Genomic DNA, 57,671 nt, shown 5'->3' on the forward strand with positions numbered 1-57,671 from the left:
GATAACGTACCTTATAAAGGAACTACGTTAATTGATAACTGGGATTTATCAGTAAAAAGAGCGACGGCAATTGTTAGAATTTTAAAAGATAAAGGTGTAGATCCTACTCAAATTACTGCTGCAGGTAGAAGCGAATATTTACCAGTAGATTCAAATAAGACTAGAGAAGGAAAAGCAAAAAATAGAAGGATTGAAATAATTTTGGCCCCAAATTTAGACGAAATATCTAAATTGTTAAAAGAATAATATTGAATGAATAAATATTTAATAGTACCATTTTTGCTGTTTTTTAAAATTGGTTTTGCTCAGATAGAATCAGATTCGATCGGTTTTGAGAAAATTGAGGATGTGATAGAATTGTTTTCTAGCACAGACTCCTTATTGCTTCAAAAATCAGATTCGACAGGATTTAAAGATCATGTAGAAGCAACTTTAATTGATAGTTTGTGGTTAAATGAGTTGATAAAATCGCCTTTATATGATACAATTCAGTACGTTTTAAGAGATGATGAAATTGTTATTACAGAATTGGAAGAATTACCAACCGATTTACTGAAAGAAAGGTTACTAGTTTTAGATAGTAAAACACCTTTTCATATTGAATACAATCCACAACTTGAAAGTATAATAAAAACTTATTTAAGAAGAAGAAAATCCTCCTTTTCTAACTTATTAGAAAAAGCGAGGTTTTATTTTCCTTTGTTTGAAGAGCATTTGGATGAATATGATATTCCATTAGAAGTAAAATATTTGGCAATTGTTGAATCGGCATTAAAACCTAGAGCTCGCTCAAGAGTTGGGGCAACGGGTTTATGGCAGTTTATGTACCAAACCGGGAAAATGTTCGATTTACAAGTAAGTTCTTATGTAGATGAGCGTTCAGACCCTTATAAAGCTACAGAAGCAGCTTGTAAGTATTTGGCAAGTTTGTATAAAATATTTGGTGATTGGGATTTAGCATTGGCAGCTTACAATTCTGGACCAGGAAATGTAAGTAAGGCAATTAGACGATCTGGAGGCAGTAAAAATTATTGGAATATAAGACATAATTTACCACGAGAAACAGCTGGTTATGTTCCTGCGTTTTATGCTACGTTATACATTTTTGAATATGCTAAAGAACACAAAATTATAGCAAAAGAAAATTCATTGGCTTATTTTGAAACAGATACGGTTCAAATTAAAAAACAATTAACTTTTGAGCAGATTTATGAAACGTTAAATGTTGATATTGAGGTTCTTCAATTTTTAAACCCGCAATACAAATTAGATATTGTTCCATATATTAAAGGAAGAAATTACACACTTACATTGCCAGTAAAAGATATTGGTAAATTTTTAAGTAATGAAAAAGAAATTTATGCATTTGCAGAGGCTGAAGAAGCAAAAAGAGAAAAACCATTACCTAATTATATTGAAGAAAAGTCAAGAACAATATACAGAGTTAGAAGTGGTGATTTCTTAGGGAAAATTGCAAATAAATTTGGTGTATCCGTTAGTAGTCTTAAGCGATGGAATAATATGAGAAGTACACGTTTAAAAATTGGCCAGCGTTTAACCATCTACCCAAAAAATATGGGTAATGTAACTTCGTCAAAACCTCAAAATAGTCCTGTAAAAAAACTTTTGCCTAAAGGAAAATATGATACATATATTGTAAAATCTGGAGATTCCCTTTGGTTAATTGCACAAAAATACCCTAATGTTTCTGTTCAAAATATTAAAGATTGGAACAATATTTGGAGCGTTAAAAGTCTTAAGCCAGGAACAAAATTGAAAATATTTAAAATTTAATATGAAAAAATTAAGTGTAATTCTAGTAACAATTGTTTTCTTCATTTCTTGTGGAGATAATTCAAACAATAAAAAAGTTTATAAAGAAGCAAACGGTAGAATTAATAACTTGTTGGTAGTTATGAAAAATAGCGAGTGGCAAGGTGAATTGGGTGATGTTTTACGTAAAATTATTGCAGAACCAGTTGTTGGTTTACCGCAACCTGAATCTCAATTTGAGGTTACTCAAGTACCGCCAGATAGTTTTGGAAGTATGTTTAGAGCTACCAGAAGTGTTTTAAGTGTTGGTATTGGAGAAAAAACTTCTTTTAATGTTCAAACAAATGTTTATGCAGCTCCTCAAAAAATAATTACCATAATTGGAAAAACAAAAGAAGATTTAATAAAGGAAATTGAGAAAAATAGTAAAAAAATTGTTTCAATATTTAAAGAAGCAGATATTAAATCTGTTCAAAATAAAACATTAAAACAATATTTAGATCCAACTAAAATTGAAACGTTTAAGAAACAAGGCTATTCATTTAAAATTCCGAAAACGTACAGAAAAGTAGAAGATAACGGAGATTTTATTTGGTACCGCTATCATTTAAATGGAGATAATAGTATGGAGTTAATTTCATACACGGTTCCAATTACATCAGAAGATGATGAAAATGGAAATAATATTGTTGCAATTAGAGATGCAATGGGGAAAAAATATATTCCTGGTCAGCTAGAAGGTTCTTATTTAATGACAGAGGAAGCTTACTCTCCACATGTTTTTGAAGTTCAATTAGATGGTAAAAAAGCATTTGAAACTCGAGGAAAATGGGAAGTAAAGAATGTATTTATGGCTGGTCCGTTTTTAAGCTATACCGTTGTTGATAAACCTAATAATAGATTGGTTATTGTTGAAGGGTTAACATATGCTCCTTCCATTAATAAACGTGATTATATGTTTGAATTGGAAGCTATTTTAAAAACATTGGTAATTACTAAAAAATAAAAAAGGCTACTAAAAAGAAAACTTGTATCATCTTTAATAGTTCATTCCACAAGTACCGAGGTGTATATTTTTGAAAACGGAAGATTAACCTTTTTAAAATAATAAGGTTTTCTTCAGTTAATAAATGTAAACCTTAAAAAAAACCCGTTTCTAAATTTTAGAAACGGGTTTTTATATAATATATGAGTTTAATTTTATTTCTCCATCTTAGCCCAACTATCACGTAAAGGCACGGTTCTATTAAAAATTAAATTATTTTCAGCTGAATCTTTATCAACACAAAAATAACCTAATCGTTGAAACTGAAATCGATCTAAAATTTTAGCGTCTTTTAAACTAGGTTCAACAAAAGCTTCAATAGTATTTAAAGAGTTTGGGTTTATAAATTCTTTAAAATCCTTGTCTTTATGTCCGTCAGGAGCCTCATCAGTAAATAACCTATCGTAAACATTTACTTTAGCACTTACAGCGTGTTTTATAGAAACCCAATGTAAAGTTCCTTTAACCTTACGTTTACTAGCTTCAGATCCACTTCCGCTTCGGCTATCAGCATCATAAGTACAATGTATTTCTGTTACTTTTCCATTTTCGTCTTTAATACAGCTTTCAGCTTTAATTATATAGGCATTTTTTAAACGAACTTCTTTTCCAAGTTTCAATCTAAAAAACTTTTTATTTGCTTCTTCTCTAAAGTCTTCTTTTTCAATATAAATTTCACGACTAAAAGGAACGGCTCTGCTTCCAAAACCTTCAGCATAATCGTTATAATTAGCATCTAAAAACTCTTCTTCACCTTCAGGGTAATTTGTAATAATCACTTTTACAGGATCTAAAACAGCCATAACACGAGGTGCAGTTTTGTTTAAATCATCTTTAATACAATGCTCTAATAAAGCAACATCGGTAACATTATCACGTTTAGATATTCCGGCAGTTTCACTAAAATTACGAATAGAAGCAGGTGTATAACCTCTTCTACGTAAACCTGAAATTGTAGGCATACGAGGATCGTCCCAGCCATTAACAACACCTTCTTCAACCAATTGTAGTAATTTACGTTTACTCATTACAGTATAACTTAAATTTCTACGAGCAAACTCACGTTGTTTAGGGCGTAATAAGTTAGTGTCGTAAACCTGATCTACATACCAATCATATAAATCTCTATGGCTTTTAAACTCTAAAGTACAAATAGAATGTGAAACTTGTTCTAAATAATCACTCTCACCATGAGTCCAATCGTACATCGGGTAAATACACCAATCGTTACCAGTTCTATGGTGGTGTTTCTTTAAAATTCTATACATAATTGGATCACGCATATGCATATTTACATGCTTCATATCAATTTTAGCACGCAATACATGTGAGCCTTCATCAAAATCCCCATTTTTCATTTTCAAGAAAAGGTCTAAATTTTCCTCAATGCTTCTATCTCTGTTTGGGCTATTAACACCAGGTTCAGTTGGTGTACCTTTTTGGATAGCCATTTTTTCGGAAGATTGATTATCAACATAAGCTTTACCTTCTTCTATTAATTGAATTGTCCAATCATATAGTTGCTGAAAATAATTTGAAGAATACAATACTTTATCCCACTGAAAACCTAACCATTGCACATCTTGCTGGATAGAATCTACATATTCTTGTTCTTCTTTTGCTGGGTTTGTATCATCAAAACGCAAATTAACAGGAGCGTTATATTTTAAACCTAATCCAAAATTTAAACAAATTGAAGCCGCATGACCAATATGTAAATATCCATTTGGTTCTGGCGGAAATCTAAATCTAAGTTTTTCTTTTGGTAATCCGTTAGCCAAATCTTCTTCAATAATTTGTTCTAGAAAATTTAACGATTTTTTTTCTTCACTCATAATTTCAAAAACTAATAAGTTGCAAAAATATTGAATTTTTTGGCAATACAGCTACAAAACAAACTAACAAGCAATAAATAAAGTAAATTTAGCATATTAATTTGGGCGTTACCTTTCAGGTCGGGCTTTCTCTACTCGCTTTTTTTATTAAAAAAACTAAAAAAGAGCTCAAACATGCCGTTCAATCCCTAACGTATTATTTAAAAGGTTAAAAACCAAACTCATAATTTACAATTTAGAACTCTTGCTTTATAAACCATAATACATATTTGATTATTTGTATTTCATAAATGTTTATTCGTAATTTGTAAATCATAATTCATAAAAATGGGAGTTATAAAAATTAAAAATATTCGAGTGTATGCGTACCACGGATGTTTAGTTGAAGAAGGTAAAATTGGATCGGATTATAGAGTTGATTTAACTATAAAGGCAAATTTATCTAAATCGGCAATTTCAGATAATTTAGCTGACACGGTAGATTATGTGCATTTAAATAGAATAGTGAAAGAAGAAATGGCTATTCGTTCAAAATTACTTGAAGAAGTAGCCAATAGAATATTGTTGAGAGTTTTAAATGAAATTCCATTAGTAAAAAAGGTAGATGTTGCAGTTTCTAAACTAAACCCACCAATTGGAGGTAATGTTGCAATGGTTACCATTGAAATGAGTAAAAAAAGACCTATTTAAAGATTTAAATTACCTTTCTTAAACATTAATTATAAATAAATATTGTCAACTCATTAAAAATAATTAAATTTGCAATCCTAAATAATGGCGTCGTGGCCGAGTGGCTAGGCTGGGCTCTGCAAAAGCTCCTACAGCGGTTCGAATCCGCTCGACGCCTCTTCAAAAACCTAAGCAATATTGCTTAGGTTTTTTAGATTTATTTAACATATTGTTAAGTGTAAATTAATGTATATTTGTGAAATAGTAGAAATTTTAACTTAATTTTCAATTAAAAGGATGGTTTTGTTAGGTTTTTTAACTTTAATTTAAAGTAAATATGAAAATTTACCCTATTGAAACCGGGAATTTTAAGTTGGATGGTGGTGCAATGTTTGGAGTAGTTCCCAAAGTAATTTGGCAAAAGACTAACCCAGCAGATAATAAAAATCTTATAGATATGAGTATGCGTAGCATGCTTATTGAAGATGGTGAAAGACTTATATTAATTGATACCGGAACAGGTAACAAACAATCAGATAAATTTTTTGGATATTATTACTTCTTTGGTGATTTCTCTTTAGATACATCATTAGCAAAGTATGGATTTCATAGAGATGATATTACAGATGTTTTTTTAACACATTTACATTTTGATCATTGTGGTGGGGCAATTCAATGGAATAAAAACCGCACAGGTTACGAGCCAGCATTTAAAAATGCTAAGTTTTGGAGTAATAAAAATCATTGGCAATGGGCTGCAGAACCAAATGTTAGAGAAAAAGCATCATTCTTAAAGGAAAATATTAACCCAATTGAATTAAGTGGTCAATTAAATTTTGTAAACCTTCCAAAAGGAGATTTTATTAAAAACTCAGAGTTAGGATTTGATATCTTATTGGCTAATGGGCATACAGAGAAACAAATGATTCCTCATATTCAATATAAAGGAAAAACAATTGTTTTTATGGCAGATTTATTACCAACTGTTGGGCATATACCTTTGCCGTATGTTATGGGTTATGACACAAGACCGTTGTTAACAATGGACGAAAAAGCTAAATTTCTAAATAAAGCAGTAGAAAAGGAATACCTTTTATTTTTAGAGCATGATGCATTTAATGAATTATGCACCCTAAAAAATACAGAAAAAGGAGTTCGTTTAAACGAAACATATAAATTTAACGAAGTATTTAATTAAATAGATAAAAAATGAAAATATTAAAACCTATTTGCGTTGTAGCAGTTTCTATAGCTACTTTAACAAGTTGTAGTTCTATTAAGAATATGACTGTTCCAACAATGGATACTGCCGTATCTATTGCAGCCAAAAAAGGGGCTGTAAGTGATGAAGATTTTAAGCATTGGGCGCATGCAGATTTAGCAACGGATACTATTCCGGGAATGAGTTTAGACAAAGCCTATAAATTTTTAGAAGGAAAAACAGGTGAAACAGTTATTGTGGCTGTTATTGATTCTGGGATAGACATAGAACATGAAGATTTAAAAGATGATATTTGGACAAATCCAAAAGAGATTGCAGGAAATAATATAGATGATGATAAGAATGGATATGTAGATGATATTAATGGATGGAACTTTTTAGGAGGCAATAATGTTGATGCTCCTGAGCAATTAGAAATTACTAGAATAGTAGCTAAATTAAATAAACGTTTTGAAGGGAAAACTGCTGATAATATTTCTGCAGAGGAAAAAGGTGATTTTGAAAAATATCAAGATTATTTAAAAGCATATGAAAAAGCTTCTAGTAGACATTTTCAAACATTAGAGCGTTTAGTGCAAATAGAAGGAGTATTAAATTCTGTAAAGGATTTTATTGGTAAAAAAGGTGAGCTTACTTTAGAAGATTTAAAAGCTGTTAAAACAGACGATGAAAAAATTAAAGCTGAAGTAGGAGGTTTAATGCCAATGTTTAATAATGGTTTTGACGAAAAAGGATTTAATGAATACTATGCTTCTCAAAAGAAAAATAAAAACTACGATTTAGATTATGATGGTAGAGCAATTGTAGGTGACCAACCAGATAATATTTTAGACTTAGGATATGGAAATCCAAATGTAATTGGATCCAAAGATGATGAAATACATGGTACTCACGTTTCTGGTATTATTTTAGCAACTAGAAATAATGGAGTAGGTATGAATGGAGTTGCTACAAATGCTAAATTAATGTCTGTTAGAGCGGTGCCAGATGGTGATGAAAGAGATAAAGATGTTGCTTTAGCTATTAGATACGCAGTAGATAATGGAGCTAAGGTTGTTAATATGAGTTTTGGTAAAAGTTTTTCTCCTAACCGTAATTGGGTAATTGATGCTATTAAATATGCTGAAAAACATGATGTTTTATTAGTGCATGCAGCAGGAAATTCAAACGAAGATATTGATGTTGAAAGTAACTGGCCAAATGATTCTTATGATAAAATTACTGAAGTAGCTGACAATGTTTTAACTATTGGAGCTATGAGTATTAATTATAATGAAAACTTAACAGCAACGTTTTCAAATTATGGGAAAAAGAATGTTGATGTTTTTGCTCCTGGAGTAAAAATTTATTCAACTTTTCCTAAAGATGAATACCAAGCAATTAGTGGTACTTCAATGGCTTCTCCAGAAGCAGCCGGTGTAGCAACGTTGGTAAGAAGTTATTATCCTCAATTATCTGCTAGTCAAGTAAAACATATTTTAATGAATTCAGGAACTGAAGTTGATATGGATGTTTTATTACCTGGAGGAGAAGGTAAAAAAGTGAAATTCTCTAGTTTATCTGTTTCAGGAAAAATAGTTAATGCATACAATGCGTTAGTTTTAGCTGATAAAATGGTGAACAAAAAATAATATTTTATAATATTCTGTTAAAAAACACATCCAAATAGGATGTGTTTTTTTGTTTTAACCACTTATTATTATATTGCAACCTTACATTTTTTATACCTATGAAAAGAATCCTATTTTTATTTGTTTTAAGTTCAACAACAATTTTATTTGCGCAAAATAATACATCTTATTGGCAGCAACATGTAGATTATACAATGGATGTAGACGTAGATGTTGAGAATTTTCAATTTAAAGGAACTCAAAAACTTATTTATACAAACAACTCACCTGATTCTTTAAATCAAGTTTTTTACCATTTATATTTTAATGCATTTCAACCAAATAGTGAAATGGATGCTAGGTTAAATTCAATTGCCGATCCTGATTTTAGAATGGTAACAAATACCAGTACAGATAACAATCCTAAATATGAAAGTAGAATTGCCTTATTAAAACCAAATGAAATTGGGTATTTAAAAGTGCTTTCTCTAAAACAAAATGGAAAAGATGTAAAATTTAAAGTTGAAGGAACAGTTTTAGTGGTTAAATTAAATTTAAAAATAAAGCCAGGAGAAAAAGTAACTTTTAATATGGTTTTTGAGGGGCAAGTACCAGAGCATATTAGAAGAGCTGGTAGAAATAATAAAGATGGTGTGGCGCTTTCAATGGCGCAATGGTACCCGAAAATGGCTGAATATGACTTTGAAGGATGGCACGCAGATCCATATATTTCAAGAGAGTTTCACGGTGTTTGGGGTAACTTTGATGTTACAATTCATATTGATAAAAATTACACAATTGGTGGAACAGGTTATTTAAAAAACCCACAAGAAATTGGTCATGGTTATGAAGGAATAAATAAACCACTAAAAATTAAAAATAAAGAAAAATTAGCGTGGCACTTTTACGCTCCTAAAGTTCATGATTTTGCGTGGGCAGCAGATGCTAATTTTAAGCATGATATTCGTATTGCTAAAAATGGTACCGAATTGCATTTTCTATATAAGGATGAACCAGAGTATAAAAAATCATGGAAAGCAGTACAGCCTTATACTGAGAAAGCTTTAAATTATTATAATGAAAATATAGGGAAATACCCTTATAAACAATATACGGTTATACAAGGTGGTGATGGAGGTATGGAATATGCTATGTGTACTTTTATAGCTGATGGGAAGTCATCAAGAAGTATTGCAGGAATGATGTTTCATGAATTTGCACATTCTTGGTTTCAACACGTTTTGGCTACCAATGAAAGTGAGCACCCCTGGATGGATGAAGGCTTTACGGAGTATATATCTAACCTAGCGGCAAATAAAATTTTAAGAAATAATGATGATAAACCTTCTAATAATGAATATGGGGATTATTTTTATGCTGTTAGAAATGATTTAAACGAACCTTTAACAACTCATGGGGATAGGTATAATACTAATAGAGCTTATTACACAGGTAGTTACAATAAGGGTAGTATGTTTTTAACACAACTAAATTATATTATTGGAGAAGAAAATTTAAAAAGAACTCTTAAAATGTATTTTCAAGACTTTAAGTTTAAACATCCAACACCAAATGATTTTATTAGAGTTGCCGAGAAAGTTTCAGGAATACAATTAGGTTGGTATTTAAATGAGTGGATAGAAACAACTCACACTATAGATTATGCAATTGCTAAAGTTAAAGATAAGAAAGTAACACTTGCTAGAGTAGGTGAAATTCCAATGCCTATAGATGTTTTAGTAACATTTACTGATGGAACCTCAGAGAATTTTTACATTCCTTTACGAATGATGTATGGAGAAAAAACTTCAACCGCAACAATTTTAGAAGATTGGACGTGGGCAGCACCAATGTATTCATTTCAGGTAGAAAAAGAAATTAAATCGGTTGAAATTGATCCATCTTTAATTATGGCAGATATTGATAGGGCTAACAATTTGTTTAAAAATTAGTTGATAACCCATTTTACTCTTCCAACTTCACCGGTATCAATTTGCACTTTTATTCCGTGAGGATGTTTAGGTGATTTGGTTAAAATACGTTTTACAAAACCTTCAGTTAACTCTCCAGAACGCTGGTGATGTTTTTGAACAATTTCAACTTCTGAACCTATATTAATATTATTTCTGAAAGTTCCGCTTAATTTTTCTTGAGTCATTATAGTTATGAAATTTATTATAAAGAAGCCAGAATAAGTGGCTCTATTTATTTTTTAGAATCTTAGAGGTTATTTTGAGCGTTCAACCTTATCAATTACTTTATCAATATTAAGTTTTTCTTTAGGTATAAATCCTTTTAAAATTAACACCAACCCAAAAATCATAAGTAACACACCCATCACTCTTTTTACTTTATAAGTAACTTTAGGTGTTAAGTATTTTTTTAATTGTTTGGCGAGAGTTATTTTTCCAATATCAGTAATTAAATAGCTTAATATTATAACTGAAAAGTAATTGAAAATTTTACTAGGATTCATTTGTAAATTGGATCCAACAACAACAATCATCCCTAACCAAAAACCTAAAACACCAATATTGATAAAGTTCAGTAAAAACCCTTTTATAAAAAGTTTAATGTAGTTTGTTTTTTCAGGCAATACTAAAGCTTCATCTTGAACAGCTCTTTTCTGACTTTTATCTAGGTAGGTAATTATACCGTAAATTAGTAATATAAGGCCGCCAACATAAAATAACCGAGGATCATCTTTTATTTTTTCTAATAAACTCTTACTTCCAAAATAGGCAATTAAAATAAAAACAATATCCCCTAGTATTACTCCTAAATCAAAGGCAATAGCTGCCCTTGCTCCTTTTAATACACTTGTTTGAATTAGCATAAAAAAAACAGGGCCAATCATAAACGCTAAGAAAAAGCCAATAAGAATTGCCTCTTTAATTTCATCAAAAGTCATAGGCAGTTTAAAATTCTATATTTCTAAACATCATCATAGTCAACGGTTAATTTTTGGGTTGTAGGGTGCGCCTGACAAGTTAAAATTAATCCATCCTTAATTTCCTCATCTGTTAAAATAGTGTTTTTATCCATTATAGCGTTACCTTCGGTCACTTTTGCTAAACAGCTACTACAAATTCCACCTTGGCAAGAATAAGGAGCGTCTAATCCTTGATCTAGAGCAGCTGTTAAAATGAATTTCTTTTTAGACATTTCAAAAGTTGTTTCTTCATCATCTAATAAAACAGTAATTTCTGTATTTCCATCTAAATTTTTTGAAGTAATTGCACCTGATGTATAAGTGGAGGTAAAAAGCTCAAAATGTATTTTACTAAGGGAAATACCATTTTCTTGTAAAGTCTCAGTAGTGTTATTGATCATAGCTTCTGGACCACATAAATAAAAACTATCAAAATTAAAGTTTTTGAATTTTTCTTTAAGAATAAAATTGACGTTAGATGTGTCGATTCTTCCTAAAATGGCTTTATCTAAAATCTTTTGACTAAATATATACTGAACAAAAAATCTATCTGGATAACGTTCTTTTAATAAATCAATTTCAGATTTAAACATAGTATCTTCTTCAGATTTGTTTCCATATACCAAAACAAACGTACTGTGAATTTCTTTGAATAAAACGGATTTAATCATAGACATTACAGGAGTAATTCCACTTCCAGCTGTAAAAGCTAAATATTTTTTTTGATTAGAAGTTGCAGTTTGTATAATAAACTTACCCTCTGGAGGAGCAATATCTAATAAATCTCCAACTTTTAATTTTTTAGATGCAAAGTTTGAAAACAACCCATTTTTAACTTCCTTAATTGCAACTCGTAACTCCTTACTTTCTGGCGAGGAACAGATAGAATAAGATCTTCTTATTTCCTTTCCTTCTAAGGTTGTTTTTATGGTTATATATTGCCCTGGTATAAATTTATAAGTATCAATTAATTCCTTAGGAATATCAAATAAAATAGAAATAGAATTTCTAGTTTCTTTTTTTATTTCTTTAATTTTGAGTGTATGAAATTTTGACATTTGTTAGTTTTTGATATTACAAAAGTAGTTAATCTAAATTCAAATTTTTGTTAAAAATAAAACATAAGATTCTTATACATAATAAAGTTGTGTATATACTTAAAATGCAAATCTATTATTATGGAAAATCAAAAATTACCTAAGGCGTATTGTATACCGCCCTATATAAATTAGAAGATGAAGGTTTATTAAATGTTGAGGTTGCTTAAGTTGTTAATTGCTTGTGAAAGTATTATAAATTAGCTAAAAAAGGGACAAAAGAAACTGTTGGCAGGTTGGCAGAAATGGAAGAGTTTTAAGAACCATTTAAATTATTGTGAATCCTAAATTTAGTTTAGAGCTATTAGTTTATATTTTGAAACAGAAAAATATATTTCTTTTAATGATGCTTTCTAAATTTCACTAAGTAAAGGGGAAGAATATTTAGAACAGCAATATGAAATATATAACTTAATTTTAAAAACTTAATTTTTAAACTGTAACAAAAATCAATAGTTTTACACTTATATACCAATCAATCACAAACCAAACATTATGATTAAACATTTTGCAAGCTTTGAATGGAAACAATTTTTTCGTTCATCATATTGGCAAAAAAGCATTGCATTAAATATTTTGCTTGGCTTTTTTGCATTGTATTTAATGGTTTCCTTTTTAATAATGGGAATTGCCATTTATCCAGTTTTAGAAGATAAATTTCCAGATAAAGATCCTTTAACAATTGTAAATGGAATTTTATTTTTTTGGTTTTTATCAGACTTAATGATGCGTTTTTTCTTGCAGAAATTACCTGTAATGAATATTAAACCATTTTTAATTCTTCCATTAAAACGAAGAAAAATTGTAAACTATGTGTTGCAGAAATCTGCTTTATCATTTTTTAATTTCCTGCCGTTGTTTGCTGTAATTCCCTTTGGAATTATGCTTATTATAAATAATCATGGGATAACTACAGGCTTTGTTTGGATTGCAACAATGCTAATTTTTACATTGGTAATTAATTATTTAAATTTTATTATTGAAAGTAAGTCTGCTGAAACTGAATTGAGTTTTTTACCAATAATTTTAATTGCTTCAGTATTATTTGCATTAAACCATTTTGAAATAGTTTCATTTGCATCTTTAATAGGATCAACAATGAATGCTATTGTTGAAAATCCATTATTTATTATAGCTCCAATTGTTCTTTTAGTTGCTATTTACCTTGTGAATTATCAAATTCTTCGAAAAAAATTATATGTAGATGAATCTGTGAAATCTAAAACAGAAGAAGCATCTACAACAACTATGGAATGGACAAGAAAGTTTGGTTCTATTGCTCCATTTCTACAGCTAGATTTAAAACTTATTACCAGAAATAAGCGTCCGCGATCTTCCATTTTTATTTTAGCAATTGGTTTGTTGTACGGTCTATTTTTTTATCCACAAGAAATGTATGCAGATAAGGAATGGTTGTACGTTTTTGTTGGAACCTTTGTAACAGGAATATTTATGATCAATTTTGGTCAATTTATTCCAGCTTGGGATAGTGGTTATTATAAATTACTAATGAGTCAGAATATTAAATACAAAGAGTATTTAAATTCTAAATATTCATTAATGATTATGGTGAGTATTTTAATGTTTGTTTTAAGTATACCGTATGTATATTTTGGATGGAAAATATTAGTAGTTCACTTTGCTACATTAATTTATAATTTAGGAATAAACGTATATATATTGCTATATGCAGGATCATTTAATCGAAAAAAAATAGACTTAACACAGCGTGCCGCATTTAATTATCAAGGAACTGGAGCTGTACAATGGATAGTAGGTTTTCCTTTGCTGTTTGTGCCTGTTCTTATTTTCTTATTGCCTTATTTTACGTTAGGTTTTGAGGCGGCAGTAGCAACTCTAATTATTTTAGGTATCATTGGCGTGGTTTTTCATCAAAAAATAATGACTTTTATTACCAAAAAATATTTACAATCTAAATATAATATGATTAGCGCATTTGACCAATCTAACTAACTGATTAAATTTAAAATACCATGATACAAGTATCTAATCTTTCAAAAAAATATAATAAAAATACTGTTTTATCAATCACAGAATTAGAAATTCCAAAAGGACAAGCATTTGGTTTGGTGGGGAATAATGGAGCTGGAAAAACCACATTTTTTAATTTACTATTGGATCTTATTAATCCAACCACAGGTAGCATAATAAATAATGGAATTCAAGTTAATAAAAGTGAAGAATGGAAACCGTTTACAGCTGCATTTATTGATGAAAGCTTTTTAATAGGGTATTTAACTCCTGAAGAATATTTCTATTTTATTGGAGAACTAAGAGGTATGAATAAGGCCGATATAGATTCATTTTTAAAACAATTTGAAGAAATTTTTAATGATGAAATTATAGGGAAGAAAAAATATCTTCGAGATTTATCTAAAGGAAATCAAAAAAAAGCAGGTATAGTGGCGGCTTTAATAGGGGATCCAGAAGTTGTAATTTTAGATGAGCCTTTTGCTAATTTAGATCCAACAACACAAATTCGCTTAAAAAAACTTCTAAGAGATTTAACTAAAAACAGTAGAGCAACGGTATTAATATCAAGCCATGATTTAGGTCACGTTACTGAAGTTTGTGAGAGAATTGTAGTTTTAGATAAAGGTGAAGTAGTGAAAGATATTAAAACTTCAGAAGAGACATTAAAGGAGTTGGAAGCCTATTTTTCTGTGTAAAGTAATTAAATACACTTTATTTTGTATTTTTACACACCTTTTACAATATATAAGATATATAATAAGTTTAAGGGAATGTAAAATTAAATACAATTGAATACTATATATAAAACATTTTTTAGCTTTTTATTAATAATAATTGTTGCTGGTTGTTCAACAAAAAAAGACGCGTTTTTAAATAGAAATTTTCATTCTATTAATACTAAATATAATATTTTATATAATGGTCATGAGGCTCTTAGAATTGGTCTAGAACAACTTAACGAAAATTATGAAGATAATTTTTGGGAACGCTTACCTGTTGAACCATTAAAGGTAGATGAGTTTAATACTTCAGGGATATCAGCTGATAAAGATACTTCTCCTAAAGAGTTTGAAAGAGCTGAAGAGAAAGCTGTAAAAGCTGTTCAAAAACACTCCATGCTTATTGCCCGTCAAGAACGTAATAAACAAATTGATGATGCCTATTTATTGCTTGGGAAAGCCAGGTATTATTCTAAAAGGTTTGTGCCTGCATTGGAAGCATTTAACTATGTTATTAAGAACTATCCGAGAGCTAGTTTAATTAATGAGACTATAATTTGGAGGGCTAAAACACAAATTAGGTTAAGAAATGAAGAAAATGCAATTGAGAGCTTAAAAGATCTTTTAAAAGATGAATATTTAAAACAAAAGATTTTTGAAGATGCCCAAACAGCTTTAGCAATGGCTTATATGAGTTTGGATAGTACAGATTTGGCCTTGCATCATTTAAACAAATCGGTTTTAATAACTAATAAAAATATAGTAATTGTAAAAGCAATGATTACTAAGAATAAACAAAATGTTATTAAGCCGCAATTATCTACAAAAAATGCAGAGCAAACTGCTCGTAATTTGTATATAATAGGACAACTTTATAAAGCAAAAAATAATATAGATTCATCAAATGTAGCCTTTGATAATATTATAAAATTTAATAGAGCTCCAAGAAAATATAGTGTTAGAGCTAAAATTGAAACAGCTAAAAATTACATTTTAAAAGGCGCTCCTATTTTTGGAAAAGAGATTCTTGAAAAAATGGTGAAAAACAGGTCTAATATGGCCTTTTTAGATGAAATTTATTATCAGTTGGGAATAATTGAAGCTAAAAATAACTCTGAGAAAGCTATAGAATACTTCAAAGAATCTTTATTGGCTAATGAAGGTAATAAATTACAGAAAGAATTGTCTTTTGAAGCTGCAGGAAATTATTATTTTGAGAAAGCACAATTTGCACCTGCGGGAGCTTATTATGATAGTATTTTAGAAATTACAGAAAGTCAAAACTCAAAAAGGATAAGACGTTTATCAAGAAAACGAGCAAATTTAAATGATGTAATTTTATTTGAAAATGTTGCAAAAACCAATGATAGTATATTGCATATTGTTGGAATGACTAAAGAAGAACAATCGGCCTTTTTTACATCTCATATTGAAAAGTTAAAAGCAGAAGATGAAAATAAAAAAGAACCTGTAAAAAATTCAGGAAGTGGATTTTTAAATAATTTAGGTTCTAAAAAGAACGGAAGTAATTCTGGTAAATGGTATTTTTACAATACGCAAACAATAGGTTTTGGAGAGCAAGAATTTAATCGAATTTGGGGAAACAGACCACTAGAGGAAAACTGGAGACTTAGTGATAAAGCACAGTTAAATTTTAAAGTAAATGAAACTGTAGAAGCAAAAAAAATAAATACGTTAGATGAATCTAAAAAATATGAGCTATCATACTATTTAGATAATATTCCTACAAATGAATCAAAAATTGATAGTTTAAGGTTAGAAAGGAACAACGCCTATTACAAATTAGGAGTAATTTATAAAGAGCAATTTTCTGAATTGGATTTGGCTTCAAAAAAGTTGGAAAGCTTATTGTTATTTAATCCTGATAAAAAATTAGAAGCACCTGCAAAGTATCATTTATTTAAAATTTATTCAACTCAAAAAAATTCAAGAGCTGAAGTTTTAAAAGAGGATATCATTTCTAATTTTTCTTCAACTCCTTATGCTAAAATAATTTTAAACCCTAATTCAATATTGGAGAATGAAAATGGAAATGCTCCAGAAAGTGAATATGCAAAGGTGTTTTATGATTATAAGGATGGTAAATTTGAAAAAGTTTTAAAAGAGGCTAACATAGCTATTACTAAATTTGAAGGGCAAGATATTGTTCCTAAATTTGAATTGCTAAAGGCTTATTCAATTGGTAAAAAAGAAGGATTAGAGTCGTTTAAAATTGCATTGGATTACGTTGTTGCAAATTATCCAAATACTGAAGAAGGCAAAAAAGCGCTTGAAATGATTGAGATAATTAAATCAAAAATTTAAATAACCCTAAATAAGAACTTATGTTTTCAGAAAAAAAAGATAAACAATCACAAGTTTTAGAACGTAATATAATTGGAAAAAACACTTCAATTGTTGGAGATGTAATTTCTGAAGGTGATTTTAGGATAGATGGTAAAGTTGAAGGAACAATAAAAACTTTAGGTAGAGTAGTTATTGGTAAATCAGGAAGTATAAAAGGAAAGGTAGAATGCAATTATGCAGATATAGAAGGAGAGTTTTCTGGAGAATTAATTGTTAGTAGTTTACTTACTTTAAAAGCAACAGCAAATATTTCTGGAGATGTAGTAATTGGAAAATTATCTGTTGAGCCCGGAGCAGAGTTTAATGCAACCTGTGCTATGAAAGGAACTGTTAAGGAACTTCAAAATGGAAAAAAAATCAAAGAAAAAACAGCTTAATAAGTATCTGCAATTAACAAGCGTTGTTTTTCAAATGGGTATTACTATTTATTTAGGGGCTTATTTTGGAAAATGGTTGGACGGCTATTTTAAAACTGGAAATAAAACTTTCTTAATTATTACTATTTTATTTGCCCTAATCATATCATTATATAATGTAATTAGGCAGTTAAAAAACATTAACGATAAATATGATTAAAACAATACTTTTATTTTGTGTAAAATTATTTTTACTAGTATGTTTAGTTTTTGGAATTCATTTAACCATTTTACATTTTTTAAACTTCCAATTATTTGACAATCAAATTGTTTTAGCTTACGTTGTTAATTTACTATTAGCATTTCTAATTTTTGGAAGCTTAGTGAAGCTTAAGGCTAAATTTGAACATTTACTTGGGTTTATATTTATGATAGGTAGTTTTATAAAATTTGCTGTATTCTTTCTGTTTTTTTACCCTATTTATAAGTTAGATGATAGCGTAAATTCTCTTGAAGCAGCCTCTTTTTTAGTGCCATATTTTATATGTTTAATTTTTGAAACATATTACCTAGTTAAATTAATGAATAACAAGATTTAATCGCTAAAAATTTAGAATTCCATAATCTCAATAAATAGTTTTTGGTTTCTGATATAAAAACATATATTTGCAAAATATTTTTAGGCACCACTAGTAATAAAGTGATATGTACAGAATTAACATTATAAAAACCCTTTCATTACTATTTTTGGTAATGACAATTTCAGTAAACGCTCAACATGAAACTACTCAAAAGGTTCATGAAGAAAACTCAGATTCCACTGTGGATTTAAGAGCTGAAATTAAAGCAGACATTAAACACCATTTACTAGATTCTCATGAATTTACGTTATTTCATAGTAAAGAAACGGGAGCTGGTTTTACAATTCCACTGCCTATTATTTTGTGGGATGGAGGTCTTCAAGTATTTTCTTCTTCTAAATTTCATCACGGTGAAGAGATAGCTGAAAATAATGGAAATTACTATAAGTTACACCATAGTAAAATTTATAAAACAAATGCTGATGGAGCGTTAAATTTAGATGAACACCATCATCCAACAAACGCAAAACCATTTGATTTATCTATCACTAAAAGTGTTGTAGGTATTTTAATAATTGCAATTTTTATGCTTTGGTTATTTAGTAGTTTGGCAAAATCTTATGCGAAGAACAATGGTATTGCTACTGGTATGGGACGTTTTTTTGAACCTTTAGTGCTTTTTATTAGAGATGAAATTGCCATTCCTAACATTGGAGAAAAACATTATAAGCGATATATGAATTATTTATTAACTATATTTTTCTTTATATGGTTTATAAATTTATTAGGTTTAACGCCACTAGGTGTAAATGTAACTGGTAATATTGCTGTTACTTTTGCGTTGGCTATTTTAACCTACTTAATCACAACATTTACTGCTAAAAAAACGTATTGGAAACATATTTTCTGGATGCCAGGTATTCCTTGGCCAATGAAAATAATTTTAGCACCAATTGAATTATTTGGAACTTTTATTAAACCGTTTTCATTAATGATTCGTTTATATGCCAATATGTTAGCTGGGCATACAGTGTTAATGAGTATTTTAGCTTTAATATTTATTTTTAAAAGTTGGATTGGTGGCCCATTATCCTTTGGATTGGCATTTGTATTGTCAATTCTAGAATTATTAGTCGCGGTACTTCAAGCATATATCTTTACAATGTTATCAGCCCTATATTTTGGATCGGCAGCTGAAGAACACGAAGATCATTAAAAAGAATGTTTAATTAATTAATTTTATATATTATGGAAATTCCAGGAATTGTAGGTGCAGGTTTAATTGTTATTGGAGCTGGTATTGGTATTGGTAGAATTGGTGGTTCAGCAATGGACGCTATTGCTCGTCAACCAGAAGCTTTTGGTAAAATTCAAACTGCTATGCTTATTGCAGCAGCCTTAATTGAAGGTATTGCATTTGCAGCTTTATTCGCATCTTAAGAATTAAAAATAAAAGGCTATAACGGTTGGTTGTAGCTTTTTATTAAATTAAACAAAACATAATTAAAAAAATCATGGAACAATTAATAAGTGAATTTTCTTTTGGACTTTTCTTTTGGCAAGTAGCAATATTTATATTGTTAGTTTTCTTGTTGAAAAAAATGGCTTGGAAACCAATTTTAAATGCGGTAAACGAAAGAGAAGAAGGTATTAAAAATGCCTTAGAAGAAGCTGAAAATGCGCGTAAAGAAATGCAAAATTTAAATGCAGATAATGAGCGTATTTTAAAAGAAGCACGTGCACAACGTGATACTCTTTTAAAAGAAGCACGTGAAATGAAAGAAGGCATTATTGCAGAAGCAAAAGGAGAAGCACAAATACAAGCAAATAAAGTTGTTGAACAAGCACAAGCAACAATTCAAGCTGAGAAAAATGCAGCTATTTCTGATATTAAAAATCAAGTAGCTGAGTTATCTATTGGAATTGCTGAAAAAGTTGTTAGAGGTGAATTATCAGACAAGAATAAGCAAATTAAGCTTGTTGAAGAAATGTTAAAAGAAGTAACAATTAGCTAATTAACAGATGAGCGGATCCAGAGCAGCAGTAAGGTATGCAAAAGCAGCATTAAGTTTTGCAGTTGAACAACAAAATGAAGTTCAAGTGAATGATGATATGGTGTTGGTTGTAAATACCATTCAAGAAAATAAAGACTTGCAATTATTTTTAAACAGTCCTGTTTTAAAATCGGAGCTTAAAAAATCTACATTGAAAGATGTATTTTCTGGTAAAATTGGAAATATAACTTCTGGAGTAATTGATTTGTTAGTTGATAATAAACGATTATCAATATTAGAAGATGTTGCAAAAAAATACTCTGAACTTTTTGATAAACTTAAAGGGATTGAAGTTGCAAAAGTTATTTCAGCTGTTCCTTTAACAGAAGTTTTAAACAAACAAGTTTTAGCTAAAGTAAAAGAGATTACAGGAAAAGAAGCAACAATAGAAAATGTTGTAAATCCTGATATTATTGGAGGGTTTATATTGCGTATTGGTGATGTTCAATATGATGCAAGCATATCTAATAAATTACAAGTATTAAAAAGACAATTTGAAAGCGAAAGCTAATATTCAAATTAAAAAAATAAGATTTTAGTTTTAAATAATAAATAAAATGGCGTCAATAAAACCAGCTGAAGTTTCAGCAATTTTAAAACAACAATTAGCAGGATTTGAAGCTTCTGCATCCTTAGACGAAGTAGGAACAGTATTACAAGTAGGTGATGGTATTGCTCGTGTTTACGGTTTGGCAAATGTTCAATATGGTGAGCTTGTTGAATTTGAAGATGGATTAGAAGCAATTGTACTAAATTTGGAAGAAGACAATGTAGGTGTTGTTTTATTAGGTCATTCTAAAAATATTGTTGAAGGATCTACAGTAAAACGTACTGAAAGAATTGCTTCATTACAAGTTGGTGAAGGGATTGTTGGTCGTGTTGTTAATACATTAGGTGAACCAATTGATGGTAAAGGAGCCATACAAGGTAAAACTTATGAAATGCCATTAGAGCGTAAAGCTCCAGGTGTAATTTTCCGTGAACCGGTAACTGAACCATTACAAACTGGAATAAAAGCGGTTGATGCTATGATTCCTGTTGGAAGAGGTCAACGTGAGTTGATTATTGGTGACCGTCAAACTGGTAAATCTACAGTTGCTATTGATACTATTATCAATCAAAAAGAATTTTATGATGCTGGTGAGCCAGTTTATTGTATATATGTTGCAATTGGTCAAAAAGCATCTACGGTTGCTAATATTGCAAATTTATTAGAAGAAAAAGGAGCTTTAGCTTATACAACAATTGTTGCAGCTAATGCATCTGATCCTGCCGCAATGCAAGTATATGCGCCAATGGGAGGTGCTGCAATTGGAGAGTATTTTAGAGATACAGGTAGACCAGCTTTAATTGTTTATGATGATTTATCTAAACAAGCAGTTGCTTACCGTGAGATTTCATTATTATTACGCCGTCCACCGGGACGTGAGGCGTATCCAGGGGATGTTTTCTACCTTCACTCTAGATTATTAGAACGTGCAGCAAAAGTTATTAATGACGATACTATTGCTTCTCAAATGAATGATGTACCAGATTCATTACAAGGATTAATAAAAGGTGGTGGTTCTTTAACTGCATTGCCAATTATTGAAACACAAGCGGGAGATGTTTCGGCATATATTCCAACAAACGTAATTTCTATTACTGACGGACAAATTTTCTTAGATGGAGATTTATTTAACTCAGGTGTGCGTCCAGCTATTAATGTAGGTATTTCTGTATCTCGTGTAGGTGGTAATGCACAAATAAAATCAATGAAAAAAGTAGCAGGTACTTTAAAATTAGATCAAGCACAATACCGTGAGTTAGAAGCTTTCGCTAAGTTTGGTTCAGATTTAGATGCTGCAACTATGAATGTAATTGAAAAAGGAAAACGTAATGTTGAGATTTTAAAACAAGCTCAATCAGATCCTTTTAAAGTTGAAGATCAAATTGCAATTATTTATGCAGGGTCTAAAAATTTATTAAGAGATGTTCCAGTAGAAAAAGTAAAAGAATTTGAAAGTGATTACATTCAATATTTGAATGCAAAACATAGAGATACTTTAGATATTTTAAAAGCTGGTAAATTAACTGATGAAGTTATAGACACTTTAACTAGTGCAGCAAAAGAAGTTTCAGCTAAATACGCATAATTAAGACTTTAGTGTAGAGCATTAAATAAAATTTAATACTCTACACTTAATACCAAAAATAAATGGCAAACTTAAAAGAAATACGTAATAGAATTACATCCATTGGTTCAACAATGCAAATTACCAGTGCCATGAAAATGGTATCGGCAGCTAAGTTGAAAAAAGCGCAAGATGCAATTACGCAAATGCGTCCGTATGCCAATAAGTTAACCGAACTTTTACAAAGTTTGAGCGCTACTTTAGATAGTGATGTTGGTGGTGTTTATTCTGAACAAAAAGAAGTTTCAAGAGTATTATTAGTAGTAATTACATCTAATAGAGGTTTGTGTGGTGGTTTTAATTCTTCAGTAATTAAAGCTTCTATTAAAAACATTGAAGATAATTTTAAAGGTAAGCAAGTTGATTTGTTAACCATTGGTAAAAAAGGAAATGATCTTTTATCTAAAACACAAAATGTTATTGAAAATCATAATGAAATTTATGATGATTTAACATTTAATAATGTTGCTGTTATTGCCGAAAAAATAATGAGTTTATTTGCTGAAGGTAAATATGAAAAAGTAGAATTGATTTACAATCAATTTAAAAATGCTGCAACTCAAATTGAAACAATAGAACAGTTTTTACCTATTGTTCCTGCTGAAGGTGAATTTAAAGGAAATGTAGATTATATTTTTGAGCCAAGTAAGGCTGAAATAGTGTTAGAATTGATTCCTAAATCTTTAAAAACACAACTTTATAAAGCAATAAGGGATTCATTTGCTTCTGAACATGGTGCTCGTATGACTGCTATGCATAAAGCAACTGATAACGCAACAGATTTACGTAATGATTTACTACTTACGTATAACAAAGCAAGACAAGCAGCAATTACAAATGAAATTTTAGAAATTGTTGGAGGTGCTGAGGCTCTTAATAATTAAAAGAGAATTAGTAATTAAGGCATTAGACATTTAATTTTATTTGTAAATTAAAATATAAAAAGCTTCTCAATATATATTGAGAAGCTTTTTTTGCTTCATAATAATATTTAAAAAACTTTAAGTATCATAAAATCAACAAGATATGTATTCTTGTTGATCGGTTTATTGTTTTTGGCATAGATTTTGAAAAATCTAGTACATAACCCATAAAATAATTAATTATGAAATCAATAAAATTACTTTTCGCAACTTTAATAATAGGAGTATCAATTGCTTCATGTAGCGTTGTAATTGACGATGTTCATGATTCACGTTATGTAACTCTTGAAGATATAGTAACATCTTATGATTTATGGTATATAGATTATAATAAAACCACAGGGAATGGAGATGTTGCTTTTTTATCAAAAGCATTTACAATTTCATTTAGAAATGGTAACTTATATGCTAATAATAATTTGGTTGATATTGGTTCAACAGGAAGTGGTTATGGTATTCAAATTGGATATTATAATACAAATGGAGGTTTTCTAGAAGTAGACCATGGATTAGATGGATATTTTGATTTTGATGTTATTGAAGTTTCAAATGATAGAATAAAGCTAAAAGACAATTACAATAATGTAACTTACTATTTAGAAGGTTACCAAAACTATAGTTTTGATTTTGATCAAATATTTTATGAAAATATAGAATATTTTTTACAAGAGTATGATGCTTGGGAAAAATCATATGTTAGTGATGCCGGAAGTATAAATGAATTTGATAATGAAAATTACCTTGCATTTACACCTGAAAATTTAACTACTTTTTATTCTTCACAAGATCAAGTTGGCACGAATATTGCAAACATTTATTGGGATTATGTAGGAGGTTATGAAGTGTTTAATGTTGAAGGTTATGATAATTTAAAAATTTTAACATTACATTATGATTCGTTCGGTACTGAAGAATTTGAATTGAGCGTTATAAATGATGGAGAGATTAGTTTGTATCACGTAGATTCTGGAACAACATATGAATTTACTGGAAAAGGATTTATTCAATATTTAAAAAATAGTTCGTTAAAAAATAATGTAAGTAAAGAAGGACGAAAACGAACTAAAGTAATAAGAAAAACGAAAATTAGAAGAAATTTAAAATAAAGTTTGGTTAGTTGATTTTTAATTGGTTATGGGTTAATAACCAATTAGCAAAAAACCGCTCCCCCTTGGAGCGGTTTTTTTGTATATTTATAGTTGTTAAAATTATAAGAAAATGAATCATAAAACGGCTTTTATAACAGGAGCAACTTCAGGAATTGGAAAAGCTACTGCAAAAATTTTTGCAAAGAATAAAATTCAATTAATACTTTGCGGTAGAAGAACTGATAGGTTAGCTCAATTAAAATTGGAATTGGGGAAATATACAAAGGTTACAACTCTACAATTTGATGTAAGAGATAAAGAGGCAACTTTTAAAGCTATTGATTCTCTTCCGTTTGAATTTCAGAAAATAGATATTTTAATTAATAATGCAGGAAATGCTCATGGTTTGAGTTCTATTCAAGACGGAAACATTGAAGATTGGGATGCTATGATTGATATAAATGTAAAAGGATTACTGTATGTATCAAAAGCTATTATTCCAAAAATGGTTGAAAACAATAGGGGGTTTGTGGTAAATATAGGCTCTATAGCAGGTAAAGAGGTGTATCCTAACGGAAATGTTTATTGTGCTTCAAAACACGCTGTAAATGCTTTAAATAAAGCTATGCGGATAGATTTGAATAAACATAACATTCGTGTTTCCGCAATTCATCCAGGTGCGGTAGAAACAGAGTTTTCTGAAGTTAGATTTAAAGGAGATAAAGAAAAGGCTAATAATGTTTATAAAGGTTTTGATGCGCTACAAGCAAATGATATTGCAGAAATAATTTATTTTGTAATATCAAGACCAATACATGTAAATATAGAAGATTTAATAGTATACCCAACAGCCCAAGCGAGTGCAACAATTTTGAATAGAGAATAACAGGATAATGATAAATAAGCGTTTACTAATTAAAAATTTATTAGCCCATAACGATGAAAACAGCTTTTATGATAAAAAGCGAAAAATTTCATTAGGTACAAAAGAAGGGAAAGCTAAATTTTTAAAACATGTTTGTGCGTTATCTAATTCAAATCCTGATAATAATTCTTATATAGTAATTGGTGTTGAAGATCAATTCAATAAAATTGAAGGTGTTGATTTTTTTGATGATAGTAAAATTCAAAATCTAATAAATTCTTATTTTGAAAATCCACCAATAATTCATTATGAAAATATACCATTTCCAAGATTGCCAAGGCATAAAGTTGTTGGCTTAGTTACTATAAACCCAATTAATAAGGTTACATCTTTAAAAAGATCCATTTGGAAATATAATAAAGGCTTGGTTTTTTATAGAAGAGGAAGTAATTCTATGCATACATTTGGAAATTATGAGTTAAAAAGCACCAACAAAGAGGTTGTTGAAGCTTTAGAGAAAAATGCAAGCAATAATATTAAGTTGACTTTAGATGGGGTTTTTGATTTTTTTGAAAGACATAAGCCAGAATATAACCCTACTTACAAAGTGTTTAATGAGCAATTTGTGCTTTGTTGGGCAGGTAAAAAGAAAATAGTTGAAGATAAAATATTTTATTCAAGAGTTGATATTGAATTAATAAACGAACAAGTACGGCTATTTTATTCTGCATTAGATGAAGTTAAAATTGAATATAATAATCAATCTTTTATAATTACTGAGTATGTTTTTTTAAGGATAAAAGACGAATTTGATTTTCATCCTTTCGAAAAAACAATAATCAACTTTAAAGAAAATGGAAAACACGATATAGCAACCGAGTTTTTATTTAATCCGCCTCAATTCAATAAAAAAGATTTATATCATATTTTTAATAATTGTAATGCTATTTTAAATAAGCTAAAGAAAAATATTGACCTAACTAAAACTGAATTAATGGATTTAGAAGAATTACCAACAAATCTTATGATTTGTGTATTAAATGGTATTCCAAACGCATTTTTAAGGTTAGAAGAGTCTAAAAAATATTTAAGAAGATTAGATGATAAATCTACTTATATAAAATATAAAGAAGCTGCTCGTGTTTTAAGAAAGGTTAATTAAAAAACCTAATTTTTATGTTCAATAATACTAACCATTTATTTTTTTATAGAGTTGTAATGCAAAACCATCGGTTAAACTTGCTACAAATCCAGAAATAGCTAAAAGCCTTAGATATAGTGTTTTTTTTGGTTTTTGTAAACCTTCAGGCAATAAGTTTAAAATTAATTTATCATAATTAGACATATTGTTTTCAAACTTATGATTGGAAGCGGTTAAAAATACATCCAACAATTTAGCAATTATAGAATAACCCATTAGTTCTTTTTCAACAACTTCACGACTTCTATAAATTTTTTCAACACTAAGTTTAATAATGTCATTTATTTGCGCTTCATATTTGCATTTTTCTAAAAGAGAATATGGAAATTCTCCTTTTAAAATTGCAGCTTCATTTTCTAAAAATACTTTTGTTGCTTCGCTAATTAATGTTCCAATTGCTAAAGCACGTAAATAACTTAAACGATCTTTTTTATGTTTTAACTGATAGTATTTTTCTGAATTAATGCTGTCTTTAACTAACTTAATTAAATATTCAAGGGCAAATTCTTCTTCAATTAAACCTAGGTTTATACCGTCTTCAAAATCAATAATTGTATAACAAATATCATCCGCAGCTTCAACCAAATAAGCCAAAGGATGTCTTTTAAAAGCAATATTTTCTTTTTCTCCTGTTGCAATTAATCCTAATTCTTTAGCAACATTATTAAATGCGGTTAAATCAGATTGGAAAACCCCATATTTTTTATCCGCAATATGTGTAGTTGGTTTTTTAGGTAATGATTCTTTTGGGTACTTTATAAATGCTCCTAATGTAGCGTAGGATAAACGCAAACCACCTTCAACACCTTCTTTAGTTTCAGTTAAAATTCTAAAACCGTTAGCATTTCCTTCAAAATCAATAAAATCTTGCCATTGTTTATCTGAAAGGTCTTTTTTATGTTTTTGTCCGTTACCGTTTAAAAAATATTCCCCAATTGCTTTTTCTCCACTGTGTCCAAATGGCGGATTTCCAATATCATGAGCTAATGCTGCTGTAGCGACAATAGCTCCAAAATCATTCATTTTGTATCCTTTTTCATTTAAATCAGGATATTTTTCTATTATTTTTTCTCCAACAATTCTTCCTAAGGAACGAGCTACAACACTTACTTCTAAACTATGAGTAAGTCTTGTATGAACAAAATCTGTTTTAGATAAAGGAATAACTTGAGTTTTGTCTTGCAAGCTTCTAAATGAATCCGAAAAAATAATTCGATCATAATCTACTTCAAACCCTAAACGAGTTTCATCTTGTTTATTTCTTAATCTTTCCTGTTTATCACCATATCTTTTTAAGGATAATAACTGATTCCAATTCATTTTTAGCTATTTAAAATTTTCACGCAATATAGCTATTAAATATGTTTAAAAAAGGATTGCCTTTGTGAAACTTAACGTTTTCTAAAAGATTAGTTAATCAACAATTAACCATTACTTAACATTAAAGAATGTTCTTTGTGTTATCAAAAAAAAATACAAAAATGCGTTATTTTATTATAGTTGTTTTATTAGTTGTATCAAGTAATATTACTGCTCAAAAACTAAAAACAGGTTCCTTAGTAGCTGTTTATAATCAAAAAAGTGAAGTGAAAGGAATTGTTTTGGATGCTGAGAATGAAGGAGAACCTTTATATTTTGCGGAAGTAACTGTAAAAGAATTAAATAAAACTGTTGAAACCGAAATTGACGGTTCATTTAAATTAAGTCTTAAACCTGGTGAATATACGTTGGTTTATAGTTTTATTGGATATGAAACTGTTGAGATTCAAAATGTTAAAATACAAGGTGGGAATGTTTTAAAACTTAAACAAGTATTAAAAGCTTCAAAACCTGATACTCCAAATTTAAATACTGTTGCTTTTTTCAGCTCAAAGTAGTTAACTTTAAATTAACTCTTTTATTACCATATGATAACCACTGATTAACAATTCATTTACGTTTTAATTATTTCTTTGCGCCATAATTAAAAGAGAAAATGAAAAAATTATTTATAGTAATATTTGTATTTGTAAATACATTAATTATTGGTCAGACAAAAGGAACCATTTCTGGTTTAGTGTTAGATAAAGAAGTTGATAACTCTCCATTACCATTTGCAAATGTATTTGTTAAAGGAACAACAATAGGAACTACAACTGAATTTGAAGGTACTTATTCTTTTCAAGTAGATCCAGGAACTTACACGGTAATATTTAGTTTTATTGGTTACGAAACAATTGAGGTATTAAATGTAGTTGTAAATGAAGATGAAACTACAGTTTTAAATAAAACATTAAGTGCAAGTCAAGGAGTTTCGTTAAATGAAATTCAAATAACAGGAAGTTCTAAAAAAGAATCGGAAACTGCACTTTTATCTGAACAGAAAAAAGCAACTGCAATTAAAGAAAGTATTGGATCTGAAAGATTGGCAAAAACAGGAGTTTCTAATGCTGCAGCTGCAACCTCAAAAATTTCAGGAGTCACAAAAAATGAAGGTTCTGGTGATATTTATATTCGTGGTTTAGGAGATAGATATTTATCTTCAACAATGAATGGTTTGCCTATTCCGTCTGATGATGTTGAAAAGAAAAATATTGATTTGAATTTATTTTCAACAGATATTATTCAAAACGTTGGAATTAGTAAAACATACGCTACAGAAAGTTATGCAGATCAAACTTCGGGAAATGTAGATATTACTACAAAAGGATATAATGGCGGTAAATTTACTGTTGGTTTAACTGCAGGTTCAAATACAAATGTTCTAAAAAATGGGGTTTTTGGTAATTTTAGAGCTACACAAAATATTAATGATGTAAGTTTTGGTATTTATTCAAAATCGTTGGCGTTAGTTGATGCTGTTACACTACAAAGTTGGAATACAGAAACTAGATCTACACCTTTAAATTTTGGAATTTCTCTTGCTGGAGGGAAAAAGATTGAATTGTTTGGAAAGGAATTAGCTGTTTTTGCAACGGTTACCCATAACAACTCATTTAAAAATGAAACCGGAATTTTTAAGAAATATAGATCAAATGTTCTTGATAATTCTTTTACGGATGTTGAAAGTTACAAATCTAATGTAAACACAACGGGCTTATTAAATTTTAAATATAGATTGAACGAAAATCATAAAATATCATATAATAGTTTATTTGTAAATAAAACAATTGATAATTTATTTGAACAAGGTAGAAATGGCGAAGGTTATGTTTTTGATCAAGATCCATCAGAATATGGTGCTTTTGTGAGAGATCAAAATATAAAGCAAACCAGAATGATGGTAAATCAAATTGCAGGTGAACATAATATTTCAGAAATAAATGAATTAAAATGGGCCGTAGGTTACAATTATGTAATTGCAAAAGAGCCAAATAGAATAAGAAATGAGGTTAATATCTTAGATGAATCAACGGTTCAATTTGCCCATGTTGGAGATTTTCAACAAAGAAAATCAAGTCAGAAAATTAATGATACTGAACTTAATGGTTATTTAAAAGATCAAATTACATTTAATGAAGAAGCAGATCAACCAATTAAATTAAATTTTGGTGCTAATTTTCGTCAAAAAGAAAGAAGTTTCACCTCTCAATTTATTGGTGTAAGAGCAAAAGGATTTCAAGTTTCATCTATAGATAATTTGTCTGAAGCATTTCAAAGTATTTACTTTAATAATGGATCGTTAATTTTAAGAGAAAGAAACCCCGATCTTTATAATGCAAATTTAGATGTATACGCTGGTTTTGCAAATGTTAGTTTTGGTTTTAATAAAATTACTGGTAATGTAGGTGTTAGGTATGAAACCGATGAGCTTGGTATTATTTGGGATGTAGCAAATTATGTAGGTAGAGTTGGTAGTTTAACAAACAACTACAATAATGTTTTACCAAGTTTAAATTTAAAATATGAACTAAACGAAAATAACTTTATCCGTTTAGCAGGAAGTAAAACAATTACCTTACCTGAGTTTAAAGAGTTAGCACCATTTGAATATGTTTCACCTGTTGGGCGAGTTACAAAAGGAAATCCAGATTTAAAAGAATCAACAAATTATAATATAGATTTAAAATGGGAACTTTTTCCATCTTCAAAAGAATTGATTTCTGTAACGAGTTTTTATAAGAAAATTGAAGATCCAATTAACTTATCACAAACAAGAGGTTCATCTGGTAATTTTTCTTATGATAACACTGGGGAAACAGCAAATGTTTATGGTTTAGAATTTGAAACAAGACTTGAATTAATTGATGAAGAAAACAAAAGTTTAAATTTAAACTTTAATGCTACAAAAATGTGGTTCAATCAAGATTTATTAGAGGAGTTTCAATATAAAGGACAAACAAAATCTGATTTACAAGGCGCTTCAGATTTTATAGTTAATACTGCAATTAGTTATTCAACTAAAAGTGAAAAAGAATTTGTAGCTACATTGGCTGGTAATTATTCTTCCGATAAAATTTACGCACTTGGCGCTCCAGAAGATTTTGCAAGTAGCGATGTTTTATATAATGATAAAATTATAGAGAAAGGTTTTGTAACGTTAGATTTGGTTTTTACTAAAAAATTGAGTGAAAAGCTATCTATTAAATTAGTTGGGAAAAATATTTTAGATCCGAGTATTGAACAATCACAAAAAGTTAAAAGTCTTTCAACTAAAATAGAAACTAATGAAATTGTTAGTTCTTACAAAAAAGGAGTGAACCTAAATTTAGGAGTTAAATATACATTCTAAATATCCTTGAGCTCTACATTAAAAAAGAGGCTATATTAAAAGTAATAAACGTTGTCATTCTGAACTTGTCTTAGGGCCTAATCATACTGATTATCAATCTTTATAAAGCCTGAAGCAAGTTCATGTTGGCGTAAACTTCACTTTTAATATAGTCTCTTTTTATTTTCAAAAATCAGCATAACAATTTTTTAACATTACTGTTAAATACAATCAAATTCATAATACATACTTAATATTTAGTTAAGGACTTAGTAGCAATAAAGAAAGTTATTTGCAGTAAATAATTTAAATAAAATTAAAAATAAAAAAATGAAAAAATCGAGCTTTAAATTTATTGGAATAACAGTGTTATTTGCGTTATTGACATTAAGTAGTTGTGATGATAATGATCCAGAACCAATAATTAATCCGGTAACTCCTGTGGTTGAAAATTTAAAAGTTGGGGTAATGGACGGTACATTAGAAGAAGACTTTGTATTAAATGCTTCTACTAGTTATCAATTAACAAATTCTTTTATTGTATCTGAAGGTGTTACTCTTACAATTCCAGCTGGAACTCAAATTTTAGCTGATAATGGAGGTACTGATGTTTATATAGCAGTATTAAAAGGAGGGAAAATTAATATTAATGGAACAAATAGCAATCCTGTAATAATGACTTCAATTGATGCCAATCCTGGAGACTGGGGAGGGTTAACTCTTTGTGGAAATGGGATTACTACTGCTGGTGTTGATGCTGAAGCTGAAGTTGGTGGTTTTATTTATGGTGGAACTGATAGTGCTGATAACTCTGGAACAATTAAAAATTTAGTAATTAAAGGTACAGGAGCTCAAATTAATTCTGAATCACAATATAATGGTGTGTCTTTCTATGCAGTTGGGTCAGGAACTATTGTTGAAAACGTTGCTGTAATTAATGGCTCTGATGATGGTGTTGAATTTTTTGGAGGATCAGTTTCTGTTAACAATTTATACTTAGAAAATAACGAAGATGATGCAATTGACTGGACTGAAGGTTGGAACGGAACAATTGATAACGCTTATGTTGCTCATACAATTGAAGGGTTTTCAACAGTTGTTGAAGGAGATAAGGATAATAAAAATCCTAAAATTAATAATTTAACTGCAATATCTACAGTAGGAGGGACAGCATTACAATTTAAAAAAGAGTCAGGTGCTTCTATTACAAACTTATTTTTAAGTGGTTATGATACTAACATAGATATGAAAGATGATGGTGCTTTATCAAATGTAATGATTGATGGAGTAGCAGCAACAACAACTGATGCTTATGATGCAGGAACTAAAGTAGCTATTTCTAGTTGGGATTTTATTAATGGTCAGTTTGTGGCATTAGAGGTTTTAAATGGTAATTTAACGGCTAATAAAACATTAAAAGCAAATACTAAGTATTCTTTAACAGGTTCTTATATTGTTCAAAACGGAGTTACATTAACAATAGAAGCTGGTACTAAAATTACGGCTGATAAAGGTGGTGTAGATGTTTATATTGCTGTTTTAAAAGGTGGTAAAATTGATATTCAAGGAACTGCTAATAATCCAGTTATTATGTCTTCTGCAAATGCTGCTCCTGCAGATTGGGGTGGATTAACAATTTGTGGTAACGCAACAACTACTGCAGGTGTTGATGCTGAAGCAGAAGTTGGTGGATTTATTTATGGAGGTACAGATGATACTGATAATTCAGGATCTATTAAATATTTAGTAATAAAAGGTACTGGAGCTCAAATTAATTCAGAATCTCAATACAATGGTATTTCTTTATATGCTGTTGGTTCAGGTACAGTTATTGAAAATATAGCAGTAATTGATGGCGCTGATGATGGAGTTGAGTTCTTTGGAGGTTCTGCTTCGGTAACAAATATTTACTTAGAAAATAATGAAGATGATTCAATTGACTGGACAGAAGGTTGGAACGGAACAGTAACAAACACCTATATTTCTCATACAATTGCTGGTTTTTCAACTGCTTTTGAAGGAGATAAAGTTAATAACAATCCTAAATTTGTTAATGTAACTGCAATATCATCAGTAGATGGAACTGCTTTACAGTTTAAAAAGCAATCAGGTGCTACAATTACAAATTTATATTTAGAAGGATATGCTAAAAATATTGATATGAAAGATGATGGTGACCTTTCAAATGTTCAAATAGATGGAGTTGATTCTATTTTAAGTGGACTTTACAACATAGGAACAAAGGTTGATATTTCTTCTTGGTCTTGGATTGAAGCAAAATTTTAAATTGCCGTGAAATTGAAAAACAAAAAAAAGGGAGCTAATTATTTAGCACCCTTTTTTTGTTTATTATTTTTTAAACTATTTCTAAAATAGTTCTTCCTTTTAATTGGCCTTTTAACATTAAGTTTAATTTTTCACTTAATTCGTTTAAAGAGATAGTAGTGCTATTAGCTTCTAAATTTTTTACTTTCCATTCTTTTGCTAATTTATTCCAAACTTGCGCTCTGTATTTCATTGGATAATTTTGAGAATCAATTCCAATTAATGAAACTCCTCTTAAAATAAAAGGGAAAACCGTTAAATCCAGTTTTATTGATGCTGCATTTCCACAAGCTGTTACAACTCCTAGCGGATTTACAGATTTAATTATATTTTCTAATATTACACCTCCAACAGTATCAATTCCGCCAGCAAATATAGGTTTTAGTAAAGGTCTGTTTTTAAGTTCTTCAAAATCACTTCTTAAAATCACTTCGTCAGCACCTAAATCTAATAAATATTGTTTTTCAGCTTTTTTTCCTGTAATTGCGGCTACTTTATAACCTAATTTATTTAAGATCATTACACTTACAGATCCTACTCCTCCTGTTGCTCCAGAAACAACAATTGTTCCATCTGTTGGTTTTACAGTTTCAGTTAATCTTAAAACCGACATACCAGCTGTTAAGCCGGCTGTTCCAAATATCATAGCTTCTTTCATTGAAAGATTTTCAGGTAATTTTACTACCCAACTTGCTGGAACTTTTACATATTCTGCAAAACCTCCATTGGTGTTCATTCCTAAATCGTAGCTTGTAACAATTACTTCTTCGTCTTTCTTAAATTTTTCTGAAGTTGAAGAAACTACAGTTCCAACAGCGTCAATTCCTGGTGTGTGAGGAAAGTTTCTTGTTACACCTTTATTTCCACTTGCTGATAAAGCATCTTTATAATTTAAAGAGCTATAATTAACTTTAATTAATAATTCTCCTTCTGCTAATTCTTCAAAAGGAATTTCTTTTATTGCTGAAACAAATTTCTCATTTTCTTCTTCAACTCTAAAAGCTTTATAGGTAGATTTAGTATTTATCATCATTGTTTACGGTGTTTTTATTAAATTTGTTACAAATTTCGACCATTAATTTAAAGTATACAAGAACTTACAAATTATGCACTTACGAACATTTTGTGCTATATTGTTTAAACTATAGGTCTAGAAGCTGAAAAAAAATGAAAAAAAGTTATTGTCCAATTGATACATTTATTAATGTAGTTAAGGGAAAACGTAAAAGCACCATTATTTTGCATCTTTTTCAAGGAGATAAAAGATATAGTGAATTGGTACGTCTTTTACCAGATATTAGTGAGCGTATGGTTTCTAAACAGCTAAAAGAACTAGAGGCCGATAATTTAATAAATAGAGAAGTATTTCCTGAAGTTCCTCCAAGAGTTGAATATAGTTTAACGGAACTAGGTAAAGAAATTCACCCTTATTTAAAAGGAATGTTTAGAGGTGGTGTTATTTTTGAAAGAATGATTGATGCTGAAAAAAACTAGTTTTTTAGAAAAAAAGAAAAGAGGTAAAATTTAGTTACTTTAAGTTAATAGTTAGAAATTTTTATAGTTATGGATGCGCTATTTTTGAAACTAACTAATTACTAAAAATCATTATGAATTTCTATAAAAGTAGCTTACTAATCTTTTCTTGTTTCGTAATTTCATCTTTTAACTTGTTTGGTCAAGTTAAAGAAATGGACATATTATCAGCAAAATTATTTACTGAACTACCGGATTTTTGTCCTACTCCAGATGCTTTTGATATTGCACCTGATGGAAGTTTAACGCTCTCTTGTCCAAATTATGCAGACAGAGCTATACCAGGAGTTTTAGTACGTGTTACAAAAGATGGTGAGGTTTCAAAATTAATAGATGTACCTATTTTACAAGAAACTGGAATGTCTAAACCAATGGGAATTGCCTATGACGATAATGGTGTACTTTATGTTTGTGACAATCAAGGAAATAAAGGGCGTATTTTAAGAATGACTTTTAATAAAAATACGTTAATTAACACTGAAATTATTGCTTCAGGATTCAATTCAATAAACGGAATTAGATATTACAAAGGAGCTGTTTATGTTACCCAAACTAAATTACCGAAACTCAAAAAAGAAAAAGTTGTTGGCGGTGTATATCGCTTTAAAACATCAGATAGAAATATTGAAGTAAATAATGATAAAACCGATAAAAATTTAATTTATACTTCTATAACACAAAACCCAAATAGACAAGTAGGTTTAGATGGTTTAGTTTTTAATAAAAAAGGCGATTTATTAGTTGGAAATTTGGGGGATGCAACTATTTATAAACTTACATTAACTTTAGATGGAAACGTAAGCAATGATGAAGTTTATGTAAAACTACCTATAACTGCTGCACCTGATGGAATTAATATTGATTTAAAAGGAAATTTATATGTGGCTGGTTTTGCACAAAATCAAATTTTTAAAATTGACACCAACAAAAAGGTAACATTATTAGCGCAATATCCAGATAATAATGGTACAAATGGAGCATTAGATCAACCAGCTGATTTAATTGTTTATGGAGATAAATTAATAATTTCGAATTTTGATTTAATGGTTGCTAAAGGAATGAAAAACACCAAACATAGTAAACCTTATACATTGTCTTATATTAATTTAAAGGAATAAATTTATAGAAAGAAAATAGTTTTGTAGTAATTTTAGGAATAGTTTGTTTTTAACTCTTTTTAAACGAGATTAATACTGAGGAAAATTAAATTACAATTGTTCCATTTTTGTACAAGTCTAATGCTTTATTTAAAAGTAATTTAATGGTATTTGTTGGAATATCCTTGGTTGCATTAATTCTGAATATTTTCATTCTAGAACGGGTTCCAGTTTCTAATTTTGGGTGATTTAAATGTTTTCCTTCTACAAAGAGAATATATGGTTCTAATGTTTTTTTATCTGTCCAAAGATAGCAGAACATCTTTTTTTTGTAACAAAAACACGGCATTCCATATTTTTTAACTTCAGAAATATGTTCGTCCATATTTAAAATAATTGAACGTAAAGCAAGTAAACAACTCCTATTTGGTTCTTCTTTATTTAAATAAAAATTATCATTTTGAGACATTATAAAGTAATTTATTATTCCCTTTCTAAATAAACGGACATTATAGGAAAAACACTTTTTGCTAATTGCTCACCAAAATTACTTGAGTGATTTCCATTATGCCATTGCATAGAAAAAGGAATATTGTTTTTAGCCAATAAACTTGTATAATAAGTGGTCCCTTCAATAATAAATTGAAGGTGATCATTATAACCACAGTCAATAGCATAATGTTTGTATTGTAACAAATTGCTTTTATACTTTGCAACTTTCTTTTCCAAACCACCTAATCCATTTTTCCAAAGTGCATAATTTTCTTTGTTTATTTCATACTCACCATTTGCCTTTTTGTTAAAAGGTAATTTCATTTTTAATGGTTGGGATGTATCTGGCGCAAATGCCATTCCATAGGCTAATATCCAAGAAAGATTATAGTTTGAGTTGTCTAAAACTTTTGTAATCTCTTTTTGAAAATCTTTTGCATCAACTTTTGCCATTTTTTGTGATAGATCATCCAAAATCATCATTGTAGAATCATTAGGAAACATTGAATCAATAATTGCTTTTTCCCCAGCGCCAATAGCCGGACTCATAAGATACACTACAGAATACTTATCGGGGTGTTTCAAACTAATATTTGTACTACCTCCACCTCCCATGGAGTGACCAGCAATTCCGCGAGATTCTCTTTTTGGAATTGTTCTATAATTAGTATCCATATAATTAATTACATCTTTTGTTATAAAATCCTCCCAATTACCTGTTATTGTTGAATTTGCATAAACTGTACCTTAAAACATATTATAACCTGTTAACTCAACAACAATCATTTCTTTAATAATTTGGTTTGTCATTAAACTATCAATCAATTTTTCATTTGTATATTTTCCTGGATAAACAGTATAACCATTTAAAAAATACATTACAGGATAACGGTCCGAACTATTTTTATAGGAAGGTGGAAGATTAATTCCAATTTTATAAGTTGTTCTTGGTTGTATAATCGCATTTTCTAAAGAAGGGGATGGAATTTCAACTAATTTATAGTCAACATGTGGTGTTTCTTTTTCGAAGGTCTTAAATGCTAAAAATGAAATTACTAACACTAAAAAAGGTAAGAATATTCTTTTCATGTAGTTTTAAGTTTTTACTAATATAAAAAATACATTTCAAAAAACCTTAATTCAATGGGGTTTATGAATAGCAATATTGTTTTAAAAATAAATCAAAAGTTTCGTTTTGTTTCTTTTTAAATTATTTTTACCTAATTTTAAAACAAAACAAAACAATACATGATTAAATAAAGCTACTCATGAAAAATGTAATAATATTAGTATAAGCTAGTAGGCCAATCAACTAAATGGAGTAAATGGACTGAAAATTCTCAAGTAACATTTGAAAATCTTTCGTTTGGAGATTATACAATTAAAGTCCGTGCTAAAGTTGGTAATACTTTATCAAAAAACACAATATCTTATGGTTTTAAAGTGCATAGGCCTTGGTATCTTTCAAATATGGCGTTGTTTTTTTATGTTTTATTGCTTTTAATAATTATTTTAATAACTCATAAAGCTTATAAACGGTACTATATAGAAAAATTTAAGCATGAGCAATTGGAGAACGAGCAAATGATTATGCAAATTAAAAATGAAAAATTAAATCAAGATATTGATAATAAAAATAGAGAGTTAGGCATTTCTACTATGAGTATTATTAGAAAGAATAAACTACTAACTAAAATTAAAAAAGAGCTTAATAAAAATAAGCATATAGATAATTCAATTGCTATTGAACTTATAGATAATAATTTAAATGACACTAAAGATTGGTCTTTTTTCGAGCAAGCTTTTAAAAATGTTGATAAAGATTTTCTAGAAAAAATTAAAAACACACATCCAGATTTAACGTCGAACGATCTGCGTTTTTGTGCCTATCTACGATTAAATTTATCTTCAAAAGAAATTGCTTCTCTACTTAATATATCTATTAAAAGTGTTGAAACTAAACGCTATAGATTACGTAAGAAATTAAGCTTAGGACATAGCGATGGTCTTATTGATCATATTTTAAAGTTTTAAAACCACTACAATTTAATTTTATACCTAGACATAACCACTACAAGACTCTAAAATATGTTGTTTTTACTCGGATGCTTTAAAATTTAATAATTTTAGAATATGTAGTATTTATAGGCTTTTTGACTAATTTATTAAATAAATATTTAGATTAAATTATGATGTTCGTTTTTTATCGGCGCTTATTTTACATATTTATCAATAAATCGAGGTAAATTTAGGTAGGCTTGATTTTTAAGACAATTAAAATTAATTCCAAAACAAATTTTTTAAACTAACATTAAACCAAATTCAAATGAAATTAACACTAGTTTATCAAAAAATTAAGGTACTGTTCTTGTCTTTATTTTTGTTTGTCTCAATGGCAGCATTGGCACAATCGCAAAAAACAGTATCTGGTAAAGTACTTTCTGCAGAGGACAATATGCCATTGCCAGGAGCATCGGTAATTGTAAAAGGAGCTATTAATGGTGCTTCTACAGATTTTGATGGGAAATTCTCGTTATCTGTGAGTAATACGGACACTACCCTTATGATATCATACCTTGGTTATCAAACTAAAGAGGTAGCAATAACCTCTGGAAATTTAACCATTTTATTAGAGGTTGATCAAAATTTACTAGACGAGGTTGTAGTAGTAGGTTATGGTACTTTGAAAAAAAGCGACTTAGTAAGTGCTGTTGCAAAAACAGATATGTCGAAAGCGGTTGCAACACCAACTTCAGATGTAACTGAAATGCTAAGAGGAAGAGTTTCTGGTTTACAAGTAGATGTAGCTGACGGAACATTGAGACCTGGAGGTACATCTGAAATTATTTTTAGAGGACGTGGCTCTATTGAAGGTAATGTAAGTGGTATTTATGTTGTAGATGGTGTGGTTAGAGATGGAGGAATAGAGGATATTAACCCAGACGACATCAAGTCTATCGAATTCCTTAAAGATGCATCAGCTCAAGCTATTTATGGTTCTAGAGCCGTAAATGGTGTGGTATTAATAACTACCAAAAGAGGAAAATCAAATAGAGTTAATGTAACGTACCATGGGTATATTACAACAAAATCTATTGAAAGAAACTTTGATGTATATAATGGTCAAGAGTTTGCACAATTAAGAAGAGAAGCGTATCGGTCTAATAATGCATCAGATGAGTATTCAAATGACGAAGATGTATTTTCAACTATAGAATTAGAAAATATTGCAAATAATAACTTTGTTGATTGGGAAAAAGAATTGGTTAAATCTGGTTTTGTAAATAGTCAATCTATTGGTATAAGTGGTGGTTCAGACAACACCCAAGTATATGGTAGTTTGAGTTATTTTAAAGAAAATGGTATTATTCCAACATCTAGTTATATAAGAAAAAATTTACGTTTAAATGTAGATCAAAAAATTAATGATAAATTATCTGCTACTTTTGATATTAACATACTTAATGATGATACTGAAAGAGCTGCTAATATTGATGTAATTACTACTTCACCTTTAGGAAGTGCCTATAATGCAGATGGAAGTATTGCGAGGTATCCGAGTGGTGAAGATTTAACGGCTACAAATCCTTTATGGAATTTACGTGAACAAAATCACGACGAAAAAGGAAACGATTTTGTAGTTACTTTTATTCCTAAATGGCAAATTACTAAAGATTTACAATATCAATTTAAAGGTTCGTTAACTCGTAAAACTTCAGAAAGAGGTCAATACCAATCTTCATTGAGTTCATCAGGAAGAACAGATAAAGGTATTGCTAGGTTAGAGAATAAATTAAGTGAAGCCTTTTTAATTGAAAATATATTAACATACGACAAAGAAATTGATGATGATAATTCTTTTAACCTAACGTTGGTTCAAGCAGTTGATGAAAATAAATACTCTAGAACTTATACTGAAGGTAGAGGTTTTCCTAATGAAAGTCTAGGTTATGATGGTATTTCTAACGCCATTGGTAATGTAAGTGTAGAACGTGATAAAACCAAAGTGAGAACGGCTTCTTTTATGGGAAGATTACGTTACAACCTTTTAGATAAGTATTTATTTACCGCAACTTATAGAAGTGATGGTTCTTCAGTAAATGCAACAGATTATAAATGGACTAATAATCCAGCAGCTGCATTTGCTTGGAAAATTCATAATGAAGAGTTTTTAGAAAATGTAGATGCAATTCAAGAATTAAAATTAAGAGTTAGTTACGGTTCTTTAGCAAATGCATTAAAAAAACCTTATACATCATTATTTACAGCAGATGGTCAAAATTATATATTTGATGGCGAATCTTCATCTGGTTATTCTCCATCAGTGGTGCTACCTAATGTTAATTTAAAACACGAAACTATAACAACTTTTAACATTGGTTTAGATTTTGCGCTTTTAGAAAGAAAATTACAAGGTAGTATTGAGTATTACGATTCAAGAACAAAAGATTTATTATTAAAACGCGGTGTACCTTCAATTACGGGATATCAATATACATACTTTAATGCAGGTGAATTACAAAATACAGGTTTAGAACTCAGCTTATCAGCAGATCTGATTAAAAATGATGATTTTAAATGGTCTGTTTCTACAAACTGGTCTAACAATAAAAATAAGTTAATTGAATTATATGATGATGGTAATGGAGATCCAATACTTACTGATGATGCTTATAATTATTATGTAGACCAACCAATTAAAGTTATTCAACAATACCAATTTGATGGTATTTATCAAGTAGGCGACGATTTTGAAAACTCTCCTCAGGCAAATCCAGAATCTACAATTACACAAGAATTTTTAAGACCAGGAGATATTAGAATTAAAGATGCTAATAAAGACGGAAAAATAACTCAAGATGATCGTGTGTTTACAGATCCAAATCCAGATTGGTTTGGTTCTTTATCAACTAATTTAGTTTATAAAAGATTCGATTTATTTGTTGATTTTTATGCTGTTGAAGGAGCTACCAAGGTAAATCCATTTTTATCAGATTTTAACAATGGAGGAACATTACAAGGTAAATTAAATGGAGTAAAAGTTCCATATTATACTCCAGAGAATCCATCTACAACATATCCAAGAGCAAGTTTTGACTCAGCTCCTCAATATTTATATACATTGGCTGTAAAAGATGCTTCATACATTAGGCTTAGAACTGTAAGTTTAGGGTATACTCTTCCAGAAGAATTGTTGGCCACTCTTAACATTGATTTAGTTAGGTTTTATGTAACAGGTTCAAACTTATTTACACAAACGGATTATATTGGTTATAGTCCTGAAGTAAATATTAGAAGTACCTATTCTAATTCAGATACAGGTTATCCGGATGCAACAAGCTATACATTTGGAGTAAAAGTTAATTTTTAAAAAGAAGCAACTATGAACACAAAATATTTTTATAAAAAGATAAAGTTAAGTTTACTATTTCTAGTAACACTATTCGTTACATTTTCTTGTGATGATTATCTAGAAGAACAACCTAGTACTTTAATAGATTCGGATTATGTATATACTACAGAAGAAGGTTTAAAATCTGGAGTAGTGAGTTTATATAAATTTAACAGAGATCGTTACGATAACGGAACAGAAGATTATATGGGGGGTATATTAATGCCTTCTAGAAGCGATTTAGCATTTGCCAGAACTGGTTATACTGGTTTAATAGGAAGATATGAAAGAGCTATATCTCCTATTGATTTGGGAGCTAATTTTGCTTCTAGTTTATTTTGGAAACATTTTTACAAAATTACAAGTAAAGCTACAGATATTATAAATGCAGCTGAAGCACTTGATGGTATTGGTGAAGATTCAAGAAATCAAATTATAGCAGAAGCAAAGTTTTTTAGAGCAAATTCATATTTTTATTTATATAGAATGTATAATAATATTTATGTAACAACAACCTCTGTAACTTTAGAAAATGCTTTTAATGTAATTCCAGATAAATCTTCAAAAGAAGAAATTTTCGCATTGTTAGATAGTGATTTAAACTTTGCTATTGAACATTTAGATTGGGATGTTAATTTTGGTCGTATATCAAAGGGAACGGCTAAACATGTAAAAGCTAAAGTAGCAATGTGGGAAGGCGATTGGGAAGAAGCAAAATCTCAAGCAGTTTCATTAATTAATGAAGGTCCGCATAGTTTAGTTTCTTCAACTGCAGATGTTTTTAAAGGTGATCTAAATAATTCTGAACAATTATTTGTTATACAATCTTTGGATGATGTTTTAGGTGGTGGTGATAATACCATGATTAACGCTAATTTTGTTACGCAATATTTTCAAATTTCAGGAATTGAAGGGAACGTAGAACAAGGAGGTAAAGGATTTTCACGTGTATTACCAAACCTATATTTATTAGATTTATTAGCAGAGGATCCAAATGACACCAGAGATGATAACACCTATTTTAGATTAAAATATTACTATACTTCTGGTGATAATATTGGTAAAGAAATTGATATTTATAAACCAATTACAGATTTAAACAATCCAAGTTCAAGTTATTCAAATTATTATAAAAGATTACACCCTTCTTGTTTAAAATATGCTCAAGAAGATGATGATCCTGAATCTTATTTACAACGAAGTAATATTTTGGTTTATAGATTGGCCGAAACATATTTAATTGCAGCAGAAGCTTTAATGAGATCTGGCGGTGATGGTTTACCATATATTAATGCAGTAAGAGAAAGAGCTGGTGCTGCACCAATAACAACTTTAGATGAGCAAGCAATTTTAGATGAAAATGCACGTGAATTAGCTTTTGAAGGCGAACGTTGGTTTACTTTAAAAAGAATGGGAGCAAGTGTATTAAATCACCAAATGAGAACCTATGCAGGTGATGGACCATATTACCCTTCTTTTTATAATGGACCAAAAGACCCAAGATTAAATTGGCAAGATCATTTTATAAACTTTGCAATTTTTCAAGAAGATTTAGATTTATTAGGTTCTAATTATCCACAAAATGAGGGTTACTAAAAAATAAAATAATTAAATTAAGTTTGGGTATTGTTACAATCTTAGGGTAAAGATTTTACCCTAAGATTTCAATATTTTTTTAATAAAAAAATAATATGAGAACAGTTATACATTATATATTTTTATTAGTTTTAATTGCAAGCTTAAATTCTTGTAATAAAAATTCTTCGGAAAAAATTGATTATGCAGACAATGTGGTTATTGCTCATCGTGGAGCTTGGAAAAGTAATAACTTACCTAAAAACTCTATAGCTTCATTAAAACAAGCAATAAAACTAGGTTGTACTGGTTCTGAATTTGATGTAAGAATGACATCTGATAATGTTTTAATTATTGCGCATGATGCTGATTATAACGGATTAGAAATTGAAAAATCAACTTATGAAGAGTTATCAAAGTTTAAACTTTCTAACGGAGAAATACTACCAACTTTAAAAGATTACATAATTGCAGGTATGCAAAATAATAAAGCTACTGGCTTAGTATGTGAAATTAAACCTTCAAAAATAGAAGGAAGAAACCTTATTATTACCGAAAACATTTTAAAACTAGTTAAAGAACTAAAAGCAGAAAGCTATATTAAAGCATATATTAGTTTTAGTTATTCAATTTTAAAAAAAATAAAAGAATTAGATCCAAATGCAAAAACTCAATATTTAGATGGCTCAAAATCTCCTGAACAATTAGAAACAGATGGAATATCAGGATTGGATTATTTAATTTATAAGTTTAAAATAAATCCACAATGGATTGCAAGTGCAAAAGAAAAAGGAATAGATTTAAATGCTTGGACAGCCAATAAAATTGAAGATATAGATTGGCTTTTAGCAAACGAGTTTGATTATATTACAACAGATGAACCTGAACTTGTTTTTGAAAGAATTAAAGCAAGTCCAATTAGCAAAGGATACAAATTGGTTTGGAGCGATGAGTTTAATTATAAAGGAAAACCAGACTCTACAAAATGGACTTATGATTACGGATTTATTGCAAATAAAGAAAAACAATATTATACAGATAGTTTAAAAAATGCCCGAGTTGAAAATGGTAATTTAATAATTGAAGCGTTTAAAGAAAAAATTGCTAATAAAGATTTAAAAAACGAGAAATATAATAATACTTGGGCAGCTTATAAAGCTGAAATTGATACAGTACAATATACTTCGGCTAGGATAAAAACTGAAAACCTTGCAGAATGGAAATATGGACGTGTAGAAGCTAGAGCTAAATTACCAAAAGGACGTGGTATGTGGCCAGCAATATGGATGTTAAGTGAGTCTAGACAAGAACTGGGTTGGCCTGAAAGTGGCGAAATAGATATTATGGAACACGTAGGTTATGATAATGATACTATTCACGGAACTATTCACACGAAAGCTTATAACCATATGATAGGGACCCAAAAAGGTAAAACTATTTTTATTGAAGACCCTAATGATACATTTCATGTATTCGCTATTGAATGGACTCCAGAAAAAATTGATTTTTTAGTAGATGATGTAGTATACAATCACATAAAAAATGAACATAAAACAACTGCTGAATGGCCATTTGATCAAAAATTTTATTTAATTTTAAATGTTGCCGTTGGTGGTAATTGGGGAGGCAGAGAAGGTATAGATGACACCATTTTTCCGCAGCAGATGGTAGTGGATTATATACGGGTTTTTCAAACAAAAGAATAAATTTATTATGAAATATTATTTAGTACCAATTGTTGTTTTGTTTATGAGTTTTTTAAGTTGTAATTCTGAAAAACAATCGACCCCTCAAAATCTTAATGTTATGACTTATAACATTAGATTAGATGTCGCTTCAGATGGAGAAAATGCTTGGTCAAACAGAAAAGACTTTTTGAGTTCGCAAATACTATTTTACAGTCCAGATATATTTGGTGTTCAGGAAGCCAGACCAAATCAAATGTCCGATTTAAAAAATGCTTTAAAAAATTATAAAGCTATTGGTAAAGGAAGAGATGGTGATAATAAAGGCGAATATTCTGCGATTTTTTACAATGCAGAAAAAGTAAGTGTTGAACAAGAAAATACATTTTGGTTGTCTGAAACACCAACTGAAATTTCAAAAGGTTGGGATGCAGCTTATCCTAGAATTTGTACATATGGACTTTTTACAATACATGAAACAAATAAAAAAATATGGGTATTTAATACGCATTTAGATCATATTGGAAATCAGGCTCGATTAAATGGTATACAATTAATTTTAAAAAAAATATCAGATTTAAATACGGATGATTTACCAGTTATTGTTATGGGTGATTTTAATGTTGAACCTAGTAGTGAATTAATAACAAATCTTAAACAAACTTTAGACGATTCTAAAGAAAAAGCAAAAAATATTTTTGGGTCAAACGGAACATTTAACGATTTTAAATTTAATGAATTAGTTACTAAAAGAATAGATTATATTATGTTATCAAAATCCTCAAAAATTGAAGTTGAAAAGTATGGTGTACTATCTAGTTCAATAGATTTAAAATACCCTTCAGATCATTTTCCAGTTTTAGTTAGTTTAACATTAAAGTAGTATTACGTTTATAAAACGTAAACTATTTTTTACCTCCTAAAACAATAACAAATTCACCTTTTGGATCTTTTTTTGTGAAGTGTTCAAGCACTTCTGCAACAGTTCCTCGTATAGTTTCTTCGTATAATTTTGTTAATTCACGAGAAACAGAAACAGGACGATCTGCACCAAAATATTCAACAAAATTGGTGAGCGTTTTTACTAGTTTATGGGGCGATTCATAAAAAATAATAGTTCTAGTTTCTTCAGCCAAAAAAAGAAAACGTGTTTGTCTTCCTTTTTTTACCGGTAAAAATCCTTCAAAAACAAATTTATCATTTGGCAAACCACTATTTACCAATGCTGGTACAAAAGCCGTTGCACCAGGCAAACATTCAATTTTAATATCACTTTCTATACAAGCACGCGTTAATAAAAATCCAGGATCAGAAATTGCTGGCGTTCCTGCATCAGAAATTAAAGCGATAGCTTCTCCATTTTTAATACGCTGAACAATATTAGCAACTGTTTTATGTTCGTTATGCATATGATGACTATGCATATGTGTAGCAATTTCAAAATGTTTTAACAGTTTTCCGCTAGTTCGCGTGTCTTCTGCTAAAATTAAATCAACTTCTTTTAAAACTTTTACAGCTCTAAAAGTCATATCATCTAAATTCCCAATAGGTGTAGGTACTAAATATAATTTGGATTCCAATGTTGTATTTTTTTATTTAACTACTATTTTAAATGTATATTTTAATTAATCTTTATACATTTTATCAATTAATTCTTTATACTTTTTCTGAATAACCTTTCTTTTAAGTTTTAAAGTTGCTGTAATTTCACCAGCTTCAATACTAAATTCTTTAGGTAATAAAGTTATTTTTTTAATTTTTTCAAAAACAGAAAATTCCTTTTGTAATTCATCAACACGTTTATCAATCATATCTTTTATTTGGTTATGATTAATTAACTCTTCAATATCTTTAAAACTAATTTTATGCTCTATAGCATACTTTTTAATATTTTCAAAACTAGGTACAGCAAGCGCTGTTACGTATTTTTGTTGATCACCAATTACTGCAATTTGCTCAATAAATGAATCATTTATTAAGGCAGTTTCCAATTTTTGAGGAGCAATATATTTTCCTCCAGAAGTTTTCATTAAATCTTTTATTCTATCAGTAATAACAAGATTTCCTTCGGTATCTATTTTACCAGCATCACCAGTTTTAAACCAACCATTTTCAAAAACTTCAGCTGTAGCTTCTGGTTTTTTATAGTAACCACGCATTACTCCAGGTCCTTTTACTAAAATTTCGTTGTTTTCACCAATTTTAATTTCAGTTCCGTGAATTGCTTTTCCTGCTGAATTAAATTCGTAATTTTTATAGCCAAATAATGAGGCTGTTGCGGTGGTTTCTGTTAAACCATATCCACATTTAATATTTAATCCAAATGAATAGAAAAACGAAACTAAATCTGCAGCTAATGGAGCGCCTCCACAAGGCATAAATTTTATACGTCCACCAAACACATCTCTTAGTTTACATAAAACTAATTTATCAGCAATTTTATATTTTAATTTTAATATTAATGGTACTTTTTTATCAATTCGTTTGTACTTATTATTGTAAGAATTTCCAATACCCAAAGCCCAACTTGCTAATTTCATCTTAATTGGTGAAGCTTCTTTTCTTTTATCTTGAATTGCTGCAAATATTTTCTCAAAAATACGAGGCACAGTACACATTACGGTAGGTTTAACTTCTTTTAAAACATCTGCTATTTTTTTTGGATCTTGATTAAAATAAACCTCCATACCTACATGTAAACAGAAAAACACCCAACTACGCTCATAAATATGACTTAATGGCAAAAAACTTAATGATGAATCTGTTTCATCTACATCCAATTCGTAATCGTGTGCTTCTAATGATGTTGAAAAGTTGTTATGATCTAGCATAACACCTTTTGGTTCTCCGGTAGTTCCAGAAGTGTATATTATACTTGCCAGATCATTTAAATCAAGCTCATATTCTCTTTTCTGACGTTCAGTTTCAATAGAATCTGGAAATTGTTGCTGTCTAAAATCATTAAAATAAACAGCGTTATCTGTATTTTTTAACTTAACGGTTGAATTTAAAGCTACAATTAATTTTAAATGTTTGTTAGTTTTTGAAATTTCATAAGCTTTGTTGTATTCTTCTTGGTCGCCAACAAAAATTAAAGATATTTCAGCATCATTAATTATGTACTCAGTTTCTTTTTTAGAATTGGTGGCGTAAACAGGTACTGTTATTGCTCTAATACTCATTATTCCTATATCAGCAATAATCCATTCTGGCATATTTTGAGCAAAAATAGCTATGTTTTGATGTTCTTTAATTCCAAAATTTATAAGTGCTCTTGAAACTTCTTGAATCTGATTTCCAAAAGTCTCCCAAGAAATACCAATCCATTTATTATTTATAGAATCTTTATAATGTATTGCATTTTTGTGTTGATATTTCAGCACATTATTTTTTATTTCAATACCAAGATGTTTGTAACTCATAACTCGTTATTTTTCTAAATTGTAATATACAAATTACCTTTTTCAAAGCCCGCAAATCTAATGATATTTTAATTGCTGACTATAATTTGATGTTACACATAATGTTATTTATGTATTATTTAGGCCTCAAAAACCTTGCCTCACCTATTAGGTAAAGGATTAAATGTTTATTTGAACTCTTTTTTACCTTTTTTGTCATATTAATTGTAAATATTGAAAGCCTGACATTTGTCTGAGCAAATAGAAGCCTCAAAAAATTGATTATAACTCATAAAACTAGAGTTTAATTGACTAAATTTGCACATTCTTAAAAAAATCAGGAAAATGTATAGAACACATTCAAACGGAGAATTACGATTAGCAAATGTAGGTCAGGAAGTTACCTTAGCTGGTTGGGTGCAAAAATCACGTGATAAAGGATTTATGATTTGGGTTGATTTACGCGATCGTTATGGTATAACACAACTTATTTTTGATGAAGAACGTACGTCAAAAGAAATGGTTGAAAAAGCAAAAACTTTAGGACGCGAGTTTGTAATTCAAATTACTGGAGAAGTAATTGAACGTGTTTCTAAAAACAAAAATATTCCAACAGGTGAAGTTGAAATTTTAGTAAAAAAACTAGATGTTTTAAATGAATCTAAAACACCTCCTTTTACTATTGAAGATGAAACTGATGGTGGTGATGAGTTGAGAATGAAATATCGTTACTTAGATATTAGAAGAAATCCAGTGAAGGAAAGTTTAATTTTCCGTCATAAAGTAGCTATTGAAGTTAGAAAATATTTATCAGATAAAGGTTTTATTGAAGTTGAAACGCCTGTTTTAATTAAATCTACGCCTGAAGGTGCACGTGATTTTGTGGTGCCTAGTAGAATGAATGAAGGTCAGTTTTATGCTTTACCACAATCACCTCAAACATTTAAGCAATTGCTTATGGTTGGTGGATTGGATAAGTATTTTCAAATCGTAAAATGCTTTAGAGATGAAGATTTACGTGCAGACAGACAACCAGAATTTACACAAATTGACTGTGAAATGGCGTTTGTTGAGCAAGAAGATATTTTAAATGCTTTTGAAGGTTTAACACGTCACTTATTAAGTGAAGTAAACGGTGTTGAAATTGCAGAATTTCCACGTATGACGTATGATGAAGCAATGAAAAAATACGGGAATGACAAACCAGATATCAGATTTGGAATGGAGTTTGGAGAATTAAATGAAGTTGCACAACATAAAGAATTTGGTGTTTTTAACAATGCTGAATTAGTTGTTGGTATTGCAGTGCCTGGTGGAGCAAGTTACACGCGTAAAGAAATTGACAAGTTAGTTGAATGGGTTAAGCGTCCTCAAGTTGGTGCTTTAGGAATGGTATATGTAAAATGTAACGATGATGGTACTTTTAAATCATCTGTAGATAAATTTTATGAACAAGAAGATTTAGCTAAATGGGCTGAAACTACTAATGCCAAACCTGGAGATTTAATTTGTATATTAAGTGGTTTAGAAAATAAAGTAAGAGCGCAATTAAGTGCTTTACGTATGGAATTAGCGGAGCGTTTAGGTTTACGTGATCCTAAAGTATTTGCCCCTTTATGGGTTGTAGATTTTCCTCTTTTAGAATGGGATGAAGATACAAAACGTTATCATGCAATGCACCATCCGTTTACATCTCCAAAACCGGAAGATATGGATATGTTAGATACTGATCCTGGAAAAGTAAGAGCAAACGCCTACGATTTAGTGATGAACGGAAATGAAATTGGTGGTGGTTCTATTAGAATTCACGATAAAGCTACGCAAGCTTTAATGTTAGGTCATTTAGGTTTTACTCCTGAAGAAGCTAAAGAGCAATTTGGCTTTTTAATGAATGCTTTTGAATATGGTGCGCCTCCTCACGGTGGTTTAGCATTTGGATTAGATAGGTTGGTTGCTATTTTAGGTGGACAAGAAACCATTCGAGATTTTATAGCATTCCCAAAAAATAATAGCGGTAGAGATGTAATGATAGATGCTCCTTCAAAAATTGATGATGAGCAACTAAAAGAATTACGCTTAAAACTAGATTTATAACAAAAACACAAACCTCAATATTTTTATTGAGGTTTTTTTATCACTAAATTGAAATTTAAAAGTGAAAACTAATCAAGTTCATAAGAAATTAAATGAGTTAGCTTCTACAGCAATATGTGGAAATGATATTAGCTCATCTGTATTATATGTATCAGCTTTGGCAATTGCATTTGCCGGTCAATATGCATGGATAACTTTACTAATAGTATCTTTAGTATTGTTTTTATTTAGAAAAATTTATGGTGAGGTTGTTGGTGCCTTACCTTTAAATGGTGGTGCTTATAATGCTTTATTAAACACAACTAGTAAAGGAATGGCGTCATTTGCTGCAACTTTAACGTTGTTATCATATATGGCAACTGCGGTTATTTCTGCAAATGAAGCTATCCATTATTTACATCATTTAATACCTGCAATGCCAATAATTATTTCAACAATTGTATTATTAGCATTTTTTGCACTTTTAACTATTGGTGGTATTACAGAATCATCTAAAGTTGCTATTGGAATTTTTATTTTTCATTTGTCATCTTTAGTAATTTTGGCTTTATTTATTTTCGTTTTCTTATTTAAAAATGACTTATCCATTTTTATTGAAAACTGGCACGCTCCGGTTACAAATGGGAGTATTAGTAATGCTATATTTTTAGGTTTTGCGGCTTCTATGTTAGGTGTTTCTGGTTTTGAAAGTTCTGCCAATTTTGTTGAAGAACAAGAAAAAGGTGTGTTTCCAAAAACATTAAGAAATATGTGGGCAATAGTAAGTATTGTAAACCCATTAATGGCTGTTTTGGCATTAGCTTTATTTACAATTCCTGTTTTACAAAGTAGCGAATTTCAAAATACATTACTTATTGAAATGGGACATTATGTTGGCGGAAAATGGGTGGCAACTTTAATTGCAGTTGATGCCTTTTTAGTGTTAAGTGGTGCAGTTTTAACAAGTTTTGTTGGGGTGTCTGGTTTATTAGAACGTATGACTTTAGATAGAGTTATGCCTCAGTTTTTCTTAAAGAAAAGTTCTAGAGGAAGTTCTTACAGAATTATACTTATGTTTTTCTTTTTATCGGTTTCAGTATTATTAATAACTAATGGAGATGTAAAACTATTAGCAGGTGTTTATACTATTTCATTCTTATCTGTAATGGCATTGTTCGGAATTGGTAATATATTATTAAAAGTTAAAAGAAAATCTCTACCTAGGCCTGAAGTAGCTTCCTGGCTATCTATTTTAATAGCAATTGGCGCTGTTATAGTTGCCTTAGTGGGTAATATTACAATGAAAACGGAAGGTGATGCTCCAAGTAATTTAATGGTATTTTTAGATTATTTTATTCCTTCAATTATTTTTATTGCATTTATGTTGAATAGAACTGTAATTCTAAATTTCTTATTGCACGTTATGCATACAATATTTGATCCTGTTATAAGCCTTATTCATAAAATAGATGGAAAAATATTGAAAACAATTGATGAAATAAACTCACAAGAATTTGTTTTCTTTACCAAAGGAGACAATATTGCATCACTAAATAAAGTAATGTTGTATATTATTAAAAATGAGCATACAAAAAAAATAAAAATTGTATTGGCATTGGAAAAGGATGAGGTAATACCTCCAAATTTACCAATGGAAATAGAGTTTTTAGGAAAAGAATATCCAGAGATTAATATTGAATTTTTAATAATTGATGGTAAGTTCTCTCCTAAATTAATTCAAGAACTTTCTAAAAAATGGAAAATTCCTGTAAACTTTATGTTCATAGGATCTCCAAGCGATAAATTTCCATATAAAATTGAACAATTGGGTGGTGTTAGGTTAATTATCTAAAAAATAAAAATATTATAACTAAGGTTATATGTATTGAAATAAAAGTATTTGATTATTTTTAAAAACAATCTAACTATAAAAAGTGAATAGTCATAACTCAAATATTTTTAATTACGATTTTGATTGGGTAAAACCCAACAAAAAGAATGCTAAAGAGCAGGTAAAAGAGACCTGTTGTAAAAAATTTAAAAAGAAAGGAGAAAAGAAATGTAAAAATTGCCCAAAACGTATTAAGTAGTTCTTAATTTTAGGTATTTTTGCACATTCTTTTTTTAAAAAACAATGTCAACGAAATTAAAAAGTATCCTTAAGAAATTTCTAATTTGGAAATATCAACATATTTCTGATAAGCAATTTATACAACTTTCAAGTGCTATTATTGGTTTATTAGCAGGTCTTGGAGCTGTACTACTAAAAAACCTTACTCACTTTATTCAACATTTACTTGAATGGGAATTTATAAAAGATATTCATGTTGCCTTTTATTTTATTTTTCCACTTATTGGTTTGTTTTTAGTGAGAATGGTTAAAAGATACGGAATAAAGAAAAAAGTTGGTCATGGAATTCCCTCTACCTTATTTTCAATTTCAAAGTTAAAAGGGATTATGCCGCGTCATCAAATGTGGTCATCTATTTTAACAGCTCCCTTAACAGTTGGTTTTGGGGGGTCTGTTGGTCTTGAAGGGCCTACAGTAGCTACTGGTGCTGCTTTGGGGTCTAATTTTGCACGGTTAATGCACCTAAATCAAACAACTAGAACATTACTTATTGGAGCAGCAGCAGCAGGTGCTATGTCTTCTATATTTAAGGCTCCAATTGCGGCAATTGTTTTTGCGGTTGAAATTTTTAGTTTAGAATTAACAATGGCATCAATGATTCCATTACTTATAGCTTCTATTACAGCCATATTAACTTCTTATTTCTTTTTTGGAGATGATGTATTACTTCACTTTAATATTGAAGACAAATTTCAACTAAACGATGTTTTGTTTTATGTTTTGTTAGGAGTTTCTTCATCTGCAGTATCTATTTATTTTAGCAAAGTATATTTTAGAATAGGAGAATTTTTTAGAAATTTTAAAGGTGCTCACAAAAGATTACTTTTTGGAGGAACATTATTAGGTGTAATGGTTTTTCTAATCCCACCATTATTTGGAGAGGGTTATTCAACAATAAATAATATTTTAAAAGGAAATATAGCACCAATAGTTACTAATAATATATTTCATATTGAAGCTGATAATGTTTTAATTATGATTATCTTTTTAGTAGGTTTGGTTGTGTTTAAAGTTATTGCAACCTCGTTAACTTTTGGAGCAGGAGGTGTTGGTGGAGTTTTTGCACCTACACTTTTTACAGGAAGTATTACTGGTTTTGTATTTGCAACAATTATAAATCACAGCAATATTTTTAGCCATCAATTATCCTCTACTAATTTTGCCATGGTAGGTATGGCTGGTTTAATGGCTGGTATTTTACAAGCTCCTTTAACCGCAATTTTCTTAATTGCTGAACTTACAGGTGGTTACGAATTATTTATTCCATTAATGATTGTTTCGTCAATATCCTTTTTAATAACTAAACGTTATATACCTCATAATATCTATGCTTCTGAACTAGCTAAAAAAGGACAACTTATTACGCATAACAAAGATAAAACTGTTTTAATGTTAATGGATATTGATAAAGTTATTGAAACTAACTTTATTATATTAACTCCAAATATGAAACTAGGTGAGATTGTAAACAATGCAGTTGCAAAATCGTCTAGAAATCACTTTCCTGTTGTTAGTCATAATCAAGAATTTTTAGGTGTTATTACTTTAGATAATATAAGAAGTATTATGTTTAATACAGAACTTTATGAAAAAGTATCAGTTGCTAGTTTAATGCATAGTGTACCAGATGTTATTAACTATGATAAAGACTCTATGGAAGATATAATGAACAAATTTAAAACTACTGTAGCCTGGAATTTACCAGTAATAAAGGATGGTAAGTATTATGGGTTTATTTCAAAATCTAGATTACTAACTTCTTATAGACGTAAATTAATTGCAGTTACTGCTTAGTTTTTAGATATAAAATCAACAACTTTATCTGGGAAATCTGTAAAAACACCATCAATGTTTGCTTGGTATAACCCTACTTGCAATAATTCTTCAAATGATTTAAATTCACCTAATTGATCGGCTCTAAAAGTATATGCGTGTACGGTTAAATTATTTTTATGAGCATTTATAACTAGGTTTGAAAACACCCAATTTCCATTGTTGTCTTTTCCTTTTATAATTTGCTTGTACCAAGGACCTATTCCATCTGCATATTCTGAAAATTCTTGCATTCTTTTTTCATCATCTTCGAACTCTATAAGCTGTATTAAAAATAGGTCACTTTTAAGTTTTTGTCTAATTCTTTTTAATTCTTTAGGATCAAAACACTGTAAAATACAATTATCTGTTTTTAATTTATAACCATAATTATTTAGAATTTCTAAAACAATATTTGAAATATCCTTCCCTTCATTTTGATGAAATTCTGGTTCCTTTATTTCTGGGTAAATACCAATATTTTTGCCCGTACTTGTATTTAATCCTTGTATTAATTCAATTTCTTCTTGTAGAGAATGTAATTTAAATGTTGATTTATTTAAAGGAAACCTATTAGGGTAAACGGCTTTTTTAGTTTCTGGGTTAAATCTTTCAACTACATTTAATTGCTTTAACTCATCAAAAGTAAAATCAATAACATAATACATTTCATCATCTCGTTTTCTATCAGGAAATCTTGTTGCAACATCAGTAACCGTTTCTAAATGTATATCATGAATTACTATAGGAACATTGTCTTTGCTTAAAACAATATCTTGTTCAAGATAATTAACATTCATGGCGTAAGCCATTGCTTTTGCCGCAATTGAATGTTCAGGTAAATAACCTGATGCTCCTCTATGAGCGATTACAGTTTTTTTAGCTTTATTTGACATATTTTTGGTAAGTTAATTATTAGCATCACAACCCAACAAACTTAAAAATAATAACAATACTAAAACTCTATCTATCTTTTAAATTTAAAATTAATATAATGTGTAACTTTTTGTAATTTTGTAATCCTTAAATTAATTTCTTACTTATGAAGTTTACATTAATATTTATTTTTATACTTATTTTAAGCACTTTGGGATATGGGTTTTATATAAAAAATATAGGAGATCCAAGTGGAGAAATTATAATAGGAGTTTCTGTATTGGCGTTGGCTTTTATTTTTATGCCTCTATTTATTTTTCATAGATATAAAAACAAGAATATCAAAGATTTTACTTTTGATAAATACAGAAAAGATCTAGAAGAACATATTAAAAAAGAAGACAAAGACTTATAATAGCTTAATTTAAATTACGTTTTTCTATAAAAAATCTAGTTAATAATTTAGCACAATCATCTTCTAATATACCACCCACAACCTTTGTTTTAGGATGTAACGTTGTACCCATTGAAATAAAGCCTCGTTTTTCTTCTCTTGCACCATAAACTATTTTTCCAATTTGAGTCCAATAGCTTGCGCCTGCGCACATTTGACAAGGTTCTAATGTAACATATAAAGTACATTCTTTTAAATATTTACCTCCTAAATAATCTGCCGCAGCAGTAAAAGCCTGCATTTCTGCATGGGCAGTAACATCATTTAAGGTTTCAGTTAAATTATGAGCACGAGCAATAATTTTATTTTTCATAACTATTACCGCTCCAATTGGCACTTCGTTTTTATCAAAAGCCGTTTGTGCTTCTTGTAAAGCGCGTTTCATAAAATAAATATCATCAAAGGGATCTATCATATTTCAAAAGTAATTTTTTTAAAGAAAATATACCATTTTTGCTTTGAAATTAATTAAATTAAATGATGATTTTATATCTAAGAAAAGCATAGGATTGTTATCGTTTATTTTGCTTTTATAAGCAAAAATCATTTTTTTGTATTTTTACTTAAATAAATAAAAAAGAGTTTCATGAAAAAACTATTACTTGTTTTAACTTTATTTACAAGTATAACAACTTTTGCCCAGTATACTTGGTATGACCTCAACGATGGAGGTTCTGACGCTACACTTACAAAGAATAAGGCTGAAGTTTCAATATCACAGGTCGCAAATCCTGATAATCCTGGTGATATTACGGCTAACCCAATGGTAACATTATTTCACGTAAATCCTATTACTGAAGATAGTTTCAAAAGTATTTTTGTTACTTTTCCTACCAGTTTAGGGCTTAATGAATCAGACATAACTAACTTAGCCCCATTAAACATAACAATACGTTCTTATTTTCCTTCTTACGCCGATGCTCTAAACCTCGACAATCCAAATGTACGTGTTAGAGTGTATATTGATGGTGAATATTCTCAAGTAAAACTTGGAGCTACTGATGAAGGTAATTGGCATAACTTAACATTTACTTTGGATGGTGATGATGTACTTGGTGAAGGTTTTATAGAGTCAATTGAATTAAGGTTCGTATCTACTGCAGTTGATTTAAATAAAGACTTCAAATTTTATATTGATAGTGTTACAGCAAATAAAGAGTTAACTACAGATGCTTCTTTGGCTATAGATGAGTATAGTGATGCACTAGAAGCTGGAATCAATCTTTATCCTAACCCTGTAACAAACAGTTTTCAAATAGATTCTAAAGAAAATATTGAGACAGTAAAATTGTATAATATTACTGGTAATTTGTTAAAAATATTTAACGAAAAATCAAATTATGATATTAATGATTTGTCAGCCGGAGTTTATATTGTAAATATTAAAACACAATTAGGTTCAAATGCTTTAATAGTTATAAAAAAATAAAGAGCCTAAAATGAAAAATATTAAGCAACAACAAGTGTTGTATTTTATCATATTTATTATAGACGATTTTAAACATAATCAGTATTTTAGTTAGTAATCACTAATTTTCTCATATACCAATACAAGCGCTTCTGATAGAAATCTAATAACTATTTATTAGACCTTATTAAATTGAAATAGTTTGAAAAATGTTAAATATT

The 57,671-nt window shown here is 29.3% G+C and carries 47 protein-coding genes, 1 tRNA gene and 2 pseudogenes (1 of these 50 cut by a window edge); 38 read left to right on the forward strand and 12 right to left on the reverse strand.

What is annotated here, in order from left to right:
- The 3 genes in view from DAD81_RS05010 to DAD81_RS05020 are tightly spaced (at most 6 nt apart) and all read left to right on the forward strand, a layout consistent with a single transcriptional unit that may run on beyond the window.
- Window positions 1–246: the final stretch of an OmpA family protein gene (locus DAD81_RS05010; protein WP_111707139.1), read on the forward strand. The gene continues 705 nt to the left of window position 1, outside the view; 246 of the gene's 951 nt are visible here — the last part of the coding sequence; the start codon falls outside the window, past its left edge; the stop codon is at window positions 244–246.
- A 6-nt stretch (window positions 247–252) separates the two neighbouring features.
- Window positions 253–1,794 (forward strand): lytic transglycosylase domain-containing protein, encoded by a 1,542-nt coding sequence (locus tag DAD81_RS05015; protein WP_111707140.1) that lies wholly within the window; start codon window positions 253–255, stop codon window positions 1,792–1,794.
- Window position 1,795: 1 nt separating this feature from the next.
- Window positions 1,796–2,779, forward strand: coding sequence for a DUF4837 family protein (locus DAD81_RS05020; protein WP_111707141.1), 984 nt, complete (start codon window positions 1,796–1,798; stop codon window positions 2,777–2,779).
- Between the two features lie 194 nt (window positions 2,780–2,973).
- On the opposite strand, the gene DAD81_RS05025 is transcribed toward DAD81_RS05020, so the two are convergent.
- A complete protein-coding gene (locus DAD81_RS05025; RefSeq protein ID WP_111707142.1) occupies window positions 2,974–4,653 on the reverse strand; it encodes a glutamine--tRNA ligase/YqeY domain fusion protein in 1,680 nt (559 codons plus the stop codon).
- Between the two features lie 327 nt (window positions 4,654–4,980).
- Here DAD81_RS05025 and folB point away from each other — a divergent pair, with 327 nt between their 5' ends.
- The 5 genes from folB (at window position 4,981) to DAD81_RS05050 (ending at window position 10,106) form a co-directional block, all read left to right on the forward strand.
- Window positions 4,981–5,343, forward strand: coding sequence for a dihydroneopterin aldolase (gene folB, locus DAD81_RS05030; protein ID WP_111707143.1), 363 nt, complete (start codon window positions 4,981–4,983; stop codon window positions 5,341–5,343).
- 86 nt (window positions 5,344–5,429) lie between these two features.
- A tRNA-Cys gene (locus DAD81_RS05035) sits at window positions 5,430–5,500 on the forward strand.
- Between the two features lie 159 nt (window positions 5,501–5,659).
- Entirely contained in the window at window positions 5,660–6,520 is an 861-nt protein-coding gene (locus tag DAD81_RS05040; protein ID WP_111707144.1) for an MBL fold metallo-hydrolase, read from the forward strand.
- An 11-nt stretch (window positions 6,521–6,531) separates the two neighbouring features.
- The gene (locus tag DAD81_RS05045; protein WP_111707145.1) at window positions 6,532–8,175 is read left to right on the forward strand and encodes a S8 family peptidase; all 1,644 of its coding nucleotides are present in this window, start codon (window positions 6,532–6,534) and stop codon (window positions 8,173–8,175) included.
- Between the two features lie 98 nt (window positions 8,176–8,273).
- Window positions 8,274–10,106: a M1 family metallopeptidase gene (locus tag DAD81_RS05050; protein WP_111707146.1), complete on the forward strand. Its 1,833-nt coding sequence runs from the start codon at window positions 8,274–8,276 to the stop codon at window positions 10,104–10,106.
- Here the strand turns inward: DAD81_RS05050 and DAD81_RS05055 are convergent.
- From DAD81_RS05055 to DAD81_RS05065, 3 genes are all read right to left on the reverse strand, one after another.
- Entirely contained in the window at window positions 10,103–10,312 is a 210-nt protein-coding gene (locus DAD81_RS05055; protein ID WP_111707147.1) for a YwbE family protein, read from the reverse strand. The genes DAD81_RS05050 and DAD81_RS05055 overlap by 4 nt on opposite strands.
- A 69-nt stretch (window positions 10,313–10,381) precedes the next feature.
- Complete coding sequence (locus DAD81_RS05060) at window positions 10,382–11,065, reverse strand: LysE family translocator (RefSeq protein ID WP_111707148.1); 684 nt, start codon at window positions 11,063–11,065, stop codon at window positions 10,382–10,384.
- Between the two features lie 23 nt (window positions 11,066–11,088).
- Complete coding sequence (locus DAD81_RS05065; RefSeq protein ID WP_111707149.1) at window positions 11,089–12,144, reverse strand: ferredoxin--NADP reductase; 1,056 nt, start codon at window positions 12,142–12,144, stop codon at window positions 11,089–11,091.
- A gap of 534 nt (window positions 12,145–12,678) precedes the next feature.
- Here DAD81_RS05065 and DAD81_RS05070 point away from each other — a divergent pair.
- The 14 genes from DAD81_RS05070 (at window position 12,679) to DAD81_RS05140 (ending at window position 26,467) form a co-directional block, all read left to right on the forward strand.
- Window positions 12,679–14,157: a DUF5687 family protein gene (locus DAD81_RS05070; RefSeq protein ID WP_111707150.1), complete on the forward strand. Its 1,479-nt coding sequence runs from the start codon at window positions 12,679–12,681 to the stop codon at window positions 14,155–14,157.
- Between the two features lie 20 nt (window positions 14,158–14,177).
- Window positions 14,178–14,873, forward strand: a complete 696-nt coding sequence (locus DAD81_RS05075; RefSeq protein ID WP_111707151.1) for an ABC transporter ATP-binding protein — start codon at window positions 14,178–14,180, stop codon at window positions 14,871–14,873.
- A 93-nt stretch (window positions 14,874–14,966) separates the two neighbouring features.
- A complete protein-coding gene (gene porW, locus DAD81_RS05080) occupies window positions 14,967–17,222 on the forward strand; it encodes a type IX secretion system periplasmic lipoprotein PorW/SprE (protein WP_111707152.1) in 2,256 nt (751 codons plus the stop codon).
- A gap of 20 nt (window positions 17,223–17,242) precedes the next feature.
- Window positions 17,243–17,641 (forward strand): bactofilin family protein, encoded by a 399-nt coding sequence (locus tag DAD81_RS05085; RefSeq protein WP_111707153.1) that lies wholly within the window; start codon window positions 17,243–17,245, stop codon window positions 17,639–17,641.
- The gene (locus tag DAD81_RS05090) at window positions 17,610–17,840 is read left to right on the forward strand and encodes an AtpZ/AtpI family protein (RefSeq protein ID WP_111707154.1); all 231 of its coding nucleotides are present in this window, start codon (window positions 17,610–17,612) and stop codon (window positions 17,838–17,840) included. The genes DAD81_RS05085 and DAD81_RS05090 overlap by 32 nt, the downstream gene beginning before the upstream one ends.
- 485 nt (window positions 17,841–18,325) lie before the next feature.
- Complete coding sequence (atpB, locus tag DAD81_RS05100; RefSeq protein WP_111707156.1) at window positions 18,326–19,417, forward strand: F0F1 ATP synthase subunit A; 1,092 nt, start codon at window positions 18,326–18,328, stop codon at window positions 19,415–19,417.
- A 32-nt stretch (window positions 19,418–19,449) separates the two neighbouring features.
- Complete coding sequence (atpE, locus tag DAD81_RS05105) at window positions 19,450–19,641, forward strand: ATP synthase F0 subunit C (RefSeq protein WP_168814679.1); 192 nt, start codon at window positions 19,450–19,452, stop codon at window positions 19,639–19,641.
- A gap of 74 nt (window positions 19,642–19,715) precedes the next feature.
- The gene (locus DAD81_RS05110; RefSeq protein WP_111707158.1) at window positions 19,716–20,216 is read left to right on the forward strand and encodes a F0F1 ATP synthase subunit B; all 501 of its coding nucleotides are present in this window, start codon (window positions 19,716–19,718) and stop codon (window positions 20,214–20,216) included.
- Window positions 20,217–20,223: 7 nt separating this feature from the next.
- On the forward strand, window positions 20,224–20,766 hold the full coding sequence (gene atpH / locus DAD81_RS05115) for an ATP synthase F1 subunit delta (protein WP_111707159.1): 543 nt from the start codon (window positions 20,224–20,226) through the stop codon (window positions 20,764–20,766).
- 46 nt (window positions 20,767–20,812) lie between these two features.
- Window positions 20,813–22,390 (forward strand): F0F1 ATP synthase subunit alpha, encoded by a 1,578-nt coding sequence (gene atpA / locus DAD81_RS05120; RefSeq protein WP_111707160.1) that lies wholly within the window; start codon window positions 20,813–20,815, stop codon window positions 22,388–22,390.
- 62 nt (window positions 22,391–22,452) lie between these two features.
- Window positions 22,453–23,313: an ATP synthase F1 subunit gamma gene (gene atpG / locus DAD81_RS05125; RefSeq protein ID WP_111707161.1), complete on the forward strand. Its 861-nt coding sequence runs from the start codon at window positions 22,453–22,455 to the stop codon at window positions 23,311–23,313.
- 221 nt (window positions 23,314–23,534) lie between these two features.
- Window positions 23,535–24,458, forward strand: coding sequence for a hypothetical protein (locus tag DAD81_RS05130; protein WP_111707162.1), 924 nt, complete (start codon window positions 23,535–23,537; stop codon window positions 24,456–24,458).
- Window positions 24,459–24,570: 112 nt separating this feature from the next.
- On the forward strand, window positions 24,571–25,326 hold the full coding sequence (locus tag DAD81_RS05135; protein ID WP_111707163.1) for an SDR family NAD(P)-dependent oxidoreductase: 756 nt from the start codon (window positions 24,571–24,573) through the stop codon (window positions 25,324–25,326).
- A gap of 7 nt (window positions 25,327–25,333) precedes the next feature.
- Window positions 25,334–26,467: an ATP-binding protein gene (locus DAD81_RS05140; protein WP_111707164.1), complete on the forward strand. Its 1,134-nt coding sequence runs from the start codon at window positions 25,334–25,336 to the stop codon at window positions 26,465–26,467.
- A gap of 27 nt (window positions 26,468–26,494) precedes the next feature.
- On the opposite strand, the gene DAD81_RS05145 is transcribed toward DAD81_RS05140, so the two are convergent.
- Complete coding sequence (locus DAD81_RS05145) at window positions 26,495–27,826, reverse strand: deoxyguanosinetriphosphate triphosphohydrolase (protein WP_111707165.1); 1,332 nt, start codon at window positions 27,824–27,826, stop codon at window positions 26,495–26,497.
- A 161-nt stretch (window positions 27,827–27,987) separates the two neighbouring features.
- Here DAD81_RS05145 and DAD81_RS05150 point away from each other — a divergent pair, with 161 nt between their 5' ends.
- The 3 genes from DAD81_RS05150 to DAD81_RS05160 all read left to right on the forward strand — a co-directional run bounded on the left by DAD81_RS05150 (window position 27,988) and on the right by DAD81_RS05160 (window position 33,482).
- On the forward strand, window positions 27,988–28,383 hold the full coding sequence (locus tag DAD81_RS05150) for a carboxypeptidase-like regulatory domain-containing protein (protein WP_157961082.1): 396 nt from the start codon (window positions 27,988–27,990) through the stop codon (window positions 28,381–28,383).
- Between the two features lie 98 nt (window positions 28,384–28,481).
- Window positions 28,482–31,217 (forward strand): TonB-dependent receptor, encoded by a 2,736-nt coding sequence (locus tag DAD81_RS05155; protein WP_111707167.1) that lies wholly within the window; start codon window positions 28,482–28,484, stop codon window positions 31,215–31,217.
- 309 nt (window positions 31,218–31,526) lie between these two features.
- A complete protein-coding gene (locus DAD81_RS05160; RefSeq protein WP_111707168.1) occupies window positions 31,527–33,482 on the forward strand; it encodes an autotransporter outer membrane beta-barrel domain-containing protein in 1,956 nt (651 codons plus the stop codon).
- Between the two features lie 70 nt (window positions 33,483–33,552).
- Here the strand turns inward: DAD81_RS05160 and DAD81_RS05165 are convergent, their stop codons facing one another.
- Complete coding sequence (locus tag DAD81_RS05165) at window positions 33,553–34,554, reverse strand: YhdH/YhfP family quinone oxidoreductase (protein ID WP_245949175.1); 1,002 nt, start codon at window positions 34,552–34,554, stop codon at window positions 33,553–33,555.
- A 134-nt stretch (window positions 34,555–34,688) separates the two neighbouring features.
- Here DAD81_RS05165 and DAD81_RS05170 point away from each other — a divergent pair, with 134 nt between their 5' ends.
- Window positions 34,689–35,015, forward strand: coding sequence for a winged helix-turn-helix transcriptional regulator (locus DAD81_RS05170; RefSeq protein WP_111707170.1), 327 nt, complete (start codon window positions 34,689–34,691; stop codon window positions 35,013–35,015).
- A 194-nt stretch (window positions 35,016–35,209) separates the two neighbouring features.
- Window positions 35,210–36,172, forward strand: coding sequence for an SMP-30/gluconolactonase/LRE family protein (locus DAD81_RS05175; protein WP_111707386.1), 963 nt, complete (start codon window positions 35,210–35,212; stop codon window positions 36,170–36,172).
- Between the two features lie 85 nt (window positions 36,173–36,257).
- On the opposite strand, the gene DAD81_RS05180 is transcribed toward DAD81_RS05175, so the two are convergent.
- The gene (locus tag DAD81_RS05180; protein ID WP_111707171.1) at window positions 36,258–36,620 is read right to left on the reverse strand and encodes a DUF1801 domain-containing protein; all 363 of its coding nucleotides are present in this window, start codon (window positions 36,618–36,620) and stop codon (window positions 36,258–36,260) included.
- Window positions 36,621–36,634: 14 nt separating this feature from the next.
- Window positions 36,635–37,732 (reverse strand): annotated as a pseudogene (locus DAD81_RS21000) (alpha/beta hydrolase-fold protein).
- 213 nt (window positions 37,733–37,945) lie between these two features.
- Between DAD81_RS21000 and DAD81_RS21125 the strand changes: the two are divergent.
- The 6 genes and pseudogenes from DAD81_RS21125 to DAD81_RS05215 all read left to right on the forward strand — a co-directional run.
- A pseudogene (locus tag DAD81_RS21125) lies at window positions 37,946–38,047 on the forward strand (triple tyrosine motif-containing protein); the annotation flags it as partial.
- Window positions 38,048–38,212: 165 nt separating this feature from the next.
- Window positions 38,213–38,677, forward strand: coding sequence for a helix-turn-helix transcriptional regulator (locus DAD81_RS21010; protein WP_245949176.1), 465 nt, complete (start codon window positions 38,213–38,215; stop codon window positions 38,675–38,677).
- A 292-nt stretch (window positions 38,678–38,969) separates the two neighbouring features.
- A complete protein-coding gene (locus tag DAD81_RS05200) occupies window positions 38,970–42,014 on the forward strand; it encodes a SusC/RagA family TonB-linked outer membrane protein (protein WP_111707174.1) in 3,045 nt (1,014 codons plus the stop codon).
- A 12-nt stretch (window positions 42,015–42,026) separates the two neighbouring features.
- Window positions 42,027–43,631: a RagB/SusD family nutrient uptake outer membrane protein gene (locus DAD81_RS05205; protein WP_111707175.1), complete on the forward strand. Its 1,605-nt coding sequence runs from the start codon at window positions 42,027–42,029 to the stop codon at window positions 43,629–43,631.
- A 95-nt stretch (window positions 43,632–43,726) separates the two neighbouring features.
- On the forward strand, window positions 43,727–45,316 hold the full coding sequence (locus DAD81_RS05210) for a family 16 glycosylhydrolase (protein WP_111707176.1): 1,590 nt from the start codon (window positions 43,727–43,729) through the stop codon (window positions 45,314–45,316).
- Between the two features lie 7 nt (window positions 45,317–45,323).
- On the forward strand, window positions 45,324–46,178 hold the full coding sequence (locus DAD81_RS05215; protein ID WP_111707177.1) for an endonuclease/exonuclease/phosphatase family protein: 855 nt from the start codon (window positions 45,324–45,326) through the stop codon (window positions 46,176–46,178).
- Between the two features lie 22 nt (window positions 46,179–46,200).
- On the opposite strand, the gene rsmI is transcribed toward DAD81_RS05215, so the two are convergent.
- Together rsmI and DAD81_RS05225 are read right to left on the reverse strand one after the other, a co-directional pair.
- Window positions 46,201–46,875 (reverse strand): 16S rRNA (cytidine(1402)-2'-O)-methyltransferase, encoded by a 675-nt coding sequence (gene rsmI / locus DAD81_RS05220; protein WP_262511267.1) that lies wholly within the window; start codon window positions 46,873–46,875, stop codon window positions 46,201–46,203.
- A gap of 45 nt (window positions 46,876–46,920) precedes the next feature.
- Window positions 46,921–48,717, reverse strand: a complete 1,797-nt coding sequence (locus tag DAD81_RS05225; protein WP_111707178.1) for an AMP-dependent synthetase/ligase — start codon at window positions 48,715–48,717, stop codon at window positions 46,921–46,923.
- A gap of 324 nt (window positions 48,718–49,041) precedes the next feature.
- Here DAD81_RS05225 and aspS point away from each other — a divergent pair, with 324 nt between their 5' ends.
- The 3 genes from aspS (at window position 49,042) to DAD81_RS05240 (ending at window position 54,694) form a co-directional block, all read left to right on the forward strand.
- Window positions 49,042–50,790, forward strand: coding sequence for an aspartate--tRNA ligase (gene aspS, locus DAD81_RS05230; protein ID WP_111707179.1), 1,749 nt, complete (start codon window positions 49,042–49,044; stop codon window positions 50,788–50,790).
- Window positions 50,791–50,851: 61 nt separating this feature from the next.
- The gene (locus DAD81_RS05235) at window positions 50,852–52,621 is read left to right on the forward strand and encodes an APC family permease (RefSeq protein ID WP_111707180.1); all 1,770 of its coding nucleotides are present in this window, start codon (window positions 50,852–50,854) and stop codon (window positions 52,619–52,621) included.
- Window positions 52,622–52,903: 282 nt separating this feature from the next.
- Entirely contained in the window at window positions 52,904–54,694 is a 1,791-nt protein-coding gene (locus DAD81_RS05240; protein ID WP_111707181.1) for a chloride channel protein, read from the forward strand.
- On the opposite strand, the gene glpQ is transcribed toward DAD81_RS05240, so the two are convergent.
- Window positions 54,691–55,608 carry a glycerophosphodiester phosphodiesterase gene (gene glpQ, locus DAD81_RS05245; protein ID WP_111707182.1) on the reverse strand — a complete coding sequence of 306 codons (918 nt, stop codon included), beginning with the start codon at window positions 55,606–55,608 and terminating at the stop codon, window positions 54,691–54,693. The two genes, DAD81_RS05240 and glpQ, sit on opposite strands and share 4 nt — an antisense overlap.
- 146 nt (window positions 55,609–55,754) lie before the next feature.
- On the opposite strand from glpQ, the gene DAD81_RS05250 reads away from it, so the two are divergent.
- The gene (locus DAD81_RS05250) at window positions 55,755–56,003 is read left to right on the forward strand and encodes a hypothetical protein (protein WP_111707183.1); all 249 of its coding nucleotides are present in this window, start codon (window positions 55,755–55,757) and stop codon (window positions 56,001–56,003) included.
- A gap of 4 nt (window positions 56,004–56,007) precedes the next feature.
- Here the strand turns inward: DAD81_RS05250 and DAD81_RS05255 are convergent, their stop codons facing one another.
- Window positions 56,008–56,457, reverse strand: coding sequence for a nucleoside deaminase (locus DAD81_RS05255; protein WP_111707184.1), 450 nt, complete (start codon window positions 56,455–56,457; stop codon window positions 56,008–56,010).
- Window positions 56,458–56,628: 171 nt separating this feature from the next.
- On the opposite strand from DAD81_RS05255, the gene DAD81_RS05260 reads away from it, so the two are divergent.
- The gene (locus DAD81_RS05260; protein ID WP_111707185.1) at window positions 56,629–57,471 is read left to right on the forward strand and encodes a T9SS type A sorting domain-containing protein; all 843 of its coding nucleotides are present in this window, start codon (window positions 56,629–56,631) and stop codon (window positions 57,469–57,471) included.
- Window positions 57,472–57,671: the final 200 nt, after the last annotated feature.

This window comes from Lutibacter citreus, from assembly GCF_003260195.1.
Taxonomy (GTDB): Bacteria; Bacteroidota; Bacteroidia; order Flavobacteriales; family Flavobacteriaceae; genus Lutibacter; species Lutibacter citreus.

Bases quoted from the DNA above. Each gene is read 5' to 3' on its own strand.
- DAD81_RS05135 (WP_111707163.1), top strand. From the start codon at position 24,571: ATGAATCATAAAACGGCTTTTATAACAGGAGCAACTTCAGGAATTGGA.
- atpE (WP_168814679.1), top strand. From the start codon at position 19,450: ATGGAAATTCCAGGAATTGTAGGTGCAGGTTTAATTGTTATTGGAGCT.
- DAD81_RS05215 (WP_111707177.1), top strand. From the start codon at position 45,324: ATGAAATATTATTTAGTACCAATTGTTGTTTTGTTTATGAGTTTTTTA.
- DAD81_RS05260 (WP_111707185.1), top strand. From the start codon at position 56,629: ATGAAAAAACTATTACTTGTTTTAACTTTATTTACAAGTATAACAACT.
- DAD81_RS05045 (WP_111707145.1), top strand. From the start codon at position 6,532: ATGAAAATATTAAAACCTATTTGCGTTGTAGCAGTTTCTATAGCTACT.
- DAD81_RS05250 (WP_111707183.1), top strand. From the start codon at position 55,755: ATGAAGTTTACATTAATATTTATTTTTATACTTATTTTAAGCACTTTG.
- DAD81_RS05020 (WP_111707141.1), top strand. From the start codon at position 1,796: ATGAAAAAATTAAGTGTAATTCTAGTAACAATTGTTTTCTTCATTTCT.
- DAD81_RS05075 (WP_111707151.1), top strand. From the start codon at position 14,178: ATGATACAAGTATCTAATCTTTCAAAAAAATATAATAAAAATACTGTT.
- DAD81_RS05070 (WP_111707150.1), top strand. From the start codon at position 12,679: ATGATTAAACATTTTGCAAGCTTTGAATGGAAACAATTTTTTCGTTCA.
- DAD81_RS05040 (WP_111707144.1), top strand. From the start codon at position 5,660: ATGAAAATTTACCCTATTGAAACCGGGAATTTTAAGTTGGATGGTGGT.
- atpA (WP_111707160.1), top strand. From the start codon at position 20,813: ATGGCGTCAATAAAACCAGCTGAAGTTTCAGCAATTTTAAAACAACAA.
- DAD81_RS05065 (WP_111707149.1), bottom strand. From the start codon at position 12,144: ATGTCAAAATTTCATACACTCAAAATTAAAGAAATAAAAAAAGAAACT.
- DAD81_RS05150 (WP_157961082.1), top strand. From the start codon at position 27,988: ATGCGTTATTTTATTATAGTTGTTTTATTAGTTGTATCAAGTAATATT.
- DAD81_RS05085 (WP_111707153.1), top strand. From the start codon at position 17,243: ATGTTTTCAGAAAAAAAAGATAAACAATCACAAGTTTTAGAACGTAAT.
- atpH (WP_111707159.1), top strand. From the start codon at position 20,224: ATGAGCGGATCCAGAGCAGCAGTAAGGTATGCAAAAGCAGCATTAAGT.
- DAD81_RS05145 (WP_111707165.1), bottom strand. From the start codon at position 27,826: ATGAATTGGAATCAGTTATTATCCTTAAAAAGATATGGTGATAAACAG.
- DAD81_RS05090 (WP_111707154.1), top strand. From the start codon at position 17,610: ATGGAAAAAAAATCAAAGAAAAAACAGCTTAATAAGTATCTGCAATTA.
- glpQ (WP_111707182.1), bottom strand. From the start codon at position 55,608: ATGTCAAATAAAGCTAAAAAAACTGTAATCGCTCATAGAGGAGCATCA.
- DAD81_RS05025 (WP_111707142.1), bottom strand. From the start codon at position 4,653: ATGAGTGAAGAAAAAAAATCGTTAAATTTTCTAGAACAAATTATTGAA.
- DAD81_RS05140 (WP_111707164.1), top strand. From the start codon at position 25,334: ATGATAAATAAGCGTTTACTAATTAAAAATTTATTAGCCCATAACGAT.
- DAD81_RS05160 (WP_111707168.1), top strand. From the start codon at position 31,527: ATGAAAAAATCGAGCTTTAAATTTATTGGAATAACAGTGTTATTTGCG.
- atpB (WP_111707156.1), top strand. From the start codon at position 18,326: ATGTACAGAATTAACATTATAAAAACCCTTTCATTACTATTTTTGGTA.
- DAD81_RS05180 (WP_111707171.1), bottom strand. From the start codon at position 36,620: ATGTCTCAAAATGATAATTTTTATTTAAATAAAGAAGAACCAAATAGG.
- aspS (WP_111707179.1), top strand. From the start codon at position 49,042: ATGTATAGAACACATTCAAACGGAGAATTACGATTAGCAAATGTAGGT.
- DAD81_RS05165 (WP_245949175.1), bottom strand. From the start codon at position 34,554: ATGATGATAAATACTAAATCTACCTATAAAGCTTTTAGAGTTGAAGAA.
- DAD81_RS05210 (WP_111707176.1), top strand. From the start codon at position 43,727: ATGAGAACAGTTATACATTATATATTTTTATTAGTTTTAATTGCAAGC.
- atpG (WP_111707161.1), top strand. From the start codon at position 22,453: ATGGCAAACTTAAAAGAAATACGTAATAGAATTACATCCATTGGTTCA.
- DAD81_RS05130 (WP_111707162.1), top strand. From the start codon at position 23,535: ATGAAATCAATAAAATTACTTTTCGCAACTTTAATAATAGGAGTATCA.
- DAD81_RS05050 (WP_111707146.1), top strand. From the start codon at position 8,274: ATGAAAAGAATCCTATTTTTATTTGTTTTAAGTTCAACAACAATTTTA.
- DAD81_RS05170 (WP_111707170.1), top strand. From the start codon at position 34,689: ATGAAAAAAAGTTATTGTCCAATTGATACATTTATTAATGTAGTTAAG.
- DAD81_RS05110 (WP_111707158.1), top strand. From the start codon at position 19,716: ATGGAACAATTAATAAGTGAATTTTCTTTTGGACTTTTCTTTTGGCAA.
- DAD81_RS05205 (WP_111707175.1), top strand. From the start codon at position 42,027: ATGAACACAAAATATTTTTATAAAAAGATAAAGTTAAGTTTACTATTT.
- DAD81_RS05255 (WP_111707184.1), bottom strand. From the start codon at position 56,457: ATGATAGATCCCTTTGATGATATTTATTTTATGAAACGCGCTTTACAA.
- DAD81_RS05055 (WP_111707147.1), bottom strand. From the start codon at position 10,312: ATGACTCAAGAAAAATTAAGCGGAACTTTCAGAAATAATATTAATATA.
- DAD81_RS05060 (WP_111707148.1), bottom strand. From the start codon at position 11,065: ATGACTTTTGATGAAATTAAAGAGGCAATTCTTATTGGCTTTTTCTTA.
- DAD81_RS05240 (WP_111707181.1), top strand. From the start codon at position 52,904: ATGTCAACGAAATTAAAAAGTATCCTTAAGAAATTTCTAATTTGGAAA.
- DAD81_RS05200 (WP_111707174.1), top strand. From the start codon at position 38,970: ATGAAATTAACACTAGTTTATCAAAAAATTAAGGTACTGTTCTTGTCT.
- DAD81_RS05155 (WP_111707167.1), top strand. From the start codon at position 28,482: ATGAAAAAATTATTTATAGTAATATTTGTATTTGTAAATACATTAATT.
- DAD81_RS05015 (WP_111707140.1), top strand. From the start codon at position 253: ATGAATAAATATTTAATAGTACCATTTTTGCTGTTTTTTAAAATTGGT.
- folB (WP_111707143.1), top strand. From the start codon at position 4,981: ATGGGAGTTATAAAAATTAAAAATATTCGAGTGTATGCGTACCACGGA.
- DAD81_RS05225 (WP_111707178.1), bottom strand. From the start codon at position 48,717: ATGAGTTACAAACATCTTGGTATTGAAATAAAAAATAATGTGCTGAAA.
- DAD81_RS05175 (WP_111707386.1), top strand. From the start codon at position 35,210: ATGGACATATTATCAGCAAAATTATTTACTGAACTACCGGATTTTTGT.